60 protein-coding genes (2 of these 60 cut by a window edge) are annotated in these 55865 nt (G+C 75.6%); 15 read left to right on the plus strand and 45 right to left on the minus strand.

The annotated features are described in order from the left end of the window. Both hrpB and malQ read left to right on the plus strand, forming a co-directional pair. On the plus strand, nucleotides 1–680 hold the final stretch of the coding sequence (gene hrpB / locus AB0J00_RS12080; protein ID WP_357744403.1) for an ATP-dependent helicase HrpB. Its footprint begins 1804 nt before the window's first position; 680 of the gene's 2484 nt are visible here — the last part of the coding sequence; its start codon lies beyond the left edge, outside the window; its stop codon occupies nucleotides 678–680. Between the two features lie 65 nt (nucleotides 681–745). Continuing rightward, nucleotides 746–2716 (plus strand): 4-alpha-glucanotransferase, encoded by a 1971-nt coding sequence (gene malQ / locus AB0J00_RS12085; protein ID WP_357744405.1) that lies wholly within the window; start codon nucleotides 746–748, stop codon nucleotides 2714–2716. A 21-nt stretch (nucleotides 2717–2737) separates the two neighbouring features. Here the strand turns inward: malQ and AB0J00_RS12090 are convergent, their stop codons facing one another. Then, nucleotides 2738–3361, minus strand: coding sequence for a helix-turn-helix domain-containing protein (locus AB0J00_RS12090; RefSeq protein WP_357744407.1), 624 nt, complete (start codon nucleotides 3359–3361; stop codon nucleotides 2738–2740). A 140-nt stretch (nucleotides 3362–3501) separates the two neighbouring features. On the opposite strand from AB0J00_RS12090, the gene AB0J00_RS12095 reads away from it, so the two are divergent. The 3 genes from AB0J00_RS12095 to AB0J00_RS12105 all read left to right on the plus strand — a co-directional run bounded on the left by AB0J00_RS12095 (nucleotide 3502) and on the right by AB0J00_RS12105 (nucleotide 4929). Further along, nucleotides 3502–4281 carry a phosphatase PAP2 family protein gene (locus AB0J00_RS12095; RefSeq protein ID WP_357744409.1) on the plus strand — a complete coding sequence of 260 codons (780 nt, stop codon included), beginning with the start codon at nucleotides 3502–3504 and terminating at the stop codon, nucleotides 4279–4281. A 53-nt stretch (nucleotides 4282–4334) separates the two neighbouring features. Further along, on the plus strand, nucleotides 4335–4634 hold the full coding sequence (locus AB0J00_RS12100; RefSeq protein ID WP_357744411.1) for a hypothetical protein: 300 nt from the start codon (nucleotides 4335–4337) through the stop codon (nucleotides 4632–4634). Nucleotides 4635–4725: 91 nt separating this feature from the next. Then, entirely contained in the window at nucleotides 4726–4929 is a 204-nt protein-coding gene (locus tag AB0J00_RS12105) for a hypothetical protein (RefSeq protein ID WP_357744413.1), read from the plus strand. 26 nt (nucleotides 4930–4955) lie between these two features. On the opposite strand, the gene AB0J00_RS12110 is transcribed toward AB0J00_RS12105, so the two are convergent. Continuing rightward, nucleotides 4956–6188, minus strand: coding sequence for an MFS transporter (locus AB0J00_RS12110; protein ID WP_357744415.1), 1233 nt, complete (start codon nucleotides 6186–6188; stop codon nucleotides 4956–4958). A gap of 47 nt (nucleotides 6189–6235) precedes the next feature. Further along, nucleotides 6236–7744, minus strand: a complete 1509-nt coding sequence (locus tag AB0J00_RS12115; protein ID WP_357744417.1) for a UDP-N-acetylmuramoyl-L-alanyl-D-glutamate--2,6-diaminopimelate ligase — start codon at nucleotides 7742–7744, stop codon at nucleotides 6236–6238. A 108-nt stretch (nucleotides 7745–7852) separates the two neighbouring features. Between AB0J00_RS12115 and AB0J00_RS12120 the strand changes: the two genes are divergently transcribed. Further along, a complete protein-coding gene (locus tag AB0J00_RS12120) occupies nucleotides 7853–8299 on the plus strand; it encodes a hypothetical protein (protein WP_357744419.1) in 447 nt (148 codons plus the stop codon). Here the strand turns inward: AB0J00_RS12120 and AB0J00_RS12125 are convergent. Next, entirely contained in the window at nucleotides 8274–8606 is a 333-nt protein-coding gene (locus tag AB0J00_RS12125; RefSeq protein WP_357744421.1) for a YnfA family protein, read from the minus strand. The two genes, AB0J00_RS12120 and AB0J00_RS12125, sit on opposite strands and share 26 nt — an antisense overlap. 55 nt (nucleotides 8607–8661) lie before the next feature. On the opposite strand from AB0J00_RS12125, the gene AB0J00_RS12130 reads away from it, so the two are divergent. Beyond that, entirely contained in the window at nucleotides 8662–9483 is an 822-nt protein-coding gene (locus tag AB0J00_RS12130) for a DUF998 domain-containing protein (protein ID WP_357744423.1), read from the plus strand. A gap of 73 nt (nucleotides 9484–9556) precedes the next feature. On the opposite strand, the gene AB0J00_RS12135 is transcribed toward AB0J00_RS12130, so the two are convergent. Then, nucleotides 9557–9961, minus strand: coding sequence for an arsenate reductase ArsC (locus AB0J00_RS12135; protein ID WP_357744425.1), 405 nt, complete (start codon nucleotides 9959–9961; stop codon nucleotides 9557–9559). After that, nucleotides 9958–10683, minus strand: coding sequence for an arsenite methyltransferase (gene arsM / locus AB0J00_RS12140; RefSeq protein ID WP_357744427.1), 726 nt, complete (start codon nucleotides 10681–10683; stop codon nucleotides 9958–9960). The genes AB0J00_RS12135 and arsM overlap by 4 nt, the downstream gene beginning before the upstream one ends. 89 nt (nucleotides 10684–10772) lie before the next feature. Between arsM and AB0J00_RS12145 the strand changes: the two genes are divergently transcribed. After that, nucleotides 10773–11114 carry a metalloregulator ArsR/SmtB family transcription factor gene (locus AB0J00_RS12145; protein WP_357744429.1) on the plus strand — a complete coding sequence of 114 codons (342 nt, stop codon included), beginning with the start codon at nucleotides 10773–10775 and terminating at the stop codon, nucleotides 11112–11114. On the opposite strand, the gene AB0J00_RS12150 is transcribed toward AB0J00_RS12145, so the two are convergent. Further along, complete coding sequence (locus tag AB0J00_RS12150) at nucleotides 11054–11977, minus strand: DMT family transporter (protein WP_357744431.1); 924 nt, start codon at nucleotides 11975–11977, stop codon at nucleotides 11054–11056. The genes AB0J00_RS12145 and AB0J00_RS12150 overlap by 61 nt on opposite strands. A 120-nt stretch (nucleotides 11978–12097) precedes the next feature. Here AB0J00_RS12150 and AB0J00_RS12155 point away from each other — a divergent pair, with 120 nt between their 5' ends. Further along, a complete protein-coding gene (locus AB0J00_RS12155) occupies nucleotides 12098–12493 on the plus strand; it encodes an SRPBCC family protein (protein ID WP_357744433.1) in 396 nt (131 codons plus the stop codon). Nucleotides 12494–12497: 4 nt separating this feature from the next. Here AB0J00_RS12155 and AB0J00_RS12160 read toward each other — a convergent pair whose 3' ends face one another. Continuing rightward, entirely contained in the window at nucleotides 12498–13256 is a 759-nt protein-coding gene (locus tag AB0J00_RS12160) for an SDR family NAD(P)-dependent oxidoreductase (RefSeq protein ID WP_357744435.1), read from the minus strand. Nucleotides 13257–13464: 208 nt separating this feature from the next. Here AB0J00_RS12160 and AB0J00_RS12165 point away from each other — a divergent pair, with 208 nt between their 5' ends. Beyond that, a complete protein-coding gene (locus AB0J00_RS12165; RefSeq protein WP_357744437.1) occupies nucleotides 13465–14757 on the plus strand; it encodes an alkaline phosphatase in 1293 nt (430 codons plus the stop codon). A gap of 54 nt (nucleotides 14758–14811) precedes the next feature. Here AB0J00_RS12165 and AB0J00_RS12170 read toward each other — a convergent pair whose 3' ends face one another. Next, on the minus strand, nucleotides 14812–16746 hold the full coding sequence (locus tag AB0J00_RS12170) for a helix-turn-helix domain-containing protein (protein ID WP_357744439.1): 1935 nt from the start codon (nucleotides 16744–16746) through the stop codon (nucleotides 14812–14814). 294 nt (nucleotides 16747–17040) lie between these two features. Here AB0J00_RS12170 and AB0J00_RS12175 point away from each other — a divergent pair, with 294 nt between their 5' ends. Beyond that, nucleotides 17041–18048: a DUF2877 domain-containing protein gene (locus tag AB0J00_RS12175; RefSeq protein WP_357744441.1), complete on the plus strand. Its 1008-nt coding sequence runs from the start codon at nucleotides 17041–17043 to the stop codon at nucleotides 18046–18048. Between the two features lie 168 nt (nucleotides 18049–18216). On the opposite strand, the gene hisG is transcribed toward AB0J00_RS12175, so the two are convergent. The 7 genes from hisG to rpe form a co-directional block, all read right to left on the minus strand. After that, nucleotides 18217–19083: an ATP phosphoribosyltransferase gene (hisG, locus tag AB0J00_RS12180; protein WP_357744443.1), complete on the minus strand. Its 867-nt coding sequence runs from the start codon at nucleotides 19081–19083 to the stop codon at nucleotides 18217–18219. 92 nt (nucleotides 19084–19175) lie between these two features. Further along, nucleotides 19176–19439 (minus strand): phosphoribosyl-ATP diphosphatase, encoded by a 264-nt coding sequence (locus tag AB0J00_RS12185; protein WP_357744445.1) that lies wholly within the window; start codon nucleotides 19437–19439, stop codon nucleotides 19176–19178. Next, nucleotides 19436–19945 carry a 6,7-dimethyl-8-ribityllumazine synthase gene (gene ribH, locus AB0J00_RS12190; RefSeq protein WP_357744447.1) on the minus strand — a complete coding sequence of 170 codons (510 nt, stop codon included), beginning with the start codon at nucleotides 19943–19945 and terminating at the stop codon, nucleotides 19436–19438. Before ribH ends, AB0J00_RS12185 begins: the two co-directional genes overlap by 4 nt. A gap of 46 nt (nucleotides 19946–19991) precedes the next feature. Next, on the minus strand, nucleotides 19992–21287 hold the full coding sequence (locus AB0J00_RS12195) for a bifunctional 3,4-dihydroxy-2-butanone-4-phosphate synthase/GTP cyclohydrolase II (protein WP_357744449.1): 1296 nt from the start codon (nucleotides 21285–21287) through the stop codon (nucleotides 19992–19994). Continuing rightward, a complete protein-coding gene (locus AB0J00_RS12200) occupies nucleotides 21284–21901 on the minus strand; it encodes a riboflavin synthase (protein ID WP_357744451.1) in 618 nt (205 codons plus the stop codon). Before AB0J00_RS12200 ends, AB0J00_RS12195 begins: the two co-directional genes overlap by 4 nt. 1 nt (nucleotide 21902) lies before the next feature. After that, nucleotides 21903–22955, minus strand: coding sequence for a bifunctional diaminohydroxyphosphoribosylaminopyrimidine deaminase/5-amino-6-(5-phosphoribosylamino)uracil reductase RibD (gene ribD, locus AB0J00_RS12205; RefSeq protein WP_357744453.1), 1053 nt, complete (start codon nucleotides 22953–22955; stop codon nucleotides 21903–21905). Beyond that, nucleotides 22952–23611, minus strand: coding sequence for a ribulose-phosphate 3-epimerase (gene rpe, locus AB0J00_RS12210; RefSeq protein WP_357744455.1), 660 nt, complete (start codon nucleotides 23609–23611; stop codon nucleotides 22952–22954). The genes ribD and rpe overlap by 4 nt, the downstream gene beginning before the upstream one ends. Nucleotides 23612–23857: 246 nt before the next feature. On the opposite strand from rpe, the gene AB0J00_RS12215 reads away from it, so the two are divergent. Continuing rightward, on the plus strand, nucleotides 23858–25333 hold the full coding sequence (locus tag AB0J00_RS12215) for an aldehyde dehydrogenase family protein (RefSeq protein WP_357744457.1): 1476 nt from the start codon (nucleotides 23858–23860) through the stop codon (nucleotides 25331–25333). Nucleotides 25334–25434: 101 nt separating this feature from the next. Next, the gene (locus tag AB0J00_RS12220; protein ID WP_357744459.1) at nucleotides 25435–26904 is read left to right on the plus strand and encodes a tannase/feruloyl esterase family alpha/beta hydrolase; all 1470 of its coding nucleotides are present in this window, start codon (nucleotides 25435–25437) and stop codon (nucleotides 26902–26904) included. Here AB0J00_RS12220 and AB0J00_RS12225 read toward each other — a convergent pair. The 4 genes from AB0J00_RS12225 to def form a co-directional block, all read right to left on the minus strand. Beyond that, on the minus strand, nucleotides 26856–27350 hold the full coding sequence (locus AB0J00_RS12225) for a hypothetical protein (protein ID WP_357744461.1): 495 nt from the start codon (nucleotides 27348–27350) through the stop codon (nucleotides 26856–26858). The two genes, AB0J00_RS12220 and AB0J00_RS12225, sit on opposite strands and share 49 nt — an antisense overlap. 256 nt (nucleotides 27351–27606) lie before the next feature. Then, a complete protein-coding gene (locus AB0J00_RS12230; protein ID WP_357744462.1) occupies nucleotides 27607–29010 on the minus strand; it encodes a transcription antitermination factor NusB in 1404 nt (467 codons plus the stop codon). Next, nucleotides 29007–29990 (minus strand): methionyl-tRNA formyltransferase, encoded by a 984-nt coding sequence (gene fmt / locus AB0J00_RS12235; protein WP_357744688.1) that lies wholly within the window; start codon nucleotides 29988–29990, stop codon nucleotides 29007–29009. The genes AB0J00_RS12230 and fmt overlap by 4 nt, the downstream gene beginning before the upstream one ends. Continuing rightward, the gene (gene def / locus AB0J00_RS12240) at nucleotides 29933–30490 is read right to left on the minus strand and encodes a peptide deformylase (RefSeq protein ID WP_357744464.1); all 558 of its coding nucleotides are present in this window, start codon (nucleotides 30488–30490) and stop codon (nucleotides 29933–29935) included. Before def ends, fmt begins: the two co-directional genes overlap by 58 nt. An 86-nt stretch (nucleotides 30491–30576) precedes the next feature. Here def and AB0J00_RS12245 point away from each other — a divergent pair, with 86 nt between their 5' ends. After that, a complete protein-coding gene (locus tag AB0J00_RS12245) occupies nucleotides 30577–31077 on the plus strand; it encodes a hypothetical protein (protein ID WP_357744466.1) in 501 nt (166 codons plus the stop codon). A gap of 23 nt (nucleotides 31078–31100) precedes the next feature. On the opposite strand, the gene AB0J00_RS12250 is transcribed toward AB0J00_RS12245, so the two are convergent. From AB0J00_RS12250 to pyrR, 15 genes are all read right to left on the minus strand, one after another. Next, complete coding sequence (locus AB0J00_RS12250; RefSeq protein WP_357744467.1) at nucleotides 31101–31793, minus strand: aspartate/glutamate racemase family protein; 693 nt, start codon at nucleotides 31791–31793, stop codon at nucleotides 31101–31103. Nucleotides 31794–31811: 18 nt separating this feature from the next. Beyond that, on the minus strand, nucleotides 31812–33758 hold the full coding sequence (locus AB0J00_RS12255; protein WP_357744468.1) for a primosomal protein N': 1947 nt from the start codon (nucleotides 33756–33758) through the stop codon (nucleotides 31812–31814). A gap of 67 nt (nucleotides 33759–33825) precedes the next feature. Then, nucleotides 33826–35049, minus strand: a complete 1224-nt coding sequence (gene metK, locus AB0J00_RS12260; RefSeq protein ID WP_357744470.1) for a methionine adenosyltransferase — start codon at nucleotides 35047–35049, stop codon at nucleotides 33826–33828. 76 nt (nucleotides 35050–35125) lie between these two features. Beyond that, nucleotides 35126–36346 (minus strand): bifunctional phosphopantothenoylcysteine decarboxylase/phosphopantothenate--cysteine ligase CoaBC, encoded by a 1221-nt coding sequence (gene coaBC, locus AB0J00_RS12265; RefSeq protein ID WP_357744472.1) that lies wholly within the window; start codon nucleotides 36344–36346, stop codon nucleotides 35126–35128. Nucleotides 36347–36425: 79 nt separating this feature from the next. Further along, a complete protein-coding gene (gene rpoZ / locus AB0J00_RS12270; protein ID WP_357744474.1) occupies nucleotides 36426–36692 on the minus strand; it encodes a DNA-directed RNA polymerase subunit omega in 267 nt (88 codons plus the stop codon). A gap of 54 nt (nucleotides 36693–36746) precedes the next feature. Continuing rightward, complete coding sequence (gmk, locus tag AB0J00_RS12275; protein ID WP_357744691.1) at nucleotides 36747–37325, minus strand: guanylate kinase; 579 nt, start codon at nucleotides 37323–37325, stop codon at nucleotides 36747–36749. A gap of 55 nt (nucleotides 37326–37380) precedes the next feature. Continuing rightward, the gene (mihF, locus tag AB0J00_RS12280) at nucleotides 37381–37737 is read right to left on the minus strand and encodes an integration host factor, actinobacterial type (protein WP_357744476.1); all 357 of its coding nucleotides are present in this window, start codon (nucleotides 37735–37737) and stop codon (nucleotides 37381–37383) included. A gap of 237 nt (nucleotides 37738–37974) precedes the next feature. Continuing rightward, on the minus strand, nucleotides 37975–38301 hold the full coding sequence (locus AB0J00_RS12285) for a hypothetical protein (protein WP_357744478.1): 327 nt from the start codon (nucleotides 38299–38301) through the stop codon (nucleotides 37975–37977). A gap of 58 nt (nucleotides 38302–38359) precedes the next feature. Further along, the gene (gene pyrF / locus AB0J00_RS12290) at nucleotides 38360–39262 is read right to left on the minus strand and encodes an orotidine-5'-phosphate decarboxylase (protein ID WP_357744479.1); all 903 of its coding nucleotides are present in this window, start codon (nucleotides 39260–39262) and stop codon (nucleotides 38360–38362) included. Further along, nucleotides 39259–40623 carry a dihydroorotate oxidase gene (locus AB0J00_RS12295; RefSeq protein WP_357744481.1) on the minus strand — a complete coding sequence of 455 codons (1365 nt, stop codon included), beginning with the start codon at nucleotides 40621–40623 and terminating at the stop codon, nucleotides 39259–39261. The genes pyrF and AB0J00_RS12295 overlap by 4 nt, the downstream gene beginning before the upstream one ends. Further along, nucleotides 40620–43928 carry a carbamoyl-phosphate synthase large subunit gene (carB, locus tag AB0J00_RS12300; protein ID WP_357744483.1) on the minus strand — a complete coding sequence of 1103 codons (3309 nt, stop codon included), beginning with the start codon at nucleotides 43926–43928 and terminating at the stop codon, nucleotides 40620–40622. The genes AB0J00_RS12295 and carB overlap by 4 nt, the downstream gene beginning before the upstream one ends. Further along, nucleotides 43928–45091 (minus strand): glutamine-hydrolyzing carbamoyl-phosphate synthase small subunit, encoded by a 1164-nt coding sequence (gene carA / locus AB0J00_RS12305; RefSeq protein ID WP_357744485.1) that lies wholly within the window; start codon nucleotides 45089–45091, stop codon nucleotides 43928–43930. The genes carB and carA overlap by 1 nt, the downstream gene beginning before the upstream one ends. Beyond that, complete coding sequence (locus tag AB0J00_RS12310; RefSeq protein WP_357744487.1) at nucleotides 45088–46404, minus strand: dihydroorotase; 1317 nt, start codon at nucleotides 46402–46404, stop codon at nucleotides 45088–45090. Before AB0J00_RS12310 ends, carA begins: the two co-directional genes overlap by 4 nt. Next, on the minus strand, nucleotides 46401–47321 hold the full coding sequence (locus AB0J00_RS12315; protein ID WP_357744489.1) for an aspartate carbamoyltransferase catalytic subunit: 921 nt from the start codon (nucleotides 47319–47321) through the stop codon (nucleotides 46401–46403). The genes AB0J00_RS12310 and AB0J00_RS12315 overlap by 4 nt, the downstream gene beginning before the upstream one ends. Then, nucleotides 47318–47899, minus strand: a complete 582-nt coding sequence (gene pyrR / locus AB0J00_RS12320; protein ID WP_357744491.1) for a bifunctional pyr operon transcriptional regulator/uracil phosphoribosyltransferase PyrR — start codon at nucleotides 47897–47899, stop codon at nucleotides 47318–47320. The genes AB0J00_RS12315 and pyrR overlap by 4 nt, the downstream gene beginning before the upstream one ends. Nucleotides 47900–48150: 251 nt before the next feature. Here pyrR and AB0J00_RS12325 point away from each other — a divergent pair, with 251 nt between their 5' ends. Beyond that, nucleotides 48151–48699 (plus strand): transcriptional regulator, encoded by a 549-nt coding sequence (locus AB0J00_RS12325; protein WP_357744492.1) that lies wholly within the window; start codon nucleotides 48151–48153, stop codon nucleotides 48697–48699. 65 nt (nucleotides 48700–48764) lie between these two features. Here the strand turns inward: AB0J00_RS12325 and nusB are convergent, their stop codons facing one another. The 10 genes in view from nusB to mltG are tightly spaced (at most 51 nt apart) and all read right to left on the minus strand, a layout consistent with a single transcriptional unit that may run on beyond the window. Continuing rightward, nucleotides 48765–49169: a transcription antitermination factor NusB gene (gene nusB, locus AB0J00_RS12330; protein WP_357744494.1), complete on the minus strand. Its 405-nt coding sequence runs from the start codon at nucleotides 49167–49169 to the stop codon at nucleotides 48765–48767. Nucleotides 49170–49173: 4 nt separating this feature from the next. Further along, entirely contained in the window at nucleotides 49174–49734 is a 561-nt protein-coding gene (gene efp, locus AB0J00_RS12335; protein ID WP_357744496.1) for an elongation factor P, read from the minus strand. Beyond that, nucleotides 49734–50831: a Xaa-Pro peptidase family protein gene (locus tag AB0J00_RS12340; RefSeq protein ID WP_357744498.1), complete on the minus strand. Its 1098-nt coding sequence runs from the start codon at nucleotides 50829–50831 to the stop codon at nucleotides 49734–49736. Before AB0J00_RS12340 ends, efp begins: the two co-directional genes overlap by 1 nt. Further along, a complete protein-coding gene (aroQ, locus tag AB0J00_RS12345; RefSeq protein WP_357744500.1) occupies nucleotides 50828–51262 on the minus strand; it encodes a type II 3-dehydroquinate dehydratase in 435 nt (144 codons plus the stop codon). Before aroQ ends, AB0J00_RS12340 begins: the two co-directional genes overlap by 4 nt. Beyond that, nucleotides 51259–52323 (minus strand): 3-dehydroquinate synthase, encoded by a 1065-nt coding sequence (gene aroB, locus AB0J00_RS12350; RefSeq protein ID WP_357744502.1) that lies wholly within the window; start codon nucleotides 52321–52323, stop codon nucleotides 51259–51261. The genes aroQ and aroB overlap by 4 nt, the downstream gene beginning before the upstream one ends. Beyond that, nucleotides 52320–52850 carry a shikimate kinase gene (locus AB0J00_RS12355; protein ID WP_357744504.1) on the minus strand — a complete coding sequence of 177 codons (531 nt, stop codon included), beginning with the start codon at nucleotides 52848–52850 and terminating at the stop codon, nucleotides 52320–52322. The genes aroB and AB0J00_RS12355 overlap by 4 nt, the downstream gene beginning before the upstream one ends. Next, complete coding sequence (aroC, locus tag AB0J00_RS12360) at nucleotides 52847–54025, minus strand: chorismate synthase (protein WP_357744506.1); 1179 nt, start codon at nucleotides 54023–54025, stop codon at nucleotides 52847–52849. The genes AB0J00_RS12355 and aroC overlap by 4 nt, the downstream gene beginning before the upstream one ends. A 51-nt stretch (nucleotides 54026–54076) precedes the next feature. Next, nucleotides 54077–54757 carry an A24 family peptidase gene (locus AB0J00_RS12365; protein ID WP_357744509.1) on the minus strand — a complete coding sequence of 227 codons (681 nt, stop codon included), beginning with the start codon at nucleotides 54755–54757 and terminating at the stop codon, nucleotides 54077–54079. Between the two features lie 4 nt (nucleotides 54758–54761). After that, nucleotides 54762–55592, minus strand: coding sequence for a shikimate dehydrogenase (locus AB0J00_RS12370; protein ID WP_357744511.1), 831 nt, complete (start codon nucleotides 55590–55592; stop codon nucleotides 54762–54764). Beyond that, on the minus strand, nucleotides 55565–55865 hold the end of the coding sequence (gene mltG / locus AB0J00_RS12375; RefSeq protein WP_357744514.1) for an endolytic transglycosylase MltG. 1757 nt of this gene lie beyond the right edge of the window; 301 of the gene's 2058 nt are visible here — the last part of the coding sequence; the start codon falls outside the window, past its right edge; the stop codon is at nucleotides 55565–55567. Before mltG ends, AB0J00_RS12370 begins: the two co-directional genes overlap by 28 nt.

Below are 55865 nucleotides of genomic sequence, written 5' to 3' on the forward strand. Positions count from 1 at the left end.
ACGGGGACGTCGCGGCGGCCCGGGTGGAGCGGCTGGGCGCGATCGTGCTGGCCGAGCGCCCGCTGGCCGACCCCGACCCGGCCGCGGCGGCCGCCGCGGTGGCCGAGGGACTGCGCCGGGAGGGGCTCGCGCTGCTGCGCTGGACGCCGGCGGCGACCGCGCTGCGGCAGCGGCTGGCGGCCGCCCGCGCCGGTCTCGGCGAGCCCTGGCCCGCGGTGGACGACGAGGCGCTGCTCGCCGCGCTGGCCGCGAGCCCCGTGGTGGCCGCCGCCCGCAGCCGCGCCGACCTGGCCCGCGTCGACGTGGCCGCCGCCCTGCGGGCGCTGCTGCCCTGGCAGCAGGCCGCCGAGCTGGACGCCGTGGTGCCCGAGCGGGTGCAGGTGCCCACCGGGTCGCAGCTGCGGGTCGACTACACCGACCCGGCGGTGCCGACGCTGCCGGTGCGGGTGCAGGAGGTGTTCGGCTGGGCCGCCGCGCCTGTGATCGCCGGCCGGCCCCTGCGGCTGCAGCTGCTGTCCCCGGCGTCCCGGGTGGTGGCCACCACCGCGGACCTCCCCGGCTTCTGGGTCACCGGCTACCCCGCCGTCCGCAGCGAGCTGCGCGGCCGCTACCCGCGCCACCCCTGGCCGGAGGACCCCGCGGCCGCCGCACCCACCCGGCGGGCCAAGCCGCGCAGCTGAGGAGCTCAGCCGCGCAGCTTGGCCCCCGACCGGCGGAGTGGCGCGGTTCCGGCGAGGATCAGGGGGTGAGCAGCACGCCCCCGAAGCCCGCACCGCCGAAGCCGACGACCGACCCGTGGGGCGTCGACGCCAGCTGGCTCGACGCCCAGGACGAGGAACACGTCGTCGCCGACGAGACCGTCCAGGCCCTGCGGCAGGTGATCGGCCACCCGCCGGTCGACCTGCTGGACACCGCACCGATCGTGGCCCGCCCCGGCGACCCGCTGGAGGTGCACGGCGCCGAGGTCCGATGCGAGGACGGGTCGACCCGCACCGTCGACGGCTCCCTGCCCGAGGACTTCCCGCTGGGCTACCACCGGCTGCGCACCCCCGACGGCCGGGACCGCCGGCTGATCGTCTCCCCCGGCCGCTGCTGGCTGCCCGAGGGCTGGCGCGGCTGGGGCTGGGCCGTGCAGCTGTACGGCACCCGCAGCCGGGACAGCTGGGGCATCGGCGACCTGGCCGACCTGCGCGCCGTCCGCGAGCTGGCGCAGCAGCAGGGCGCGGGGTTCCTGCTGGTCAACCCGCTGCACGCGGTCGCCCCCACCCCCGCCCAGGAAGCCAGCCCCTACCTGCCGGCCACCCGCCGGTTCCGCAACCCGGTCTACCTGCGGGTCACCGAGGCGCCCGGCGCCGACGCCGTCGAGCTGGACGAGGCGGCCGGCCGCGCGCTCAACGACGCGGAGCTGATCGACCGGGACGCGATCTGGGCGCTCAAGCGGGAGGCGCTGCAGCGGGTGTTCGACGCCCGCGGCTTCGACGAGCAGCGCTTCCGCGACTGGTGGTGGCACCAGGGCCAGCCGCTGCAGGACTGGGCCACCTGGTGCGCGCTCGCCGACGAGCACGGCCCGGACTGGCACACCTGGCCCGAGGAGCTGCGCGACCCGCGCGGGGACGCGGTGCGCCGGTTCGCCGAGCGGCACGAGGGCCAGGTCGCCTTCCACGCCTGGCTGCAGTGGGCGCTGGACCTGCAGCTGCGCGCCGCCACCGAGGGGCTCACCGTCATCCAGGACCTGCCGATCGGGGTGGCCGGCGGCGGCGCCGACGGCTGGGCGTGGCAGGACGTGCTCGCCCAGGGTGTGAGCGTCGGCGCGCCCCCGGACGCGTTCAACGCCCTCGGCCAGGACTGGGGCTCCCCGCCGTTCGTGCCCTGGCGGCTGCAGCGGGCCGAGTACGAGCCGTTCGTCCAGTCGATCCGGGCCACCATGGCCGGCGCCGGCGGCCTGCGCGTCGACCACGTCATGGGCCTGTTCCGGCTGTGGTGGGTGCCCGCCGAGCTCGGTCCGAAGGAAGGCGCCTACGTGCGCTACCCGCACGAGGACATGCTCGACATCGTCGCCCTGGAGAGCCACCGGGCGCAGGCGATCGTCGTCGGCGAGGACCTCGGCGTCGTCGAGGACGGCGTGCGCGAGGCGATGGCCGAGCACGGCATCCTGTCCTACAAGCTGCTGTGGTTCGAGGACGACGACCCGGCGGAGTGGCCCGCGACCGCGATGGCCGCGGCCACCACCCACGACCTGCCCACCGTGGCCGGCCTGTGGACCGGCGCCGACCTCGAGGAGCAGCGGCGGTACGAGGTCGGCACCGACGAGGAGCTGGCGCGCGGCCGCGCGTCGCTGGTCGACCACCTGGGCCCGGTGCCCGAGGACGCCACGCCCGCGGACGCCGTCCAGGCCGCGTACCGGCGGCTCAGCAGCGCGCCGTGCACGCTGCTGTCGGCGACCCTCGAGGACGCCGTCGCCGCCGAGCGCCGGCCGAACCTGCCGGGCACCACCGAGCGCCCCAACTGGTCGCTGCCGCTGCCGGTGCCGGTCGAGGACCTGCCCGGGCACGCCGGCGTCCAGGCGCTGGCGACCGTGCTGGCCGAGGGGCTGGCGGGGAGCACCGGCGGGAAGCCGGCGAAGAAGGCCCGCAGCCGGAGCGGCGCCCGGAAGCCGACCGGCGGGAAGGCGACCGGCGGAAAGGCCACCGGCGGGAAGGCTCCGGGCGGGAGCTGACGCGGCCCTGCCGCCGGCCGGTCAGGCCGGCGGCAGGTGCGCCTGGCAGCCGGCGAGCACCCGGCGGGCGATGCCGACCAGGTGGACCCGCATCGTCTCGTCGTCGAGGTCCGCGCAGAGCGGGTCGGTCGCGGTGCCGCGCAGCGCGTTGCCCAGCGCCGCGACCGCGATCCGCGTCGTCGCGTCGGGGTCGGGCCCGGTGAGCAGGTCACGGATGCGCTGGACGAGCGCCTGCAGCGGCGGGTGCTGGCGCAGCAGCGTCGCGACCGCGGGGTCGCCCTGCAGCATCCCGTAGGCCCAGCGGTCGGCCAGCAGCGCCTCGACCAGGCCGGTGACCACGGCCTCCGCTTGCGCCGCGTGCCCGTCGCGCGCCTCGGCCTCGCCGACGACGGCGGTCAGCCGGTCCAGCGCCGGCGCGAGGATGCCCAGGACGATCTCGTCCTTGGTCCGGTAGTGGTGATAGACGGCCGCCTTGGTGACGCCCATGGAATCGGCGATCATCTGCAGCGACGTGCCGCTGACGCCGTGCTCGGCGAACAGCCGCAGCGCCGCCTCGTGCACCGCCGTCCGGCCACCTCCACCGCGCCGCGCCCCGCTGCCGCGCTGCCCGCCGGTGCCGCGCGCCCGGTCCTCCGTGCTGGTCATCCCACCTCCTCGTCCACCCCCGAGGGTGACACCCGCCGCTACCCGGCGCACACCTGCTGGCCGATCGGCAAGGAGAAGTTCTATGCTCAACTAGCCGCTCGGCTAGGTCAAGCCCCGGCAGGTTGCGGGAGGAGACGAGCGTGGCGATCACCCGGGCTGCGACGACCGGGGTGCCGGCCACCAGCTCCCCCTCCTCCCCGGTGCGCGCGGCGGTCCGCGAGATGGCGCTGCTCGCCGCGCTGATGGTCGCCTACAGCCAGATCCGGCTGGTCGCCAGCGACGACGTGCGCACCGCCGTCGGGCACGCGCACGGCGTCCTGCGGATCGAACGGGTGCTGCACGTGGACGTGGAGTCCTCGCTCAACAGCGCGCTGCACGCCCTTCCGGGGCTCGAGGTGCTCGCCTCCTACTGGTACGCCGCACTGCACTACACGGTCACCCCGCTGGCGCTCGTGCTGCTCTACCGCTCCCGCCGGGCCGACTACCGGCGGGCCCGCGGCGCCCTGGTCGCCGCCACCGCCGCCGCCCTCGTCGTCTACGTGGCGCTGCCGACCGCGCCGCCGCGGCTGCTGCCGGGATACACCGACGTCCTGCTCGCCACCTCGCACGCGGGCTGGTGGGGCGCGGAGGGCTCGGCGGTCCGCGGCGCGGGCGGCGCGGTGAACCAGTTCGCCGCCATGCCCTCGATGCACGTCGGGTGGGCGCTGTGGTGCGGCCTGGTGTTCTGGCGGCTGGCCCGCTCCGCGTGGCAACGCTCGCTCGCCGTGCTCTACCCGGTCGGCACCTCGCTGGTCGTGCTGTCGACCGCCAACCACTGGCTGCTCGACGTGCTCGCCGGCGCGGCGCTGGTCGCGGTGGCCTGGGCCGTCACGATGCACCGCCGCCCGGCGCGCGACCCCCTGCTCGCATCGGCGACGTGATCCGCCGGAGCGTCGGGTCGAACGTGTGTTCGACCGCGTGCGACCATCTGCGGGTGGCTGGCGGCATGCACCGGGGGCGGCACGGGGAGTCGCTCGCCGACCGGGCCGCCCGTTCGGGGGTCGCTCCGGCCGACGTGCCCCCTGCTGCCCCGCGGGCGGCCGGGAGCGGGCACGGGCGGCACTGCTGGGTGCACGACCCGCCCGACGCGCCGGGCACCTGGCCCGGCCTGCTCGTCGAGTGGGTGCAGCGGGCCGACGGCTGGCACGGGCGGGTGGCCTACACCGTCGACGCCGGCCGCGGTCCGGTGCTGGTGGAGGCCTGGCTGCCGGCGGGTCAGCTCGAGCAGGGGTGATCACCTGGGCCTGTTTGCGCCGCGGCCGATCCGGACACGGCTGCAGAGGAGCGCCCGGACACCCCCGGGCCGCGCAGAGCGGAGGACGCAGATGACCAGCCCGCACGACGAGCCGACGCTCGACGACGTGATCGTCCCCGAGGAGCCGGTGGTCCGGGACCGGACCGAGCACGCCAAGGACCCGCACCTGTCCGACGAGGTGCTCGAGCACCGCACCGAGCTGGAGCGCCAGGCCGTGGGCTCGGACGACGCCAAGCCCGAGGGCGCCTACGAGCACGACGCCACCGAGGCCTGAGGCCTCTCCGTCCCTGCAGCCGGCGGTCAGCCCGCCGGCTGCAGCGAGCGGGTGCGGCCCAGCGCGAGCGAGAGCAGCAGCGCCGCCGCGGTGCAGCCGCCGGCCAGCCAGACGACCGCCGGCCAGCCGCCGCCCTGCCAGGCCCGGCCGGCCAGCGTGCCGCCGCCGGAGGACCCGACGTAGTACCAGAACGAGTACAGCGAGGCGGCCTGCCCGACCGCCCGGCCACCGGCGGCGGCCCGCGCCGCCACCCACCCGCTGGCCACGCCGTGCGCGGCGAAGAAGCCGATGGTGAGCACGCACAGGCCCACCACGACGCCCGCCAGCGGCGCGAGCAGGGTGAGCAGCAGCCCGGCGCCCATCACCGTCACCGCTCCCGGCACGACCGCCCGGCGACCGAACCGGTCGGCGAGCGCCCCGGCCGTCGGCGAGCTCGCCGAGCCCAGCAGGTAGGCGAGGAACACCAGCCCGGCCAGCGCCGGCGACAGGTCGTACGGGGATCCCTCCAGCCGGAAGGTGCCGGCGTTGTAGACCGCGACGAACCCGCCCATCAGCAGCGCGGCCACGCCGTAGAGGGCCAGCAGCGCCCGGTCGGTGAACCCGGCGGCGAGCTGCCGGAGCAGCGAGCCCTCCCGGACCACCGGGCGGAACCGCCGGGACGGCGGCAGCAGCACCCGGACGGCGACCGCGCACGCCACCGCCAGCGCCGCCGCCCCGCCCAGCGCCGCCCGCCAGCCGCCGAGCTCGCTGAGGAAGCCCGAGAGCAACCGCCCGGTCAGCCCGCCGATCGCGGTGCCGCTCACGTACAGCCCGATCGCCCGGGAGCTGACCGCCGGGTGCAGCTCCTCGCGCAGGTAGGCCACCGCCACGGCGGGCAGCCCGGCCAGCGCGAAGCCCTGCAGCGCCCGCAGCACCAGCAGCAGCCACCAGGCCGGCGTCAGCGCCAGCAGCACCGCGAACACGGCCGCGGCGGCGAGGCTGGCGTGCAGCACGGGGGTGCGGCCGCGCCGGTCGGACACCGGGCCGAGCACCAGCAACCCGACGGCGAGCGCGGCGGTGCTCACCGAGATCGCCAGCGTCGAGGACGCCGGCGACACCCCGAACGCGCGGGTCAGCTCCGGGAGCAGCGCCTGCGGTGCGTAGAGCGTGGCGAAGACGGCCAGGCCGGCCAGGAAGACCGCGGTCGCGGCCCGGCGCAGCCCGGGGTCACCGGCCCGGTGGCCGGGCCAGTCCTCCGGTGTCCCCGCCGCAGCCCCCACGCCGCCGACCCTGCTCCTGTGAGCGGCTGCACTCGGCGGCGGGTGGGTCAGGAGGCGCGCTCCCCGGCGAACTCGTCGCGGAGCACGGCCACCGTGTTCGGCGCCAACCCGTCCGGGGTGCGGAGCGCGTCGATCGCCTGCCGGGCGACCTCGCGGTCGTCGAAGTGCACCGGGGCGCCGTCGTCGGTCATCCGGGTCTCGTGGCCGCGGCCGACGACCAGCACCACGTCGGCGCCGGACGACGCGTGCACCGCCCCGGTGATCGCCGCCCGGCGGTCCAGCTCGGTGCGGACCACGGCGCTGCCGCCGGCGAGCCCGACCCGCAGCTCCTCGACGATCGCCCGGGGGTCCTCGCCGTGGCTGCCCTCGTTGGTGAGCCACACCTCGTCGGCGGCACGGGCGGAGACGCCCAGCCCCTGCCGCTTGTACCGGTCGCGGCGGCCGCGGGCGCCGAGCACCAGCCGCACGCGGCCGCCGGGGCCGGCGAGGTCGCGGGCGGTCTGCAGCGCCGCGGCCAGCGCGTGCGGGGTGTGCGCGTAGTCGACGACGACCAGCGGCCCGGCGTCCCCGCGCAGCAGCGAGTTGCGGCCGGCCGGCGGTGCCACGGCGGCGAGGCCGGCGGCGACCGCCGCGGGCTCGATGCCCAGCGTCCGGCCGGTGGCCCAGGCGGCGGCGAGGTTGCCCACGTGCACCCGGCCGACCAGCTGGGAGAGGACCCGGTGCACGCCGTCGGCGTCCTCGATGACCAGCCGGGTGCCCTCGATGCCGGTGTGCCAGCTGCGCACCCGCACGTCGGCGTCGACGCCGGGCACGGTGCTCACCCGGGTCACCGGCAGCACCGTCTGGGCGGCGAGCCGCTGCCCCCACGGACCGTCGACGACCACGACGGCGCTGTCGGCCCGCTCGGGGGTGAACAGCAGCGCCTTGCTGGCCCAGTACTGCTCGACGGTGCCGTGGTGGTCGAGGTGGTCCTCCTCGAAGCCGGTGAACACCGCGGTCTGCACGTGCACGGCGTCGACCCGGCCGACGTCCAGCGCGATCGAGGACGCCTCGACCACCGCGCTGGTGGCGCCCTCGTCGCGCATCCAGCGCAGCAGCCGGTGCAGCTCGGGAGCCTCGGGGGTGGTGAGCGACGTGCCCCGGCGGCGGTCGCCGACCTGCGCGCCGAGGGTGGTGACGATGCCGGCGCGCTCCCCCGCCGCGGTCAGCACGCCGCGCACCAGGTGGCTGGTCGTCGTCTTGCCGTTGCTGCCGGTCACCCCGACCAGCCGGAGCTCGTCGGCGGGGTCACCGGCCATCAGCGCCCCGAGCGGCCCGAGCAGCGCGCGCACCGAGGGCACCCGCAGCTGCGGCACGTCGAGGTCGACCGGCCGGTCGGTGAGCAGCGCCCGCGCGCCGGCGGCGACCGCGGCCGCGGCGAACCGGTGCCCGTCGCTGCTGCCGCCCCGGACGCAGGCGAACAGGCAGCCCGGGGTGACCGCGCGGGAGTCGGTGACCAGCTCGGTCAGCAGCGGGTCGCCGTCCGGGCCGGTGCGCCGCACGGGGCCGCCGGCCACGCTCCTGGCCCGTCGCTCGACCGCTGACCAGGGAACTCCGGCTGAGGGCACGCGACCCACGGTAAGTGGCGCACAACAGATCGGCGCGGCGAACCGGGAACTGGTTGAGTGGCAGGAGTGCCCCGGCTGAGCCGAACGGACGTCGCCTGCTGGCTGCTGAAGAGCACCCGGCCCCCGCTCGCGATCGACCCGGGCTGGGCGCCGGGCGCCGAGCGGGTGCTCAGCCGCTGCGTGCGCCGGTCCTACCGGCTGGACCTCGTGGTCCCCGGCGCGCCGGTGCTGCTGTGGGTGAGCGGCCGGGTCGACCCGGGCGTGCACGCCGTGGGCACCGTGCTCGCCGTCCCGCGCGAGGAGGACGGCGGCCCGGTGGTGGACGTCGCGCTCACCCGGCTGGCCGAGCCGCTGCCGCGCGCCGCGCTGCTCGCCCACCCGGGCGCCGCCGACGCCGAGGTGCTGCGCATGCCCGCGGGCAGCAACCCGTCGTGGCTGTCGGCCGGCCAGTACGCCGCGGTGCTCGCCGACCTGCCGGTCAGCGGCCGCGCGGCACGTACATGATCAGCGCCACCCCGACCAGGCAGACCAGCGCACCGAGCACGTCCCAGCGGTCGGGGCGGAAGCGGTCGGCGACCACCGCCCAGACCAGCGACCCGGCGATGAACACCCCGCCGTACGCGGCCAGCACCCGGCCGAAGGCCGCGTCGGGCTGGAACGTGGCCACCAGCCCGTAGAGGCCCAGCGACACCATCCCCGCGCCCACCCACAGCCAGCCGCGGTGCTCGCGCAGGCCCTGCCACACCAGCCAGGCGCCACCGATCTCCAGCACCGCGGCCAGCAGGAACAGCGCGATCGAGCGGACGGTCACCCCGACACTGTGCCGTGCGCAGCGGTCACAGCCGCACCTGGGACCATGGCTCCCCGTGAACGGGCACCGGTACCGCTGGGGCGGGTTGGCGTGGTTGCTGACCCTGCAGTTCTTCGTCGTCGAGGGGATCGCCGCGGCGCGGTTCCCGGGCTACTCGTACTCGCGCGACGTCATCAGCGACCTCGGGACGGCGCTGTCGCCGGCGCGCACGCTCATGAACGCGTCGTTCGTCGCGCAGGGCGTGCTCATCGCCGCCGGGGCGCTGCTGCTCACCCCGGCGCTGTCCGGGCTGGGCGCGAAGGTGGCCCGGGCGCTGCTGCTGGTGGCCGGGCTCGGTGTGCTGGTGGTGGGCCTCGTGCACTCCGACAGCAACGAGACCGTGCACGACGTCGCCGCCGGCGCCTACCTCCTCGGCGGCGCCATCGGCGTCATCGCGCTGGCCTACGGCCTCCGCCCGCGCTCGGAGGGCTTCGGCACGCTGCTGGCGGTGCTGGGGCTGATCGGCGTCGTCGGGACGATCTTCTTCGCCGCCGCCGTGTTCCTGGTCCTCGGCGAGGGCGGCATGGAGCGGGTCGCCGCCTACGTGCTGCCGGTGGCGCTCGCCGTCACCGGGGCGGCCCTGTGGCGGCAGGGCGACTGGAGCGCGCGGCCGGCCGGCGGCGGCGCCAGCCGGCAGGAGCAGCGCGAGGCCGAGCGCATGGAGCGGGCCCGCGTCGCCGCCGAGCGGGACGCCGCCCTGGAGGCCGCGGCCAGGCGGTCGGCCGAGCAGCGCGCCGGCACCGCTCCCCCGGCCCCCGCGACGGGCGGTGCCGGCGAGCCCGACGACGAGCCCGACGACTTCGACCCCGACGACCCCTGGACCACCCGCCGCCGCTGACGCGGTCGGAGTGCCACGGCGCAGGGAACGTGCGCCGTGGCACTCCGACCAGCGCCGGTGCTCGCCCGGGTGGTCAGCCCGCGGACGTGAGCTCGGCGAGCAGCTGCTCGACGCGGCGGCGGATCTCGTCGCGGATCGGCCGCACGGCCTCGACGCCCTTGCCCGCCGGGTCGTCGAGCCGCCAGTCCAGGTAGCGCTTCCCCGGGAACACCGGGCACGCGTCGCCGCAGCCCATGGTGACGACCACGTCGGAGGCCTCGACCGCCGCGGTCGTGAGCACCCTCGGCTGCTGGCCGGAGATGTCGATGCCCACCTCCGCCATGGCGGCGACGGCGGCCGGGTTGACCCGGTCGCCGGGCAGCGAACCGGCCGAGCGCACCTCGACCGCGCCGCCGGAGAGCGCGCGCACGAACCCCGCCGCCATCTGCGAGCGGCCCGCGTTGTGCACGCAGACGAACAGGACGCTGGGTCTGCTCACGCCGGCTTGCCGGCCCGCACGATCGCGCCGTGCATGCCGTCGGCGACCTCGTGGGTGAGCACCACCTCCGGATCGGTGAAGCCCGCCGCGCGCAGCCCGTCGACGTACTCGGTCACCGACAGGGCGCCGGCGATGCAGCCGACGTGGCTGCCGCGCTCGGCGCGCTGGGCGGGCGTGAGCCGGTCCTCCGCGACGACGTCGGAGATGCCCAGCCGGCCACCGGGGACGAGCACGCGGAACGCCTCGGCGAGCACCGCGGGCTTGTCCGGCGACAGGTTGACCACGCAGTTGCTGATGACCACGTCGACGCTCGCGTCGGGCAGCGGGAGCGCCTCGATCTGCCCGCGGTGGAACTCCACGTTGGTCACCCCCGCCCGCGCGGCGTTGGCCCGGGCGAGCTCCAGCATCTCGGCGGTCATGTCGACACCGTGGGCGAAGCCGGTGGGGCCCACCCGACGGGCCGAGAGCAGCACGTCGATGCCGCCGCCGGAACCGAGGTCGAGCACCCGCTCCCCCGGCCGCAGGTCGGCGACGGCGAGGGGGTTGCCGCAGCCGAGGCTGGCCGCGACCGCCTCCGCGGGCAGCTCCCCGGTCTCCACGCCGGCGTAGAGACCCGCACCGAACCGCTCGTCGACCTCGACCGCGTCCCCGCAGCAGCCGCTGCCCACCGACCGGGCCGCCGCGGCGTACCGCTCCCGCACCGCCTCGTGCACCTCGTTCATCGCGCCCACCTTCCATCGACGGTCGTCTATGTCCCCAGACCCTGTCCAGGACATCGACGGTTGTCAATGCGTCGTGGCACGATGTCCGCGTGACCGCCGTCGACCTGCCGCCCCCGGCCGCCTGCTGCACGCCGCTCCACCGTGAGGCGCTGTCCGCGGCGGACGCGCAGTCGCTGGCCCGCACGCTCAAGGCGCTCGCCGACCCGACCCGGCTCCGGCTGGTCTCCCTGGTGGCCGCGCACGGCGGGGAGGCCTGCGTCTGCGACCTGACCGAGCCCGTCGGGCTGTCCCAGCCGACGGTCTCCCACCACCTCAAGGTGCTGGTCGACGCCGGGCTGATGAGCCGGGACAAGCGCGGCGTCTGGGCCTACTACGCGCTGGTCCCCGGCGCGCTGGACGCCGTGGCCCGGGTGCTCACGACCGAGGGCTGACGCGTCCGGCGGCGGGACAGCGCCACCCCGGCCAGGCAGACCACGCCGCCGACGACGGCCAGCACCGGCGGGACCTCCCCGAGCAGCAGCCAGGACAGCACGATCACCAGCGGCGGGACGACGTAGGTGCTCACCCCGAGCCGGCCGGCGTCGGTGCGGGCCAGCGCGTACGCCCAGGTGCTGAAGGCGATCGCCGTCGGCACCGCGCCCAGGTAGACCGTGCCCGCGATCGACGACGCCGGCGCCGTGCCCAGCTCGGTGACCAGCCGGCCGGCCCAGGGCAGGCAGCAGACCGCGCCGATCGCGCAGGCGGTGGTGGTCACCTGCAGCCCGGGCAGCCGGCGCAGCAGCGGCTTCTGCGCGACCACGCCGGCCGCGTACGTCGCCGCGGCGACCAGGCACAGCAGCACGCCGGCCAGGTCCGCGCCGTCCTCCCGCGTGGCGGTGCCGATCAGCAGCACCCCGGCGAACGCGACCCCGAGGCCGGCCAGCAGCCACCGCGGGAACCCCTCCCCCAGCAGCCAGCCGGCCAGCACCGCGATGAGCACCGGTCCGAGGTTGACCAGCATCGCCGTCGTCCCGGCGTCCAGGTGCCGCTCGGCGGCGTTCAGCGCCAGGTTGTAGACCCCGAACCAGCCGACGCCGCAGACGGCGAGCAGCGACCACTCACGGCCGGTCGGGCGCACCCAGCCGCGGCGCAGGGACAGCAGCGCCAGCACCGCCGTGCCGACCAGCAGCCGGCCGAGGGCGAGCGACCCGGGCGAGAGGTCCTCCCCCACCGAGCGGATCCCGACGAACGCCGACGCCCACGCCAGCACGGTGACGCAGACGGCGAGGAGGGTGAGCGCGTTCGAACGGGGCACGGCAGCGACCGTAGGTCAGGCTCCCGACAGGATCCGGCGGGTTCCGGACGTGGCACCCGCCGCGGCAGGGACGTTGCGGAGAGCGGCCGGATCGGTGCGGTCCTGCGGCAGGATCAGGGCATGCGCGAGTCCCGGCACCTGTCCGTGCACGTCGACCGCCCCGCCGCCGAGGTGTACGCGTACGCCGCCGACCCGGCGCACCTGCCCGAGTGGGCGGCGGGCCTGGCCGGCGGCATCAGCCTGGTCGACGGCGAGTGGGTGGCCGACTCCCCCATGGGGCGGGTCGTGGTCCGGTTCGCCCCGGCCAACGACCTCGGCGTGCTCGACCACGACGTCGTCCTGCCCGACGGCACCACGGTGACCAACCCGCTGCGGGTGCTCGCCGACGGCGAGCGCAGCGAGGTGGTGTTCACCCTGCGCCGCCAGCCGGGCACGGACGACGCCGCGTTCGCCGCCGACGCCGCCGCCGTGACCGCCGACCTGGCCACCCTCAAGCGGGTGCTGGAGCAGCGCTGACGGGTCAGCGCTGCTGGTCGGTGGGGCGCACCAGCACCTCGTTGACCGCCACGTGCGGCGGCTGGGTGACCACGTAGAGCACGGCGCGGGCGATGTCCTCGGGGTGGAGCGTCCGCATGCTCTCCGCCATCCGCCGCGACTCCTCGCGGGCGGTCTCCTGGGTGATGTGGCTGGACAGCTCGGTGGCCACCGCGCCCGGCTCGACCAGCGAGACGCGGACGCCGCGCTGGGTGACCTCCTGGCGCAGCGACTCGCTGAACGCGTTCACCGCCCACTTGCTGGCGTTGTAGACACCGGCGCCCAGCCGCGCCGTCCGGCCCGCGACGCTGGACACGTTGACGACGTCACCGGAGCCCTGCTCGACCATGCCCTCGATCGCGGCGTGCGTCATGTACATCAGGCCGAGCACGTTGGTCTGCAGCATGCGGCGCCAGTCCTCGGTGTCCGCGCCGGCGATCGTGCCCAGCAGCATGACGCCGGCGTTGTTCACCAGGACGTCGAGGCCGCCGAGCTCCGCGCGGGTGCGGGCGACCGCGTCGCGGCACTGCTGCTCGTCGGTGACGTCGAGGTCCAGCTGCAGCACCGGGCTGCCGCCGTCCCGCAGCTTCCCGGCCAGCGCGTCCAGCCGGTCCTTCCGGCGGGCGCCGACGGCCACCGAGGCCCCGGCCCCGGCCAGCGCGACCGCGGTCGCCTCGCCGATCCCCGACGACGCCCCGGTCACCAGCGCGACCCGGCCCGCCAGCGGTCGTGTCCCCTCGGTCATGGGGTCCTCCTCCCGGGGCCGCGCCGTGCCGCCCCGACGAGCTGTGCCCGGCCGGCCCCGTCGGCACGCACGGGCGAACAAGTTGGTGGAGGTCGACCAACGTTCATGCCGCGGCCACAGCGCTTGCACGTGTCGTTCCCGCGGGCCGCACAGCGTCGACGGCGCCACGGGCACCCGGCCCGTGACGACCGCGAGGAGAACGAACTCCATGACCCGATCGGTGCACCTGCGCCGCACGCTGCCCGCCGGCCTGGCCGCCGCCCTCGCCGCCGGCGCCCTGATGGTCGCCCTCCCCGACGAGGCGCAGGCCCACGGCAACGGGCACCAGCCCGCCCGCAGCGTCATCTTCATCAACGGCGACGGCATGTCGGCCGCGCACCGCGAGGCGGCCCGGCTGGCGCTGGCCGGCTACCAGGGCGACCTCACCATGAACACGCTCGGCGCGACCGGCCTGCAGACCACCGACCCGGACGACGTCAACGACACGATCACCGACTCGGCTGCCGCCGCCACCGCGTGGGCCACCGGGGTGAAGACCTACAACGGCGCCATCAGCGTCGCGAACGCCCCGAAGAACGGCCAGGACGCCGCGGGCCGCCAGCTGCTCACCCTGGGCGCCGAGGCCAAGCGGGCCGGCAAGGCCACCGGCATCGTGACCACCGCCCAGGTCACCGACGCCTCGCCGGCGGCGTTCTTCTCCAACACCGACAACCGCAACAACCAGGACGACATCGCCCGCCAGTACCTCGAGGTCACCGAGCCCGACGTCATCCTCGGCGGTGGCGAGGACCGCTGGCTGCCCGCCGGCAGCCCCGGCGCCTTCCCCGACACGCCCGCCGAGGACCCGTCGGAGAAGAGCAGCAGCACCAAGGGCGATCTGGTGCAGGAGGCGCAGCAGCTGGGCTACCAGTACGTCACCGACGCGAAGGGCCTGCAGCGCGCCAACGGGGACAAGCTGCTCGGCCTGTTCGCCAACGAGGAGATGTTCCAGCAGCGGCCCGAGGGCCAGGGCGACGTCTACAGCCCCGTCGTCCCCTTGCCGGACATGACCGCCAAGGCGCTCACGACGGTGTCGAAGGACAAGGACGGCTTCTTCCTGTTCGTCGAGGAGGAGGGCGTCGACGAGTTCAGCCACGAGGACAACGCCACCCGGATGCTGCAGTCGATGCAGTACCTCGAGCAGACGGTGCAGCTCGCCCGCGACTACGTGAAGGCCCACCCGGACACGCTGCTGATCGTCACCGGCGACCACGACTGCGGCGGCCCGACCGTCGAGGGCGTGGACAGCACCGACGAGAGCGGCGACGGCATCTCCGCCGAGGACGGCCCGTTCGCCGTCCCCGGTGACACCCGGAAGTTCGTCCTGGACTGGACGACCAGCGGGCACACCGGCGTCCCGACCGTGGTCACCGGCACCGGCTACGGCAGCGAGCAGCTCGTGGGCAGCTACCCGAACACCCACCTGCACGACGTGATGCACCAGGTGCTGTTCGGCCGCTGACGCAGACCGCACCACAGGGGCCGTCCGGGAACTCCCGGGCGGCCCCTGCCGCACTCAGATGAGCGACTCGAGCCCGTCGTCGACCACCGGCGGCACCGGGCCCTCCAGCGGCGGCCGGTGCGGCTGGTCCAGGCCGCGCATGCGGGCCGCGTGCAGCGCCAGCAGCAGGTTCAGCCGCAGCGTCGGGTCGGTGGTGAAGGTCCCCAGCAGCCGCTCGAGCTTGCCGATCCGGTAGCGCATCGTGTTGTAGTGGAAGTGCAGCCGGCGGGCGGACTCCGCGACGTTGAGGTTGGTCTCCAGCAGCACCCGCAGCGTCTCGCGGAGGTCGGCGGAGTCGGCGTCCCCGGCGTCGGCCAGCGGGCCGAGCACCTCGTCGACGTAGGTGCGCAGCTCGGTGCTGTCGGGGATCAGCGACAGCAGCCGGAAGACACCGAGCTGGTCGAAGTGGGTGACGGCGTGCCCGCCGTGGATCTCCTGGCCGACGACGAGGGCGCGCTGCGCCTGCTGGTAGGCCTCCGACAGCGCCGACAGCGACTCCGCGGGCCGGCCGATGCCGGTGCCCAGCAGCCGGCCGACGCGGCGCAGCCGGGCGTTGACCCGGGAGGTGACGGCGGCGACCAGGCCGGAGAGCTCCTCGGGGCTGCGACCGTCCAGCGGCAGCACGGTGACGATCTCGGTGGCCAGCGCGGCGACGGCCGCGCCGGCGACCTCGCCGTCGATCGCGGCCCGCCAGTTGTCGGCCAGCCGGTCCAGGACGTCGAGCGCCCGGGTGGGGTCGGCGCCCGCGTCGGCGACGGTCTCGGTGCCGGTGACCAGGACGACGACCGGCCCGTCGAGCCGCCAGCCGAACGAGCGGGTGTAGGCCAGCGTCCGCTCGGTGTGCCCGACGGCGCCGCTGACCAGCCGGCGGACCAGGTCGCCCTGGAAGCGCAGCTCGACCGAGTGCACCGCCTGGTGGCGGATCTCCGACAGCGCGGCGATGACCGCGGCCTGCTCCAGGACGACGCCGGCGCCCAGCAGCATCGGCCCGTGCCGGTTGACCGCGACCAGCCAGCCGTGCCGCTGCTCGCCGGCCATGATCGGGGCGACGGCGTACTCCCCCACCCCACCGGGCAGCTCGTGGTGGCCGGGCACCAGCAGGATGCCGTCGGCCGGGGACAGGTCGGCGTCGGCGAGCACGTCGGCGGGGGTGACCACGCTCTGGTCGGCGCGGTTGCCCGACAGTCGCCGGGAGGGCGCCAGGTCGGCGAACGCGTCGTCGGCCGCGGCGTCCAGCAGCCACAGCCAGTCGCGGATCTCCGCGACCTCCTCCGGCGGGCCGGCGCTGGTCGCCACCTCGCGGTCGGGGCCCAGACCCAGCACCGCGGCGCCGGACAGGAAGGTCGACACCTGGCCGGTCACCTCGGCCAGCCCACCGCCGGACAGCGCCACGTCGATGAACTGGTTGTGCATCCGGTTGGCGAGGCTGAGCGCCTGGGTCTGCTTGTCGATGATCGCGCCGAGGACCTCGGCGACGACCTCGTCGACCCGGGTGGCCGGGGGCAGCGCGATGACCGGGAAGCCGCGCCGGTCGGCCTCGGCGAGCACCTCGGGGGCCAGCTCGCGGCCGGGGTCGGAGGAGCCGGCGCGGAAGGCGACCGCACCGGTGCCGGAGCGGTGCATCCGCTCGACCATGGCCCGGGACTGGGCCGGGTCGCCGGTGGGCAGCGACGTGCCCAGCACCACGAGCGAGTCCGGGCGGGCGCTGGCCAGCGGGTCGGCGGGGTCGTCGACGACCACGTGCCGGACGATCCGGCGGGTGCCGGTGGTGCCGCCCACGACCACGGCGTCGGCCAGGCCCGGGAGCTCCAGCACCTGGTCGACGGTGAGGCCCATGCTGTCCTGCAGCGCGGTCCGGTCGGCCGGCGCGACCTGCGACAGCACCGGCTCCGCCGAGGGCGGGACCACACCCAACGTGTTCATCCGGTCGCTGTGCGCTGCGAAGGTCACGGACGTCTCACGCTCGGTCACTCTATGTCCCCCTACCGTTCCCCTTGCGGGACCAACGGTCCGAAATTCTGTCAGACGTCCCTGGACGCGCGGACGCGGTCTTGGCGAGAATCGCCATGCAGTGCTGGACGCCACACGCCATAGGTTCGTGACCCCGGCCTGCAACTCGGGTCGGATGGTAGGCGCAGTCATCGAGCAACCGGTGGCCGCGGGCCGTCCGGTCGGGGGAACGGAGACCGGGACGGGGCCGGCCGACGCCACACCCGCACCCGTCGAACACACGGCGGAGGCCACATGCGCACGACGGACGAGACGACCGGCGGACACAGCGACGCCACGACCACCGCGCGGCCCCTCCTGGGCCGTGCCGCACGGGCCGGGGTGCCGACCATCCCGCTGCCCCGCCACTCCGCACCGGCAGGGACCGCGCCCACCGCGCGGGGCCTCACCACCGCCGTCCCCTCGCAGGCCAGCACGGGTGTCGCCGAGCTGCTGCGCGGGCCCGTGCGCTCGGCGCGGGTGCTGCTGTCGGTGCCGGCGGCCGTGTACCTGACCATCCCGACGGCGCAGGGGTCCGAGGTGGTCGGCGTGCTGACCTCCGACGCCGCCCGGCTGCCGCTGGGCTGCGTGCTCTTCCGCCCCTCGAACGGGCGCTCGCTGGTGTCGGTGCCCAGCGGCGCGCCGGCCCGGGTGGGCGGCGGCAAGATCGTCGTCGGTGACCTCACCGTGTGCGCCGCGGCCTGGTGGGACCCGCGACCCAAGCTGCCCACGGCCCGCCCGGCGCTGCTGCCCGAGGGCGTCCGGCAGCTGCGGGCGGCCCTCTACGGCGAGGGCGTGCCGCACAGCGCGTTCTCCCTGCCGGGTCTGCCCACCGGGCCCAGCGGTCCGCTGGCCGCGCTGCGCGGGTCGGTCCGCCGGGCGGACCTGGACGCCGCCCTGCGCACCGCCACCCGGCTGATCGGCCTCGGCCCGGGGCTGACCCCGGCCGGCGACGACGTGCTGGCCGGCGTGACCGCGGGCCTGGTGCTGCTGGGTCACCCGGCCGCCGAGCGGTTCGGCGCGGGGGTGACCTCGCTGGCGGCCGGTCGCACCACCGAGCTGTCCCGGGCGCTGCTGCGGCACGCGGCGGCCGGCCGGGTCAGCGGGGAGTTCGCCGCGGTGCTGCGCGGTCTCGTCGGTGACGGGTCGCTGGCCCCCGCCGTGAGGACGCTGCTGGGCACCGGCTCGACCAGCGGCCGGGCCATGGCGCTCGGCCTGTGCACCGCGATCGACCTGGTCGACCGCACCACCCGGCCCCGCTGAGGCGGAGTGGGTCCGTCGCGCTGAGCGCGACGGATCCACTCCACCGGCCGTCATGCCCCTGTCGTGAGGAGTGGGGCCCGGAGGGTCCCGCGATCGAACGACGCAGCGGCTCAGCGCAGGTCGGGGACGGCTCCTGGCTGCGGTGCGATCCGGAGGATCGCCATGTGCTCAGATGCGGCTGGCGGCGATGCTGGTGACCAGGATGGCGCGGGCGCCGAGCTCCCAGAGCTCGTCCATGACCCGGTTGGTCTCCTCGCGGCGGATCATCGCGCGCACCGCGGACCAGCCGGCGGTCTGCAGCGGGCTCACGGTGGGGCCCTCGAGGCCGGGGGTGACCGCGGTGGCCCGGGCCAGCAGCTCGTTGGGGCAGTCGTAGTCGAGCATCACGTACTGCCGGGCGACCAGCACGCCGCGCAGCCGGCGGCGCAGCTGCGCCACGGCCGGGATCTCCTCGGCGCCGGCGCGGCGCACCAGCACGGCCTCGCTGGCCAGCACCGGCTCGCCGATGATCCGCAGGCCCGCGGCCCGCAGCGTCGTCCCGGTCTCGACGACGTCGCACACGGCGTCGGCGACGCCGAGCCGGCAGGCGGTCTCGACCGCGCCGTCGAGCTTGACGACGTCGGCCTCGATGCCGGACTCGTCGAGGAACCGGTGCAGCAGCCCCGGGTAGGCGGTGGCGATCCGGCGGCCCTCGAGCTTGGCCACCTCGTCGACGTCGGACTCCACCGGGCTGGCGAACCGGAAGGACGAGCGGCCGAAGCCCAGCTCCATCACCTCGGCCGCGACCGGGCCCTCACCGTCGGCCGGAGTGGTCTCCAGCAGCATGTCCCGCCCGGTGATGCCGACGTCCAGCGTACCGGCGGCGACGTAGACGGCGATGTCCCGCGGCCGCAGGTAGAAGAACTCGGTGTCGTTCTCCGGGTCGTAGACCGCGAGGTCCTTGGTGCTGCGCCGCTGCCGGTACCCGCTCTCGGCGAGCATCGCGGCCGCTGGCTCGCTGAGGACGCCCTTGTTGGGCACGGCGACGCGCAGCACGGGCGGAACTCCTAGGTGAGGGGATGGAACGGCCCCCTCGCAGGGTCCCGGCCCGAGCGGAGCGAGGGTCGGGGAGCGAGGGGGTTCCTTCGTCAGAGGTGAGCGTAGACGTCGGCCAGCGAGAGCCCGCGGGCCAGCATGAGCACCTGCACGCGGTAGAGGAGCTGGCTGATCTCCTCCGCCGTCCGCTGCTCGTCCTCGAACTCGGCGGCCATCCACGACTCGGCGGCCTCCTCGACCACCTTCTTGCCCGCGGCGTGCACGCCGTCGCGGACCGCGGTGACGGTGCCGGAGGTCGCGTCGCCGGAGGCGACCTTGCCGCTCAGCTCGGCGAAGAGCTCGTCGAAGGTCTTCACGCCGGGGTGATCCCGAAACCGGTGGTCTGCTGGGGGCCGCGCAGGTCGCGCAGCACCAGGGCGGTGGTCAGCGCCGCAGCGGTGGCCTCCCAGCCCTTGTCCTCGCCGGAGTCCTCGAACCCGGCCCGGTCGCGGGCCTGCTGCTCCCCCTCGACGGTGAGCACGCCGTTGCCGATCGGGGTGCCGGTGTCCAGCGACACCCGGGTCAGGCCCTGGGTGAAGGAGTCGCACACGTACTCGAAGTGCGGCGTGCCGCCGCGGACGACGACGCCGAGCGCCACGACCGCGTCGTGGGTGGCGGCCAGCGCCTGCGCGACGACCGGCAGCTCGATGGCGCCGGGCACCCGGACGACGGTCGGCGAGGCGACGCCGGCGGCCTCGGCGCAGGCGACCGCGCGGGCCAGCAGGGCGTCGCTGATGTCGCGGTGCCAGGTGGCCGCGACGATGCCCAGGGTCAGCCCCGTGGCGTCGATGTGCTCGCTCTGGGGTGCTCCGGACCCGCTCATGCGTTCTCCTCGTTCGACGTGCTGCTGGTGGGGCGCGGGGATCTGATCACACGGGCTGCTCGTCGGCCCGCAGCACCGGTGCGTCCGGCTCGTCGTCGGGGCCGGGCCCGGCGTCGTGCTCGGGCTCGATGATCTCGAGCAGGTGGCCCATCCGGTCCCGCTTGGCGCGGAGGTAGCCGACGTTCTCCGGGGTCACCGTCGAGGGCAGCGGCACCCGGCCGGTGATCCGCAGACCGTAGCCCTCCAGGCCGGCGCGCTTGGCCGGGTTGTTGGTGAGCAGCCGCATGGTGTGCACGCCCAGGTCGACCAGGATCTGCGCGCCGGTGCCGTAGTCGCGGGCGTCGGCGGGCAGGCCCAGGTCGAGGTTGGCGTCGACGGTGTCCGCGCCGAGGTCCTGCAGCTGGTAGGCCTGCAGCTTGTGCAGCAGGCCGATGCCCCGGCCCTCGTGGCCGCGGATGTAGAGGACGACGCCGCGGCCCTCCTGGGCGACGGTGGCCAGCGCGGCGTCCAGCTGCGGGCCGCAGTCGCAGCGCAGCGAGCCGAACACGTCGCCGGTGAGGCACTCGGAGTGCACGCGCACCAGCACGTCCTCGCCGTCGGCGATGTCGCCGTAGACGAACGCCACGTGCTCGCGCTCGTCGTAGGAGCTGCGGTAGCCGACCGCGGTGAAGTTGCCCGCGCGCAGCGGCACCCGCGCCTCGGCGACCCGCTCGACGAGCTTGTCGAACCGCTTGCGGTAGGCGATCAGGTCGGCGATGGAGATCATCACCAGGTCGTGCTCGTCGGCGAAGACGCGCAGCTCCTCGGCGCGCGCCATGCCGGTCGGGTCCTTCTCGCTGACCAGCTCGCACAGCGCGCCCGAGGGCCGCAGGCCGGCGAGGGTGGCCAGGTCGACGGCGGCCTCGGTGTGGCCGGGGCGGCGCAGCACCCCGCCGTCCTTGGCGCGCAGCGGCACGATGTGCCCCGGCCGGGCCAGGTCGGTCGGGTCGGTGTCCTGCGCGGCCAGCAGCTGGATGGTGCGCGCGCGGTCGGCGGCGCTGATGCCGGTGGTCACGCCCTCGCGGGCGTCGACGGTCACGGTGTAGGCGGTGCCGCGCCGGTCCTGGTTGACCCGGAACATCGGCGGGAGGTCCAGCCGGTCGGCGTCCTCCTCGGTCACGGACACGCAGATGTAGCCCGAGGTGTACCGGACCATGAACGCCACGAGCTCGGGCGTCGCCAGCTCCGAGGCGAAGATCAGGTCGCCCTCGTTCTCGCGGTCCTCGTCGTCGACCACGACGACCGCGCGGCCGTCCTTGATCGCCGCGATCGCGTCCTCGACGGAATCGAGATGAACGGTCACGAGCGTGCCCCCAGGAGTCGTTCCACGTACTTGGCGATGACGTCCACCTCGAGGTTGACGGGGCTGCCCGGCGTGCGGGTGCCCAGCGTCGTCTCGCGCAGGGTCGTCGGGATGAGGCTGACCTCGAACCAGGGCTCCGGCCCGTCCGCCAGCGCGCTCACCGTCAGCGAGACGCCGTCCACGGTGATCGAGCCCTTCTCGACCACGTAGCGGGCGAGCTCGGCCGGGACGGCGATGCGCACGACCTCCCAGTGGTCACCGGGGGTGCGCGAGAGCACGGTGCCGACGCCGTCGACGTGGCCCTGCACGATGTGCCCGCCCAGCCGGGTGGCGGCGGTGACGGCGCGCTCGAGGTTGACCGGGTCGCCGGTGCCCACGGCGCCCAGGCTGCTGCGACGCAGGGTCTCGGCCATCACGTCGGTGCTCCAGACGGCGGCGCCGTCCTCGCCGGGCTCCACGCCCGTGACGGTCAGGCACACGCCGTTGACCGCGATCGAGTCGCCGAGCGCGACGTCCTCCAGCGCCTTGCGCGCGCGGATGCGCAGCACGGCGCTGTCGTCGCCGTCCTCGCGCGCCACGAGGGCGCCGAGCTCCTCCACGATGCCGGTGAACACGTCAGCTCCCTCCTCCGGTGGTCCCGCCCCCAGTGTGCAGGGTGGGCCGCAGCCGGATCTGCACGTCCCCGCCCAGCTGGGTGAGGTCCACGACCTGGAGGTGCAGCGCTGCGCCGATGCCGGCGATTCCCAGGTCCCCGACCATGGGGGCCCCGGCGCCCAGCAGCTTCGGTGCCACGTGCACCAGCGCCTCGTCGACCAGCCCGGCGGAGAGGAACGCCGCGGCCAGCGTCGGGCCGCCCTCGAGCAGCACCCGGCGGACGTCGCGCGCCCACAGCTCGGCGAGCAGCGCGGCCGGCGTCGCGGCGCGGCTGACCAGGGTCCGGGCGGCGCCGTCGAGCACCCGGGCGCCGGCCGGCACCCGCCCGGCGCGGTCGGCCACCACGCGCAGCGGCTGGTGCGCGGCGTCCTGGCCGGTGGCGTCGCGGACGGTCAGCTGCGGGTCGTCCGCGAGGACCGTGCCCGACCCGACGAGCACCGCGTCGCAGCCGGCGCGCAGCCGGTGCACCTCGGCCCGGGCCTCCGGCCCGGTGACCCACCGGCTGCTGCCGTCGGCGGCGGCGACCCGCCCGTCCAGGGTGGTGGCGACCTTCCAGACGACGTGCGGCCGGTGCTCCCGGACGCCGGTCAGCCAGGCGGCCAGCGCGCCCTCCTCCGCCTGCGCCTGCTCCGCGCCCAGCTCGACGTCCACGCCGTGCGCGCGCAGCCGCTGCGCGCCGCCGGTGGCCAGCGAGGTGGGTTCGGGGACGGCGACGACGACGCGGGCCACGCCGGCGGCGATCAGGGCGTCGGCGCACGGCCCGGTGCGGCCGGTGTGCGCGCACGGCTCGAGGGTGACCACGGCGGTGCCCCCGCGGGCCTGGTCGCCGGCCTGCGCGAGCGCGTGCACCTCGGCGTGCGGGCCGCCCGGCGGGGACGTCGCCCCCTCCCCCACGACCCGGCCGGCGGCGTCCAGCACGACCGCGCCGACCGGCGGGTTGGGGCTGGTGGTGCCCAGCACCCGCAGCCCCAGCTCGCGGGCGCGGGCCATGGCCGCGCGCTCCGCTCCGTTCACCTGCGCGCCAGGTCCCGCAGCGCGGTGATCGCCGCGGCCGGGTCGTCTGCGCCGTAGACCGCGGAGCCGGCGACGAACACGTCGGCGCCCGCCTCGGCGGCCTGCGCGATCGTGTCGGGGTTGATGCCGCCGTCGACCTCGACGAACAGCTGCAGGTGGCCGGTCTGCACCAGCCGGCGGGCCTCGCGGACCTTGGGCAGCACCTCGGGCATGAACGACTGGCCGCCGAAGCCCGGCTCGACCGTCATCACCAGCAGGGTGTCGAACTCCGGCAGCACGTCGAGGTAGGCCTCCAGCGGCGTCCCCGGCTTGATCGCCAGGCCGGCCAGCGCGCCGGCCGCCTTGAGGTCGCGGGCCACCGTGCGCGGGTCGGTGCAGGCCTCGGCGTGCACGGTGACGTTGCGCGCGCCGGCCTCGGCGTACCCGGGCGCCCAGCGCTCCGGGTCCTCGATCATGAGGTGGCAGTCCAGCGGGACGGGGCTGACCGCCTGGATCGCCTGCACGACCGGCAGGCCCAGGGTCAGGTTGGGCACGAAGTGGGCGTCCATGACGTCGACGTGCACCCAGTCGGCGTTGCCGATGCGGGCGACCTCGTCGGCCAGCCGGGCGAAGTCGGCCGACAGGATGCTGGGCGCGATCATCGGTTCGGTTGCCACCCGGTGATCGTAGGGGTGGCCTCGACCGCCCTCCTCGCCCGCGTGAGAGCGCTGGACCCGCACGGCCCGGAACCGGAGCCGGAACGGGCCGTGGCGGTTCAACGCCCCCGGACGGCGGGCGCGGAGTGCCGGTCCCAGGCCCGGGAGCTGGCAGTCCGCGCCCGCTCTTCCGAGCGCCCACGTGCCAGCGCGCCGTCCGCTGAGCCCGGCCGGTTGCCTCGTGCACCGTCGGGTAGCGGACCACCCATGGCCTCGGACACCGCCCCCACCCGCTACGCCGGCTTCGACCGGATGCCGATCGCCGGCACCTGGCGCGCCGGCCGCGCCGGGAAGACCGTCACCGACACCGACCCCTACACCGGCGAGACGCTGACCGAGATCCCGCTGGCGGACGCAGCCGACCTCGACGAGGCGTACGCGACGGCGAAGGAGGCCCAGCGCGACTGGGCCGCCCGGCTGCCCTCCGAGCGGGCCGAGGTCATGCGCCGCGCCGCGCGGATCATGGAGGCGCGCAAGGACGAGGTCGTCGACTGGCACATCCGGGAGAGCGGCGCCGCCGCCCCCGCCGCGGAGTTCGAGTACGCGATCACCCTGCGCGACTTCCACGAGGCGTCGTCCTACCCGTACCGGGTCGAGGGGCGGATCCTCCCCGCCGACATCGAGGGCAAGGAGAGCCGCGTCTACCGCCGCCCGGTCGGCGTGGTCGCGGTGATCAGCCCGTGGAACGTGCCGATGCACCTGTCCAACCGCTCGGTCGCACCGGCGCTGGCGCTGGGCAACGCCGTCGTCCTCAAGCCCGCCGGTGACACACCGGTCACCGGCGGGCTGCTGCTCGCGAAGGTCTACGAGGAGGCCGGGCTGCCCGCGGGGCTGCTGTCGGTGGTCATCGGCTCCGGCAGCGACATCGGCGACGCGATCGTCAGCCACCCCACGCCCCGGGTGGTGTCGTTCACCGGCTCCACCCCGGTCGGCAAGGGCATCGCGCAGAAGGCCGGGCTGAAGAAGCTGTCCCTCGAGCTCGGCGGCAACGGCCCGCTGGTCGTGCTCGACGACGCCGACCTCGAGTACGCGGTGGAGGCGGCCACCTTCGGGAAGTTCTTCCACCAGGGCCAGGTCTGCATGATCACCAACCGGATCGTGGTGGACACCGCCGTGCACGACGAGTTCGTCGAGCGCTACGTGGCCAAGGTGCGCGGGCTCAAGGCCGGCGACCCCCGCGAGTCGGACACCGTGATCGGCCCGATCATCAACGGCAAGCAGCTCGAGGGCATCCAGGAGAAGGTCGCCCAGGCCCGCGCGGACGGCGCGGAGCAGGTGCTCGGCGGCGACCCGACCGGCCCGATCGGCTCGGTCCTGCCCCCGCACGTGCTGCTGGGCACCAACCAGGTGGCCACCGCGCAGCAGGAGGTCTTCGGACCCGTCGCGACGATCATCCGGGCCCGCGACGAGGACGACGCGCTGACCATCGCCAACGACACCGAGTACGGGCTGTCCAGCGCCGTGTTCACCCGCGACGTCCAGCGCGGCGTGCAGTTCGCGCTGCGGGTGGAGGCCGGGATGACGCACGTGAACGACTCGCCGCTCAACGACGAGAACAACACCGCGTTCGGCGGCGAGAAGGAGTCGGGCCTGGGCCGGTTCGGCGGCGAGTGGGCGATCGAGGAGTTCACCACCGACCACTGGGTGAGCGTCCAGCACACCCGCCGGCAGTTCCCCTTCTGAGGACGCCGCCTGCCGGAAGAGGTCCTCGTGGGCCGGGGCGGCGGCGTGCCACGCTGCCCCGGCCACCGAGAGGACCCCGCCACCGAGAGGACCGGCCGTCTGTGGACCTGACCGCACTGAGGCGCCTGCAGCTGCCGGACACGACCGTCGACGCCGTCGAGGAGCACCCCGGCGACGACGCGACGCCCGCCTCGGTGCGGGTCACGCTGACCATCGCCCACCCGCCGCACGGCGCCCCGGTCACCGTCTGGGTGTGGCTGCCCGCCGAGGGGTGGAACGAGCGCTTCCAGGGCACCGGCGGCGGGGGCTTCCTCGGCGGCTCGACCGACGCGCTGCTCGCGCCGCTGCGGGCCGGGTACGCCGCGGCCGCCACCGACGGCGGGCACCCGGGACCGACGGCGTCGTTCGCCCTCGACGAGCACGGCCGCCTCGACTGGCCGCGGATCCGTGCCTTCGGCCACGTGGCGGTGCACGAGATGACGGTCGCCGCGAAGGCGGTGGTCGAGGCGGCCTACGGACGACGACCGCGGTTCTCCTACTGGAACGGCTGCTCCACCGGAGGCCGGCAGGGGCTGATGGAGGTCCAGCGGCACCCGGGCGACTACGACGGAGTGCTGGCCGGTGCCCCGGTGATCAACTACCCGCGGATGCAGACCGCCCAGCTGTGGGGCCAGGTGGTCATGCGCGAGACCGGCACCGTCGTCTCCGCCGCCAAGTTCGCGGCCGCGCTGGCGGCGGTCATCGACCGGTGCGACACCGTCGGCGACGGCGTGGTGGACGGCGTGATCGGTGACCCGCTCGGCGCTCCCGTGGACCTCGCCGCGCTGGTCGGGCTGCCCACCCCCGACGGCCCGCTCACCGAGGCCGACGTGGCCGTGCTGCGGGCGATCGGCGAGGGGCCGCGGCGGCGCGGCGGGGAGTTCCTCTGGTACGGCCTGCCGCCGGGCGCACCGTTCGCCGGGCTGCACGACAGCGCAGTGGTGGACGGCGAGCTCGTCGGGCAGCCGTTCGTGTTCGACCTGTGGTGGTTCTCCCTCTTCCTCGCCCAGGACCCCGGCTGGGACTGGCGCACGCTCACCACCGCCGGCTTCGAGGCGTTCTTCGACCAGGCGGTCGAGATGTACTCCGGCGTGCTCGCCGCCGACGACCCCGACGTCCGGGCGTTCGCCGACCGCGGCGGCAAGGCGCTGGTCTGGCACGGCGCCGCGGACTTCGGCGTCCCGGTGCAGGGCACGCTGCACTGGTACGAGCGGGTGCAGCGGCTGCTCGGGCCCGACCGCACCCACGAGTTCCTGCGCGTGTTCCTGGCGCCGGGGGTCGGGCACTGCGGCGGCGGGGTCGGCCCCCAGCCCACCGGGGCCCTCGAGGCGCTGGTCGCGTGGGTCGAGGAGGGCCGCGCGCCGGAGCAGCTCGTCGCCCGGCAGGTCGGCCCGGACGGCGAGGTGCTGGCCACCCGGCCGCTGTTCCCCTACCCGCGGGTGGCGCGCTGGACCGGTGAGGGCGACCCCGCCGACGCGTCGTCCTACGCCCCGGCCGAGGGCACCCGGCTGGAGCTGCCGCCCGGCTCCTGACCGGTGGCGCGCTCCCGGGCGGCGGCCCACAGCAGCTCGCTCAGCGGGTCCTCGACCAACGCCAGCCCGGCGCGCGGGAGGTGGTGGCGGCGGTGCGCCAGCGAGGCGGCCACCCCCAGCCACGGGGTGTGCACCTCCGACGGGTACCAGGCGGTGTCGGGGCCGAAGACGCCGACCAGCCGCCGGCGCAGCGCCGTCCGGGCCAGGACGACGGTCGGCGCGCCGGGCGGTCGCTGGCGCAGCAGCCGGCGCAGCGCGTCGAGCCCCGCGTGCCGCTGGACGTAGAGGTCGCTGACGTCCACCACCGCCGGCCGGTCGTCCAGGGCCGCCAGGGCCACGCCGACGAGCTCACCGAGCAGCTGCGGCTCCTCGCGCACGTCGCCGCGGGCGCACAGCACCACGACCGTGCCGTTGCTGCGCACGGTCACGTCCAGGCGGTCGGCCATGCCCGTCCCTCCGCAGGCCGCGGCCCTCTGCTCGGGCGCCACCTCAGGGGTGCGCCGTCCGCAACCGGGTCAAACACCACCGACCGGCCCGGGCACCCCCGCGCAACGAGATCTGCGGTCTCGTGGCCACCGGCGCTGGGAGGCCACGAGACCGCCGATCTCGACGCGTCTGGGACGGCCCGTCACCCCGAGCGCCATGCGGCCGAGCCTGTCAGCCGCCACGACCGTTCGCAGCCGAGTTCCGTGCCCTCTGCCCTCAGCTGGTCCGGCGGAGCAGCGCCATGAACATCGCGTCGGTGCCGTGCCGGTGCGGCCACAGCTGCGCGTGGTCGCCCCGGGCCAGCCCGGGCACCTCCGGGAACAGCGGCGCCACCGGCAGCACCTCGACGTCGTCCCGCGCCGCGGCGGCGTCGACGACCGCGACGGTCTCCGCGGTGTGCGGCGAGCAGGTCACGTAGGCGACCACTCCCCCCGGGCGCACCGCGGCCAGCGCCGAGGACAGCAGCCGGGTCTGCAGCTCGGCCAGTGGCGCGACGTCGTCCGGCGTGCGCCGCCAGCGCACCTCGGGCCGGCGGCGCAGCGCACCCAGCCCGGTGCAGGGCGCGTCGAGCAGCACCCGGTCGAAGGAGCCCGCGGGCCACTCCGGGGCAGTGCCGTCGGCGACGTCCACCTCGGTGTCCGGCTCGCCGTCCAGCGCCCGGCGGACCAGCTCGGCGCGGTGCGGCGCCCGGTCGGTGGCGGTCAGGTGCACCCCGGCCGGGCGGACGGCGGCCAGCAGCGCGGCCTTGCCGCCGGGGCCGGCGCACATGTCCAGCCAGCGCTCGTCCCGGCCCTCCAGCGGCGCGCGGGTGAGCGCGAGCGCGGCCAGCTGGCTGCCCTCGTCCTGGACGGCGGCCTTCCCCGCGCGGACCGCCGGCACCTTGCCCGGGTCGCCGCCGGACAGCCGTACCGCGTACGGCGACCACGGGCCGGGCTCGCCACCGGACTCGGCGGCGAGCTCCGCGCGGTCGACGTGCCGGGCGACCAGGTGCACCTCGGGGGCAACGTCGTCGGCGAGCAGCGCGGGCTCCACCTCGGCGGGGTCGCCCAGCGCGTCCCGCCACGCCTCGACGACCCACCGCGGGTGGTCGGTGGCCAGCGCCAGCCGGCCGTCCTCGTCGGGCGGCGCGAGCCGCTCGAGCCAGGCGGCCCGGTCACCGCCCGCGGCGACCTTGCGCAGCACCGCGTTGACCAGCCCGGAGGCGCCGGTGCCGACGACCGCGCGGGTCATCGCGACCGTGGTGTCGACCGCGGCGTGCGCCGGGACGCGCAGGTCCAGCAGCTGGTAGGTGCCCAGCCGGAGCAGGTCGAGCACCTTCGGGTCGAGCTCGGCCAGCGGCCGGCTGACCAGGGTGGCCAGCACCGCGTCGAGGGTGCCGATCGCCCGGAGCGCTCCGTAGGCGAGCTGGGTGGCGAAGGCCGCGTCCCGGTCGGTGAGGTCGGCGGCGCGCTCGCGCAGCAGCTGGGGCAGCAGCAGGTTGGCGTAGGCGGCCCGGCTGCTGACGCCGTCGAGGACGTCGTAGGCGGTCAGCCGCGCGCCGTCGAGCGTCGGCCGGCGGCGGCGGGACGGCGGGCGCTGGTTGCCCTTCCGCTGGTCCCCCGGTCGCTCCGGCTGGCTCATGCGCCGAGCCGTTCGCCGGGCTCGAGCCGGGCGCCGCGCGCCCAGTCGGCGGCGGCGACCACCTTCTTGCCGGCCGGCTGGACCTGCCCGAGCCGGACGGCGCCGGTGCCGGTGCCGACGAGCACGCCGGTCTTCCCCGGCGACACCTCACCGGGCGCGAGGCCCGGGGAGGTGGGCAGCGGCTCGACCGGGCCGAGCCGGAAGCGGTCACCGCGGAAGGTGGTCCAGGCGCCGGGAGCAGGCGTCACGCCGCGCACGCGCCGGTCGACGACGTGCGCCGGCAGCGCCCAGTCGACGCGGGCGTCGGCGGTCTCGATCCGCGGGGCCAGGCTGACGCCGTCCGCGGGCTGCGGGTGCGCGACCAGCGCGCCGTCCTCGATGCCGTCGAGCACGGCGACCAGCAGGTCGGCGCCGCTGACCGACAGCCGCTCGAGCAGGTCACCGGCGGTGTCGGTGGGCCCGATCGGCTCGGTGACGTGGCCGAACACCGGGCCGGTGTCCAGGCCCGCCTCGAGCTGGAAGACCGCGGCACCGGTGATCTCGTCGCCGGCCATGACCGCGTGCTGCACGGGCGCTGCGCCGCGCCAGGCGGGCAGCAGCGAGAAGTGCAGGTTCACCCAGCCGTGCCGCGGGACCTCCAGCGCGGCGGGCGGCACGAGCGCGCCGTAGGCGACGACCGGGGCGCAGTCGACGGCCAGCTCCCGCAGCGTCGCCAGGAACTCCGGCTCCCGCGGGGAGCGGGGCTGCAGCACGGGGATGCCGGCGGCGTCGGCGCGCTCGCCGACCGGCGACCGGCTGGTGCGCCGGCCGCGGCCGGCGGGGGCGTCGGGCCTGGTCAGCACGGCGACGACCTCGTGGCGCGAGGCGAGCAGCGCCTCGAGCGCGACGACGGCGGGCGCCGGGGTGCCGGCGAACAGGAGCCTCAGTGCGGGCTCACCTTCACCACGGGCGCGGGCACCGGGGAGCCGTCGGGCAGCCAGGCCTGGTGCCCCTGCCACTCGGCGCCCTGCAGCACGTCGAGCGCGGCCGCGCGGGCCTCGGCGTCCAGCCGGTCGACGAACAGCACGCCGTCGAGGTGGTCGGTCTCGTGCTGGATGGCGCGGGCGAGCTTGTGCGAGCCCTCCACCCGGACCGGGTCGCCGTGCACGTTCCAGCCGGTGGCCGCGACGGTGAGGTAGCGGTCGCAGTCGAACCGGTAGCCGGGGATCGACAGGCAGCCCTCGGCGTCCCGCTCGACCTCCTCGCCCACCGGGACGACGTCCGGGTTGACCAGGTGCCCGACCTCGCCGTCGACGTACCAGGTGAACACCCGCAGCCCGACGCCGATCTGCGGCGCGGCCAGCCCGGCCCCGCCCGCGGCGTGCATGGTGTGGGTGAGGTCCTCGACGAGCTGCTGGAGCTCCTTGTCGAAGTCGACGACGGGGGCGGCCGGGGTGCGCAGCACCGGGTCGCCCATGATCCGGATCGGGGTGACGCTCACCGGACGATGGTAGGCGGACCGGCCGGGACCGCCGGTCGCGGGCCAGCGGCTGCGCCACGCCCGGGATGCTCGCTACCGTGCGGTGCGTGGCCCCGTACCACCGTCCCCGCGTCCAGGCAGCCGCGCGCTGCGTCGTCGACGGGTTGCTCGTCGGCGGCGCCGAGGCGGCCGCCGAGCTCCCGCCCCGGTCGCGTCCCCGGGCGCTCGCCTCCGCCGGGGTGCTCACCCTGGCGGCCACGGATGCCGTGGTCCGCGAGCTGCCGGTGCTGCGCGAGACGTTCCGCGGGCTGCCGCCGCAGCCGCGGCCGCCGGGTGAGCAGGAGGCGGAGCTGGCGGTGGCGGTGCGCACGCTGGCCTGCGGGCTGGTGGTCGCCGTCGCCGACCGGCCGCTGACGCGGGTCCTGCGCCGGCGCGGGGTGCGGCGGCCGCGGCTGGTGCTCGGGCTGCTGGCTGCGCTGGTCACCGCCGCCGTCACCGCGCCGGTGCACCGCCGGCTGGCCGCCGTCCGCGCGGCCGAGCGGCAGTCGGCGGCCGACCTGGACGCCGAGCTCGCGCAGCTGCTGGCCGAGGAGGCCCCCTCCGACTGACCGGCGGTCAGGGGGCGGTGCGGTCAGGGGGCGAGCGCGGCGTCCACGGCGGCCTCGGCGTGCAGCCGGGTGGTCGGGAACACCGGCACCGGGACGTCGTTCGGGCCGATGAGCAGCTCGATCTCGGTGCAGGCGAGCACCACGCCCTCCGCCCCCGCGGCGACCAGCCGGGCGACGACGTCCTGGTAGGCCGCCCGCGACTCCGGCTCCACCACGCCCAGGCACAGCTCCTCGTAGATGACCCGGTGCACCTCGGCGCGGTCGGCGGCCTCCGGCACGAGCACCTCCAGGCCGGAGGCGGCCAGGTGCTCGCGGAGGAACGGCTGCTCCATGGTGAACGCGGTGCCGAGCAGGCCGACCCGCCGCAGCCCCGCGGCCCGCACCGCGGCGGCGGTCACGTCGCCGATGTGCAGGAACGGCACGTCCAGGACGGCGGTGAGCTGGTCGGCGACCAGGTGCATGGTGTTGGTGCACAGGACGACGAGGTCCGCGCCGGCCCGCTGCAGCGCCTGCGCGTCGGCGGCGAGCAGCTCCCCCGCCTCCTTCCACTCGCCGGCCACCTGCAGCGCCTCGATCGGCGCGAAGTCGACCGACAGCAGCACGCAGCGGGCGGAGTGCAGGCCGCCGAGCCGGTCGCGCACCGTCTCGTTGAGCAGCCGGTAGTACAGCCCGGTGCTCTCCCAGCTCATCCCGCCCAGCAGCCCGATCGTGCGCACCGGGGCATGCTGCCAGGTTCAGGCGAGCTCGAGCGGGTCCAGCTGCACGCGGACGTGCTCGGGGGCCTTCTTCGCGCTGCGCACGCCCTGCACCTCGCGGAGCGCGCGGGCGAGCGCCACGCCGTCAGCCCGCGGCACCCGCACCAGGTAGCGCTCCCGCTCGCCCTCGGCGCCGGGGCGCGGCGGCTCGGGCACCGGACCCAGCACGTCGGCGTGCTCGGGCAGCCGCAGCGCCTCGAGGAACTCGGCGAGCGCGGGCGCCGTGCCCGACACCGCGGCCATCCGGGTGACCGGCGGGAACCCCAGCTCCCGGCGGTCACCGAGCTCCCGGGCGGCCAGCCCCGCGGGGTCCCAGCGCACCAGCGCCTGCACCACCGGGTGGGCGGGGTCGGCCGCCACCACGACCGGACCACCGGCGCGCACCAGGGCGGCGGCGTTGGCCCAGCGGCGCATCGTCTCCTCCCCCGCCCGCAGGTCGGCGCGGCCCAGCAGCGCCCAGGCGTCCAGCAGCAGCGCGGCGCCGTAGCCGTCCTCGGCGACCGGCTCCGCCCCCGGGGTGGCGACCACCAGCGCCGGCCCGCCGGGCACGGTGGCCAGCACGCCGGAACCGCGGCCGGACACCCGGACGGCAGCGCCGGGGAAGGCGCGGCCGAGCTCCTCGGCGGTGCGGGCCTCCCCCACGACCGCGGCGCGCAGCTTGGTGCCGTGGCAGTGCGGGCAGTCGAAGGTGGCGGCCGGGCGCGCGCACCAGCGGCAGGCGGCGATGCGGCTGCCGCCGGGGCCCGGGCGCGGGGAGATGCCGAGCGGGCCGCCGCAGTGCGCGCAGCGGGCGGGAGCCCGGCACCGGTCGCACACCAGCGACGGCACGTAGCCCGACCGCGGCACCTGCACCAGCACCGGCGCCCCGGCGGCGAGCGCCTTGCGGGCGACGTCGAACGCGAGGGTGGGCAGCCGGGCGGAGCGGGCGGCCGGGTCGCGGGCCAGCTCGAAGTCGCTGCCGACCGCCTGCACCCGTGGCATCGCCGCGCGCAGGGTGGCCCGGTCGGCGACCAGCTCGTGCGCCCAGCCGGAGTCCACGAGCAGCTGGCCCTCCGCCGTCCGGGCGGTGCCGGCGACCACCGCGGCGCAGCCGGCCAGGTGCGCGCGGTGCACGAGCACGTCGCGGGCGTGCGGGTAGGGCGCCCGCGGCTCGGCGTGCAGGTCGTCGCCGTCGTCCCAGACGGCGACCAGGCCGAGGTCGCGCACCGGCGCGAACACCGCACCGCGCGTGCCGAGCACCACCTGGGCGGTGCCGCGAGCGGCGGCGAGGAACCGGCCGTAGCGGACGTCGGGCGAGGCGTCGGCGCGCAGCACCGCCACCGAGCCGGCGGGCAGCAGCCGCTCGGCCGCGGCGGCCAGCCGGTCGAGGTCCTTGCCGTCGGGGACGACGACCAGCGCGCCGCGGCCCCCGGAGAGCGCCGCCCGGCACAGCTCGACCAGCCGGGTGGGCCAGTCCTCGCCGGGCAGCGCCGTCCACACCGCGCGGGCCGGCCGGCCCTCGGCAACCGCGGTGAGCAGCTGCGGTCCGGTCGGGTACCGGGCGAACCCCGCCGGGTCGGGGACCTCCGGGGCGGGGGGCGGATCGGCGACCGGCTTCTTCTCCGGCGCCCCCCGGCGCGGCGGGATGGCCAGCCGGAGGACGTCGGTCAGCGAGCCGGCGTAGCGGTCGGCGACCGACCGGGCCAGCACCGCCACCTCCGGGGTGAGCACCGGCTCGGCCGAGACGACCTTGGCCAGCGGGGCCAGCTTGCCGGTGTGGTCGGTCGAGTCGCCGAGCTCGAGCACCACGCCGTCGGTGAGCTTGCCGGCGAACCGGACGCGCACCCGGCAGCCGGCCACCACCTGCTCGGCGAGCTCCTCGGGGACCGCGTAGTCGAACGGCCGGTCGAGGTGGGCCAGCGGCACGTCGACGACGACCCGGGCCACCCGCAAGGGTGGGCTGGGCGGGGTCGTTGTGACAGCCTCCGGGTCGGGGTCGAGCGTGGTGGTCAGGTCAGGCGCCGACAGCGGACGTCAGCGCGTCGACGCGGTCCAGCCGCTCCCAGGGCAGCTCGACGTCGGTGCGGCCGAAGTGGCCGTAGGCGGCGGTCGGGCCGTAGATGGGCCGCAGCAGGTCCAGGTCGCGGACGATCGCGCCCGGCCGGAGGTCGAACACCGCGGTGATGGCCTTCTCGAGGGCGTCCTCGGGCACGGTGTTCGTGCCGAAGGTCTCCACGAACAGGCCCACCGGGTGCGCGGCGCCGATCGCGTAGGCGACCTGCACCTCGCACCGGCGGGCCAGGCCCGCCGCGACGACGTTCTTGGCCACCCAGCGCATCGCGTAGGCGCCGGAGCGGTCGACCTTCGACGGGTCCTTGCCGGAGAACGCGCCGCCGCCGTGCCGGGCCATGCCGCCGTACGTGTCGACGATGATCTTGCGGCCGGTCAGCCCGGCGTCGCCCATCGGGCCGCCGATGACGAACTTGCCGGTCGGGTTGACCAGCAGCCGGTAGCCGGTGGTCGGCAGGCCCAGCGCGGCGAGCTCCGGCTCGACGACGAGCTCCTGGACGTCGGGGGTCAGCAGCGTGTCGATCGAGATGTCGTCGGCGTGCTGGCTGGAGACGACGACGGTGTCGACGGCGACCGGCCGGTCGTCCTCGTAGACCACGGTGACCTGGGTCTTGCCGTCGGGCCGCAGGTAGGGCACCGACCCGTCCTTGCGGACGGTCGACAGCCGGCGGGACAGCCGGTGCGCCAGCGCGATCGGCAGCGGCATCAGCTCGGGGGTCTCGTCGGTGGCGTAGCCGAACATCAGGCCCTGGTCACCGGCGCCCTGGTTGGCGATCCGGTCCTCGGCCACCGCGGCGCGCGCCTCGGCGTCGGTGAGCCCGGCGGTGCGCGCCTCGAAGGCGGTGTCGACGCCCTGGGCGATGTCCGGCGACTGGGCGCCGATCGAGACGCTGACGCCGCAGGAGGCGCCGTCGAAGCCCTTGCGGGAGGAGTCGTAGCCGATCCCGAGGATGGTCTTGCGGACGATCTCGGCGATGTCGACGTAGCCCGAGGTGGTCACCTCACCGGCGATGTGCACCTGGCCGGTGGTGATCATGGTCTCGACGGCCACCCGGCTGCGTGGGTCCTGCTCCAGCATCGCGTCCAGGATCGCGTCGCTGATCTGGTCGGCGATCTTGTCGGGGTGGCCCTCGGTGACCGACTCGGACGTGAAGAGGCGGCGTGGCACTCGGATCTCCTAGGGCTCGATGCGGGAGTCAGACGGGCGTCCGCCGCGACGGTACCCGGGTGGACCGACGGTGGGATCAGGCTCCCGCGCCGAGCCGCGCGGCGACCGCGTCCCAGATCCCGGCGGCGACGGCGTCCTTGCGCCCGGCGGGCAGCGGCACGGCGCTGCCGTCGGCGGCCAGCACGGTCACCTCGTTCTCGCCGCGGCCGAAGACCCGGCCGGCGGAGACGTCGTTGACCACGAGCAGGTCAGCGCCCTTGCGGGCGAGCTTGGCGCGCGCGTGGGTGAGCACGTCGCCCTCGGCGTCGCCGGTCTCGGCGGCGAAGCCCACCACCAGCTGGCCGGCCGGGCGGGCGGCCACCAGCTCGGCGAGCACGTCGGGGTTGCGTACCAGGTCGATGGCGCTGGGCTCGCCCGCGCTGCCCTTCTTGAGCTTGGTCGCCGCCAGGGTCGCGGGGCGGAAGTCGGCGACGGCGGCCGCCATCACCACGACGTCGGCACCCGGGGCCTCGGCGGTCATCGCGGCGCGCAGCTGCTCGGCGGTCTCGACAGGGACGGTGCGGACGCCGAACGGCGCGGGCTGCTCGACGTTGGCCGCGACCAGGGTCACGTCCGCACCGCGGGCGGCGGCGACCCGGGCCAGCGCCCAGCCCTGCAGCCCCGACGACCGGTTGCCCAGGAAGCGCACCGGGTCCAGCGGCTCGCGGGTGCCGCCGGCGCTGACCACCACGCGGCGGCCGGTGAGGTCCTGCGCGAGCGCCCCGGCGCCCGCGGCGAGCACCACCTCGGCCAGCGCCGCGACGTCCGCGGGCTCGGGCAGCCGGCCGGGACCGGAGTCCGGTCCGGTCAGCCGGCCGACCGCCGGGGGCAGCACGACCGCGCCGCGGCGGCGCAGCGTCGCGACGTTGTCCTGGGTCGCCGGGTGCAGCCACATCTCGGTGTGCATCGCCGGCACGAACACGACCGGGCAGTGCGCGGTGAGCAGGGTGGCGGTCAGCAGGTCGTCGGCGCGGCCGGCGGCGGCGCGGGCGAGCAGGTCGGCGGTGGCCGGGTTGACCAGCACCAGGTCGGCGGTCTGGCCGATCCGGACGTGCGCGACCTCGGGGACGTCGTCCCAGACCTCGGTCGACACCGGGTTGCCGCTGAGCGCCTCGAAGGTGGCGGCGCCGACGAACCGCAGCGCGGAGGCGGTGGGCACGACGCGCACGTCGTGGCCCGACTCGGTGAGGGCGCGCAGCAGCAGCGCCGACTTGTAGGCGGCGACGCCGCCGCCCACGCCCAGCACGATCCGGCTCATGGGCTCCATCCTCCCCCAGACGCGGCGAGGCCCCCGGCAGCTGCCGGGGGCCTCGTCATCCGTTGGGGCGGGGCTCAGCTCAGCCCTCGCCGCCGGCGGTGTGGGTCAGCAGACCCTCGTTGATCTCGCGCAGCGCGATCGACAGCGGCTTCTCCTGGGGCGCGGTGTCGACCAGCGGGCCGACGTACTCCAGCAGGCCCTCGGAGAGCTGGCTGTAGTAGGCGTTGATCTGGCGCGCGCGCTTGGCGGCGTAGATCACCAGGCCGTACTTGCTGCTGGTGCGCTCGAGCAGCTCGTCGATCGGCGGGTTGGTGATGCCCTCGGGGGCGGGAGAGACTCCGGACACGGGTGAGCGTGCTCCTTCAGATCAGGGGTGACCGCATGGACGTCGGGACGGCGCTCAGCCGGTCTGACGCTCCTCGGGCGGCGGCGCAGTCAGCAAGCCTACCAACTCGTCGGCGGCCCTGGCCACGTCGTCGTTGACGACGACGACGTCGAACTCCCCGGAGGCGTCCAGCTCGGCCTGGGCGAGGGCCAGCCGGCGCTCCTGGACCTCGGGCCGCTCGGTGCCCCGGCCGGCCAGCCGGGAGACCAGCTCGGCCCACGACGGCGGGGCGAGGAAGACCAGCTGGGCCTCCGGCGCGCGCTGCCGGACCTGCCGGGCGCCCTGCAGCTCGATCTCCAGCAGGGCGGGCGAGCCGGCCTCCAGCTGCTCCTCCACCGGCGCCCGGGGCGTGCCGTAGCGGTTGCCCGCGTAGGACGCCCACTCCAGCAGACCATCGGTGGCGACCAGGTCGTCGAAGAAGTCGTCGTCGACGAAGTGGTAGTGCTCGCCCTCGACCTCGCCGGGGCGGGGCTTGCGGGTGGTGACCGACACCGACACCCAGACCTCGGGGTGCCGGCGCCGGACCTCCGCGACGACCGTGCCCTTGCCGACACCGGAGGGGCCGGAGAGCACGGTCAGCCGCGCGCGGTTCAGTTGTCCCACGGATGGATCCTCGGACCCGGGTGGCCGGAGCCGCCAGGGGTCAGGCTCAGAGGGCACCCTCGGTGGGGACCTGGTCGGCCTCGACGTGCTCGCCGCCGAACTCGGTCTCCAGCGCCTTGCGCTGGTTGGCACCGAGGCCGCGGACGCGGCGGGTCGGGGAGATCTCCAACCGCTCCATGATCTTGGCGGCCCGGGCCTTGCCGACACCCGGCAGCGACTCCAGGACGGCGGAGACGCGCATCTTGCCGATGACCTCGTCGGTCTCGCCCTGCTTGAGGACGTCGCCGACCGTCGTGCCCTTGCTCTTGAGCCGCTCGCGCAGCTCGGCACGTGCCTTGCGGGCCGCGGCGGCCTTCTCGAGGGCGGCGGCGCGCTGTTCGGGGGACAACTCGGGAAGGGGCACGGAGCAACCCAATCGTTCTCGTGCCGGCGGGTGACCGGCTGGTTCAGTTCGGTTCTGTCGGGCAGGTCCAGACGCGGAGGCGGCCCGCGAGGTGAGCCTGACGGCCAACCTAGCCAAGGCGGACCGACCGGTCACGCCAGCCCCCGTGCGAGATGGCGGAGACCGGTGTGCTTGGGGTCCGACCCCGACGTCGCACACACTGGGCCATCTACCCGTCACGAGCCGTCAACACACCGTTCACCCGGGACGACGTGCAGCCCACCAGCCCGCAGCTCCCACCAGCGCCGGCAGCCCGACCGCGGTGGCCAGCTCACCGGCCTGCTGCACCCGCGAGGCGGTCACCAGCGAGGAGTACTGCTCCGGCGACAGGTACAGCAGCACGGGCTCTCCGGACGGCGCTGCCGGCCGCGGGTCCGTGGCCCGGCCGCCGGGCAGCACGAGCCCCGGGGCGTGCCCCGCGCTCAGCCCGTCGGCGTGCCGGTACGCGAGGGCCCAGGTGAGCACCCCCGCCACGAGGACCAGCCCGCCGAGCACAGCGACGACCGCCGCCGGCCGGCGGCTCACGCCCCGCTCCGGCGGCCGAGGGGCAGCACCGCTCCGGGCAGCCAGGGCAGCGCGTGTCTCACGGCGCGGAGCGTGGCACCAGCTCCGCGGTCCAGCGGTCGGCTGCGGCGCGCAACGCCGCGGCGTCCGGCCCGGCGGCGAGCACGTCCCGCGACACGGTGGGGACGACGGCCGTCCCGGACCCGAAGAGCCGGCGCAGGTCGGCCACCGAGCCGCCCTGCGCACCGAGCCCCGGCGCGAGCACCGGCCCGCCCAGCCCGGTGAGGTCGACGTCCAGCTCGCGCAGCGTCGCGCCGACGACCACGCCGAACGAGCCGGTGGTCGGCCCGAAGCGGCTGGCCTGGTCCTGCACGGCACCGAGGTCGGGCAGCGGGTCGCCGACCACCCACTCCGGGGTGTTCCAGCCGCGCACCGTGTCGACGACGACCTGGGCGACCGACCGCTCACGCGCCCCGTCCCGCACCAGGGCGTGCTGCAGCGTCCCGGCGTCCGGGTTGGAGGTGCGGGCCAGCACGAACAGGCCGCCGCCGTGCTGCCGGGCGGTGTCGACCGCCGGCTGCAGCGACCCGGGCCCGAGGTAGGGGCTGACGGTCAGCGCGTCGACGGCCAGCGGGTGGTCCGGGCGCAGGTAGTCGGCGTAGGCGTCCATCGTCGAGCCGATGTCACCGCGCTTGGCGTCCAGCAGCACCAGCGCGCCCGCGGCGCGGGCCCGGGCGACGGCGTCCTCGAGCACCGCGAGCCCGCGGGAACCGTGCCGCTCGTAGAACGCCAGCTGCGGCTTGAGCACCGCCACCTGCCCGGCCAGCGCGTCGACCACGGCGTCGGTGAACCGGGCCAGGCCCTCGGGGCTGTCCGGCAGGCCCCAGCGCTCCAGCAGCGGCACGTGCGGGTCGATGCCCACGCACAGGGGCCCGCGGACGGCGACGGCGTCGGCGAGCCGCTCCCCGAACGGCGCGCTCACGCGGCCACCCCGACGAGCTGGTCCACGCACGCCTGCGCCAGGAACGGGTCGGCGAACGCGCCGGTGGCCGACTGCACGCCCGCGGCACCCAGCTCCAGCAGCGCCGCGGCGCTCGCCGGGTCGGTGACACCGCCCATGGCCAGCACGTCGAAGCGGTACCCGCCCGCCTCGCGCAGCCGCAGCAACCGGCCGGTGAAGTCCACCGCCAGCTCGCGCACCGCCCGGCCCGACACCCCGGCCAGCGGGCGGCCGGGGAAGGTCGGCGAGCCGTCGGCCCGCTGCACCGCGCACTGCACGGTGTTGATCGCCGCGATGCCGTCCAGCTGCGGCGCGATCCGCGGCAGCAGCCCGGAGAGCTGCGCTTCGTCCAGCCAGGACAGCTTGGCGACCAGCCCGGTGCTGCTCGACAACGCCCGCCGGGTGGTCGTGACGATCGCCGCGGTCAGCTCGGGGTCCAGGCAGATCGGCGGCCGCACCCCGCCGTCCCCCGGGTCGAGGGTGTTCGGGCAGGAGAGGTTCAGCTCGACCACCGGGGCGCCGGCCTCCTCGGCCAGCCGGGCGGTGCGGGCGAAGTCGTCGGCGATCGCCTGCAGCTGCGGCGGGCCGTCCCCGTCGTCCTCACCCAGCACGCTGACCAGCAGCAGCTGGTCGTCGGCCAGGCAGCGGACGGCGGCAGCGACGTCGTCGACCCACACCTCGGGGTCCGGCGACGGGACGCCGAAGGAGTTCGTCGAGGTGACCGCCGGGTCGCCGGGGTGCACCCAGTCCGAGGGCTCCGCGTGCACCACCGGCAGGGTCGCGCCGCCCGGCAGCGGGCCGGTCGCCGAGGGCACGAACGCCCAGTTCGGGAACTGGTTGGCCGCGTGCGCCCGGCTGCGCACCGTCTTGTAGGTGAGCAGGTTGAACCCGTTGCCGGCCAGGTACTGCACCCAGGCGGCGGTGCCGGTGAGCGGGCAGGCGGGCACCCCGATGGGGAAGCCGGTGCGCCGGCCGAGGACTGCCCAGCTGCCGGGCGCGCGCGGGCGGACCGGCAGCAGGGGGCCGGGCGGTCCGGTGCGCGCCGCGGCCACGTCGTCGGTGAGCGCGTACGCCGGGAACCGCACCCCCTGCCGGGCCAGCAGCCGCTGCTGCCCGGTGGTCACCAGCAGCCGCACCAGCGCGGGCAGGTCAGCGGCGTCCAGCGTGCCGCCGTCCAGCCGGGCCGTGAGCTCGATGAGCCAGCCGGGTTCCGCCGCCGGCGCACCGTCCAGGCGGGCGACGGCGGCGGCGTGCAGGCCGCGGAGCACCGGGCCGGTGAGCCCACCGGCCCGGAGCTCGCGGCCGAGCTCCGCCACGACGGCGGCGTCCGCCGCCGTCGTCACGCGGGGGCCCCGGCCTGCGACGAGGCGAGGGCCCGGTGCAGCTCCTGCAGGCTGCGGACGCCGAGGTCGCCGCGCCGCAGCGCCTCGACCGCCTGCACCGTGGCCGCCATCCCCTGCACCGTGGTGATGCTCGGGACGCCCATCGACACCGCCGCGGCGCGGATCTCGTAGCCGTCCAGCCGCGGCCCGCTGTTGCCCGGCGTGCCGAACGGCGTGTTGATGACGATGTCCACCTCGCCGGCGAGGATCCGCTCCACGCAGTTGCCCGGGCCCTCGGAGAACTTGCCGACGACCTCGCACGTCACGCCGTTGCGGCGCAGCACCTGCGCGGTCCCGGCGGTGGCCAGCACGGTGAACCCGAGGTCGGCCAGCCGCTTGATCGGGAAGATCGCCGAGCGCTTGTCCCGGTTGGCCAGCGACACGAACACCGTGCCCTCGGTGGGCAAGTTGCCGTAGGCGGCCGCCTGCGACTTGGCGAACGCGGTGCCGAACTCCGCGTCGATGCCCATGACCTCGCCGGTCGACTTCATCTCCGGGCCGAGCACGGTGTCGACGCCGTGGCCCTCGATGGTGCGGAACCGGTGGAAGGGCAGCACGGCCTCCTTGACCGCGATGGGCGCGTCGGCCGGCAGGTCGGTGCCGTCGCCGGTGGCCGGCAGCACGCCAGCAGCCCGCAACTGCGCGATCGTCTCGCCGACGGCGATCCGGGCCGCGGCCTTGGCGAGCTGGACGGCGGTCGCCTTGGACACGAACGGCACCGTGCGGCTGGCCCGCGGGTTGGCCTCCAGCACGTACAGGACGTCGTCCTTGAGCGCGTACTGCACGTTCATCAGCCCGCGGACGCCGATCCGCGCCGCCAGCGCCGCGGTGGCCGTGCGGATGGCGCCCAGGTCCGCGCCGCCGAGGGTGATCGGCGGCAGCGCGCACGCCGAGTCGCCGGAGTGCACGCCGGCCTCCTCGATGTGCTCCATGACGCCGCCGAGGTAGAGGTCGGTGCCGTCGTAGAGGGCGTCGACGTCGATCTCGATGGCGTCCTCGAGGAACCGGTCGACCAGCACCGGGTGGTCGGTGCTGACGTCGGTGGCCTTGCGGATGTAGGACTCCAGCGTGTCGTCGTCGTAGACGATCTCCATGCCGCGCCCGCCGAGCACGTAGGAGGGGCGCACCAGCACCGGGTAGCCGATGCCGGCCGCGATCGCCTTCGCCTCGGTGGACGTCGTCGCCATCCCGTGCTTGGGCGCGAGCAGGCCGGTGTCGGCCAGCACCCGGGAGAACTCGCCGCGGTCCTCAGCGGCGTCGATGGCCTCCGGGGAGGTGCCCAGCACGGGCACCCCGGCGTCCTTGAGCCGCTGCGCCAGGCCCAGCGGCGTCTGCCCGCCGAGCGTGCAGATCACCCCGGCCACCGGGCCGGCGGCGCGCTCGGCCTCGACCACCTCGAGGACGTCCTCGAAGGTCAGCGGCTCGAAGTACAGCCGGTCGGCGGTGTCGTAGTCGGTGGAGACGGTCTCGGGGTTGCAGTTGACCATCACCGCCTCGTAGCCGGCGTCCTGCAGCGCCATGACCGCGTGCACGCACGAGTAGTCGAACTCGACGCCCTGCCCGATCCGGTTCGGCCCCGAGCCGAGGATCAGCACCGCGGGCTTCTCCCGCGGCTCGACCTCGGTCTCCTCGTCGTAGGACGAGTAGTGGTACGGCGTGCGGGCGGCGAACTCGGCCGCGCAGGTGTCGACGGTCTTGTAGACCGGCCGGATGCCGAGCCGGTGCCGCAGCAGGCGGACGCCGTCCTCACCGGACAGCTCCGGGCGCAGCGAGGCGACCTGCCGGTCGGACAGGCCGTGCCGCTTCGCGGTGCGCAGCAGCTCCGGGGTGAGCGCCGGTGCCTGCCGCAGCTCCTCGCCGAGCTCGGTGACCAGCGCGATCTGGTCGACGAACCAGGTGTCGAAGCCCGACGCCGCGCTGACCTGCTCGACGGTCGCGCCGGCGGCGAGCGCCCGCTGCGCGGTGTAGAGCCGGCCGTCGACGGGGGTGCGGAGCGCCTCGAGGAGCTCCTCGGCCGACGACCCGTCCTCGGCGTCGGTCCAGAAGCCGGCGGCCGTGGTCTCGGTCGAGCGCATCGCCTTGCCGAGCGCCTCGGTGAAGTTGCGGCCCATGGCCATGACCTCGCCGACGCTCTTCATCGTGGTGGTCAGCCGCGGGTCCGCACCCGGGAACTTCTCGAAGGCGAACCGCGGGATCTTCACCACCACGTAGTCCAGCGACGGCTCGAACGACGCCGGGGTGACCCCGGTGATGTCGTTGGTGATCTCGTCGAGGGTGTAGCCGATCGCGAGCTTGGCGGCGATCTTCGCGATCGGGAAGCCGGTGGCCTTCGACGCCAGCGCCGACGACCGGGACACGCGCGGGTTCATCTCGATGACGACCAGGCGGCCGTTCTCCGGGTTCACCGCGAACTGGATGTTGCAGCCGCCGGTCTCGACGCCGACCGCGCGCAGCACGTCGATGCCGACGTCGCGCATCCGCTGGTACTCGCGGTCGGTGAGGGTCATGGCCGGCGCGACGGTGACCGAGTCGCCGGTGTGCACGCCCATCGCGTCGATGTTCTCGATCGAGCAGATGACCACCACGTTGTCGCTGCGGTCGCGCATCAGCTCGAGCTCGTACTCCTTCCAGCCCAGCACCGACTCCTCGATGAGCACGGTGTGGACGGGCGAGTCGGCCAGCCCGTGGCCGGCCATCCGGCGCAGCTCGGCCTCGTCGGTGGCGAACCCCGAGCCGAGGCCGCCCATGGTGAACGAGGGCCGGATGACGACGGGGTAGCCGACCTCCGCGGCGGTCGCCAGCGCCTCGTCGATGGTGCCGCAGACCCTCGACCGCGGGGCGTCGGCGCCGACCGAGCGGACGATCTCCTTGAACAGCTGCCGGTCCTCGCCGCGGTTGATCGCGTCGACGTCGGCGCCGATGAGCTGGACGCCGTACTTCTCCAGCACGCCGTTCTCGAAGAGCCCGATCGCGATGTTCAGCGCGGTCTGCCCGCCGAGGGTGGCCAGCAGCGCGTCGGGGCGCTCCTTGGCGATCACCCGCTCGACGAACTCCGGGGTCAGCGGCTCGACGTAGGTGGCGTCGGCGACCTCGGGGTCGGTCATGATCGTGGCCGGGTTGCTGTTGACCAGGCTGACCCGCAGGCCCTCGCTCTTGAGCACCCGGCAGGCCTGGGTGCCGGAGTAGTCGAACTCGCTGGCCTGGCCGATGACGATCGGCCCGGAGCCGATGACCAGGACGTGCTGCAGGTCGGTGCGCTTGGGCATCAGTTCTTCTCCCCGGTCGAGGACTCCACGATGGGGGCCGGCGGCACCGCGGCGCCGTCCTTGGATGCGGCCATGAGGTCGACGAAGCGCTGGAACAGCGGCTGGGCGTCGTGCGGGCCGGCGGCGGCCTCGGGGTGGAACTGGACGCTGAACGCCGGGGCCTCGATCAGCCGCAGGCCCTCGACCACGTCGTCGTTGAGGCCCACGTGGCTGACCTCGACCGGGCCGAACGGGGTGTCGGTGGGCCGGTCCAGCGGGGCGTCGACGGCGAAGCCGTGGTTGTGGCTGGTGACCCGCACCGTGCCGCTGACCCGGTCGAGCACCGGCTGGTTGAGGCCGCGGTGGCCGAAGCGCAGCTTGTACGTGCCCAGGCCCAGGGCGCGGCCGAGGATCTGGTTGCCGAAGCAGATGCCGAACAGCGGCCGGCCGGCCTCCAGCACCCCGCGCACGGCCGCGACCGCGTAGTCCGCGGCCGCCGGGTCACCGGGGCCGTTGGAGATGAAGACGCCGTCGACGCCGTGCTCGAGCAGCTGCTCGGCGGTGGCGGTGGCCGGCAGAACGTGCGTCTCGACGCCGAGCCGGGCCAGCGAGGCCGGCGTGGCGGTCTTGATGCCCAGGTCGAGCGCGGCGATGGTGAACCGCTTCTCCCCCTCCGCCGGCACGACGTAGGGCTCCTGCGCGCTGACCGTCGGGGCGAGGTCGGCACCGGTCATCTCGGGGGCCGCGGTGACCCGGGCCAGCAGCTCCTCCGCGGTGAGCCCGTCGGAGCTGATCCCGGCGCGCATGGCGCCGCGGTCGCGCAGGTGCCGGGTGAGCGCGCGGGTGTCGATGTCGCTGATCCCGACGACGCCCTGGCCGGCCAGCTCGTCGTCCAGGCTGCCGGTGGCCCGCCAGTTCGCCGGGCGGCGGGCGGGGTCGCGGACGACGAAGCCGGCCACCCACATGCGGCGGCTCTCGTCGTCCTCGCCGTTGACGCCGGTGTTGCCGACGTGCGGCGCGGTCATCACCACGATCTGCCCGGCGTAGCTCGGGTCGGTGAGGGTCTCCTGGTAGCCGGTCATGCCGGTGGCGAAGACCGCCTCGCCCACCGTGGTGCCGACCTTGCCGTAGGCCCGGCCGCGGAACGTGCGCCCGTCCTCGAGGACGAGCAGGGCCTCGCTCACTTGACTGCCTTTCCGTCCAGCACGGTGGGCGCACCGTGCAGGAACGTGTGGACGACGCGGCCGGGGAGCTCCCGGCCGGCGTAGGGGCTGTTGCGGCTGCGGCTGGCCAGCGCGGCCGGGTCGACGGTGACCCGGGCGGCGGGGTCCAGCAGCAGCAGGTTCGCGGGCTCGCCGGCGGCGAGGGGCCGCCCGTGCGAGCTCAGGCGGCCGATCGCCGCCGGGCGCACCGACATCCGGTCGGCGACGCCGCGCCAGTCGAGCAGGCCGGGCTCGACCATGGTCTGCACCACGATCGACAGCGCCTGCTCCAGGCCGAGCATCCCCGGGCGGGCCGAGGCCCACTCGGTCTCCTTGTCCTCGACCGCGTGCGGGGCGTGGTCGGTGGCGACGGCGTCGATCGTGCCGTCGGCCAGCCCCGCCCGCAGCGCCCGGACGTCCGCCTCGGTGCGCAGCGGCGGGTTCACCTTGAACACCGGGGCGTACGGCCCCAGCCCGGCCGCACCGGACCCGATGCCCTCCACGAGGGCGTCGGTGAGCAGCAGGTGGTGCGGGGTGACCTCGGCGGTCACCTGCACGCCGCGGCTCTTCGCCCAGCGCAGGATCTCCACCGAGCCCGCGGTGGAGACGTGGCAGACGTGCAGCCGCGCGCCGACGTGCCCGGCCAGCAGCACGTCGCGGGCGATCACCGCCTCCTCCGCGGCGGCCGGCCAGCCGCCCAGACCCAGCCGTGCGGACCGCTCGCCCTCGTTCATCTGGGCGCCGACGGTCAGCCGCGGCTCCTCGGCGTGCTGGGCGACGACGCCGTCGAACGCCTTCACGTACTCCAGTGCGCGGCGCATCAGCGCCGGGTCGGCGACGCAGTGCCCGTCGTCGGAGAACACCCGCACCCGGGCGGCGGAGTCGGCCATCGCGCCGAGCTCGGCCAGCCGCTCGCCGCGCAGGCCGACGGTGACCGCGCCGACCGGGACGACGTCGACCAGCCCGGCCTCCTGGCCCAGCCGCCACACCTGCTCGACGACGCCGGCGGTGTCGGCGACCGGGTCGGTGTTGGCCATCGCGTGCACCGCGGTGAACCCGCCCAGCGCCGCCGCGCGGCTGCCGGACTCCACCGTCTCGGCGTCCTCGCGGCCGGGCTCGCGCAGGTGGGTGTGCAGGTCGACCAGGCCGGGCAGCGCGACCAGCCCGGTGGCGTCGACGACGTCCGCGCCCCCGCCGTCCAGCCCGGCCCCGACCGCGGTGACCAGGCCGTCCTCGATGCGGATGTCGACCGCGTCCTCGCCGTACGGGCGCGCGTTCTTGATGGTGACGTTCACTCGGGTGCGCCTCCCAGCAGCAGGTACAGGACGGCCATCCGGACGGTCACGCCGTTGCCCACCTGCTCGACGATCGTCGAGCGGGGCGAGTCGGCGACCTCCGCGGCGATCTCCATGCCGCGGTTCATCGGGCCGGGGTGCATGACGATCGCGTCGTCGGCGAGGGCCGCCATCCGGACGGCGTCCAGGCCGTAGCGGCGGCTGTACTCGCGGGCGCTGGGGAAGAACGAGGCGTTCATCCGCTCCGCCTGGACCCGCAGCATCATCACCACGTCGGACTTGGGCAGGACGGCGTCCAGGTCGTAGCCGACGGCACCCGGCCAGGCCTCCACGCCGACCGGCAGCAGCGTCGGCGGGGCGACCAGGGTGACCTCGGCGCCCAGCGTGGCCAGCAGCCGGACGTTGGAGCGGGCCACCCGGCTGTGCAGCACGTCGCCGACGATCGCCACCCGCACGCCGTCGAGCCGGCCGAGCCGCTTGCGGATCGTGTAGGCGTCCAGCAGCGCCTGGGTGGGGTGCTCGTGGGTGCCGTCGCCGGCGTTGACCACGCTGCCCTGCACCCACTGCGCCAGCCGGTGCGGGGCACCGGACGCCGGGTGCCGGACGACGACGCCGTCGGCGCCCATCGCCTCCAGGGTCAGCGCGGTGTCCTTGAGGCTCTCCCCCTTGGAGACGCTGCTGCCCTTCGCCGAGAAGTTGATGACGTCGGCGGACAGGCGCTTGGCGGCCAGCTCGAAGGAGATGCGGGTGCGGGTGGAGTCCTCGTAGAAGAGGTTGACCACGGTGCGCCCGCGCAGCGTCGGCAGCTTCTTGACCTCGCGGCCGGCCAGCGCGCCCTCGATCTGCGCCGCGGTGTCCAGCACCAGCGTCGCGTCGTCCCGGTCGAGGTCCGCGGCCTCCAGCAGGTGCCGCTTCACCGGGCTCCCTCCAGCGTGACCTCGTCGACGCCGTCCACCTCGGCGAGGCGCACCTTCACCGACTGGCTCCGGGCGGTGGGCACGTTCTTGCCGACGTAGTCGGCGCGGATCGGCAGCTCCCGGTGACCGCGGTCGACCAGCACGGCGAGCTGGACGGCGCGCGGCCGGCCGAGGTCGCGCAGCGCGTCGAGTGCCGCCCGCACCGACCGGCCGGAGAAGAGCACGTCGTCGACCAGCACGACCAGCCGGTCGTCGATGCCGGCGTCGGGCAGCCGGGTCTCCTCCAGCGCGCGGACGGCGCGGCGGCGCAGGTCGTCGCGGTAGAGGGTGATGTCGACGGTGCCGACGTCGACGTGCTGGCCGGAGAACGCCTCGATGCGGGCGGCCAGCCGGCGGGCCAGCGGGGCGCCGCGGGTGGGGATGCCGACCAGGACGAGGTCGGCGAGGTCGTTGCCCGCCTTCTCGATCACCTGGTGGGCGATGCGGTCGCCGATGCGGGCGATGTCATCGGCGGAGAGCAGCGCGCCGGGCGCGCTCTGCGGTGACTGGTGCTGGGCAGGCTGCGATGGCTCGGCCATCAGGCCTCCTTCCCCGCCTCACTGGACGGGTCGTTAAAGGAGAAAGGACCGGAGGCGACGGTACTGCACCCCGCCGACCGGCCTCCTGGGCGGCCCCGGACGGCCCACCAGGTGGACGGCACGGCGTGCCGCTGACCCGCTGCGAGGAAGTCTGACCCGATGGGGGCGCTCGACTGTCGCACGACCGGGGAGATCGGTACTCTGCGTGACGAGCACCGTCCCATTCCGACGACAGTCAGTGAGCAGAGGTCATGAGCACCGACTACTCCCGGGCCCTGGGTGCCCGGCTCCGGGCCATCCGCAACCAGCAGGGGCTCTCACTGCAGGGCGTCGAGGACAAGTCGCACGGCCGCTGGAAGGCGGTCGTCGTCGGGTCCTACGAGCGCGGCGACCGCGCGGTGACCGTCCAGCGGCTCTCCGAGCTGGCCGTCTTCTACGGCGTGCCGGTCTCCGAGCTGCTCCCCGACCCGCGGCCCAGCTCCGCGGTCACCAAGAGCACCAAGATCGTGCTGAACCTCGAGTCGCTGGGGTCGCTGCCCGCCGACGAGGCCGGTCCGCTGGCCCGCTACGCCTCGACGATCCAGGCGCAGCGGCACGACTACAACGGCAAGGTGCTGTCGATCCGCGCCGAGGACCTCAAGTCGCTGGCGATCATCTACGACATGAGCCCCGACGAGCTGACCACCCGGCTCATCGAGTGGGGCGTGCTCTCCCCCGGCATGGAGGGCAACATCGACTTCGGTGACGACACCGACGACTCCGACAACGGCTGGGGCGACCGCCGCCGCAACCCGCGCTGACCTCCCGCTGCACGCCGACGGCCCACTCTGCGAGGCAGAGTGGGCCGTGGGCGTTCAGGGGTGGATCAGGTGGGGATCTCGGCGCGGACGATGCCGCCGAGGACGCCGTTGACGTAGGCCGGCGAGTCGTCGGTGGACAGCGCCTTGGCGAGCTCCACCGCCTCGTCGATGACCACGGCGTCCGGGACGTCGTCCACCCACAGCAGCTCGTAGGTGGCCATCCGCAGGATCGCCCGATCGACGTCCGGGAGCCGGTCCAGCGACCAGCCGGAGGCGTGCTCCTCGATCAGTTCGTCGATCCGCGGCTGCTGCGCGACGACGCCCTCGACCAGCCGGACGGTGTGGTCGGGCACCGGCGGGTTGCCGTCGGCGACCCGGGCGCGCAGCACCTCGAGGACGTCGTCCGAGCGCAGGTCGGCCTCGTAGAGGACGTCGACCGCGCGCTTGCGCGCCTTGGAGCGGGCGGCCATCAGGTCAGGAGACCCGGCCGAGGTAGCGGCCGTCGCGGGTGTCGACCTTGAGCTTCTCGCCGGTGGTGATGAACAGCGGCACCTGGATCTCGGCCCCGGTCTCCAGGGTGGCGGGCTTGGTGCCACCGGTGGAGCGGTCGCCCTGCAGCCCCGGGTCGGTGTGCGAGACCACCAGCTCCATGGTCACCGGCAGCTCGACGTACAGCGGGGTGTCGTCGTGGACGGCCACGATGACCTCGGTGTTGTCGAGCAGGTAGTTCGCCCCGTCACCCACGGTCGCCTCGGGCACGTAGATCTGCTCGAAGGTGTCGCCGTCCATGAACACGAAGTCGGTGCCCTCCTTGTACAGGAAGGTCATCGACCGCTTGTCGACGTTCGCCGTCTCCACCTTGGTGCCGGCGTTGAACGTGCGGTCGACGACCTTGCCGGAGAGCACGTTCTTCAGCGTGGTGCGGACGAACGCGCCGCCCTTGCCGGGCTTGACGTGCTGGAAGTCCGTCACGGTCCAGAGCTGACCGTCCAGGTTGAGGACGATGCCGTTCTTCAGGTCGTTCGTGGTAGCCATCAGAGGACCAGCAGTTCCTTGCTCGTGAGGGTCAACAACTCGGGCTCGTCGTCCGTGACGATCAGGGTGTCCTCGATCCGGACACCGCCGTGCCCGGGCAGGTAGACGCCCGGCTCCACGGTGACGGCCATGCCGGCAGCCAGGGTACCTGTGCCGAGCGCCGAGACGCTGGGAGCCTCGTGGACCTCCAGCCCCACCCCGTGCCCGAGACCGTGGGTGAAGTGCTCGCCGTGCCCGGCGGCGGCGATGACGTCCCGGGAGGCGGCGTCCACCGCGGCGACCTCGGTGCCGACCGCCAGCGCCGCCCGGCCGGCGGCCTGGGACGCCGCGACCAGCTCGTAGACCTCCCGCTGCCAGTCCGCGGCGTGCCCGAGCACCAGGGTGCGGGTCATGTCGGAGTGGTAGCCGTCGACGGTGGCGCCGAAGTCCAGCTTGAGCAGGTCGCCGTCGCGCAGCACGGTCGCGTCGGGCCGGTGGTGCGGGATCGCGGAGTTCGCGCCGGCGGCGACGATCGTCTCGAACGACGGGGCCTCGGCGCCGAGGGTCAGCATCCGGGCGTCGAGCTCGCGGCCGACCTCCAGCTCGCTGCGGCCGGGGCGCAGCGCGCCCTCGGCGGCGAGCTCGGCCAGCGCCCGGTCGGCGACGGCGCACGCGCGGCGCAGCGCGTCGACCTCGGCGTCGTCCTTGATCGCGCGGAGCTGCTCGACCGCCCGGCGCACGCTGACCAGCTCCACGGCCGACGCCGCCTCGCCGGTGACCCGCTCGAGGGCGCGCAGCCCGTCGACGGTGACCACGTGCGACTCGTAGCCCAGCCGGGTCGCGCCGCTGCTGACCGCCGCGCGGGCGACCGCGAGCTCGGTGCCGCGGTCGACCAGCAGCTCGACGTCGGGCACCTGGACGCCGGCCTGCGTGGTGTACCGCCCGTCGGTGCCGAACAGGTCCTGGCCGTCGGTGCGCACCAGCAGCACGCCGTTGGAGCCGGTGAACCCGGTCAGGTAGCGGACGTTGAGCAGGTTCGTGACCAGGACGGCGTCCAGGCCGGCCTCGGCCGCCCGCGCCCGCAGCCGGTCCCGCCGGCCGGCCTCCCGCTCGCTCACCGGACCCCCCGCAGCACGAGCCACTGCAGCGCCAGCACGTACCCGTGCACGCCGAGCCCGGCGATCACGCCGGTGGCGACCCGGGAGACGTAGGAGTGGTGCCGGAACTCCTCGCGGGCGTGGATGTTGCTGATGTGCACCTCGACCACGGGCGCCTGCACCGCGGCGAGCGCGTCGTGCAGCACCACCGAGGTGTGCGACCAGCCGCCGGGGTTGATGACGACGGGGTCCCCGGCGTCGGTGGCCTCGTGCACCCAGCGCAGCAGCTGCCCCTCGTCGTCGGTCTGGCGGACGACGACGTCGACGCCGAGCTCCGTGGCCGCCGCGTGCAGCAGCTCCTCGAGCTCGGCGTACGTGGTGCTGCCGTAGACCTCGGGCTCGCGGGTGCCCAGCCGGCCGAGGTTGGCGCCGTTGAGGACGTGGATCGTCATGCCGTCTCCTCGCTCACCGCGGCCCAGGCGGCGTCCAGCCAGGCCTGGTCGGGGTCGGTCAGGATCGTGGGGTTGCCCAGCCCGTCGAGGACGACGAAGCGCAGCGAGGCACCGCGGGACTTCTTGTCCCGGCGCATCACCTGCTGCAGCTGCGCCCAGTCGCCGCGGTAGGACACCGGCAGGCCCAGGGCGCCGACCAGCTGGCGGTGCCAGTCGGCCTCGTCGCGGGACAGCAGCCCGGCGGCGTGGCCGAGCTCGGCGGCGAACACCAGCCCGACGGCGACCGCCTCGCCGTGCCGCCAGCGGAACTCCTCGACCAGCTCGATCGCGTGGCCGAGGGTGTGGCCGTAGTTGAGGAACTCACGGCGGCCGGTGTCGTAGAGGTCCTCCCCCACGGCGGCGGCCTTGACCTGCACGGCGCGGGTGATCAGCTCGGTGGTGTCCCGGCGTCCGGTGGGGTCGGCGCCGAGCAGCTCCAGCAGCCTGCCGTCGGCGATGAACCCGCACTTGACCACCTCGGCCAGCCCGGAGCGGAACTCCGCGTCGGGCAGCCCGGCCAGCGCGTCGGTGTCGGCGAGCACCGCGACCGGTGGGTGGAACGCGCCGACGAGGTTCTTGCCCGCGGCGGTGTCGATGCCGGTCTTGCCGCCGACCGCGGCGTCGACCATGGCCAGCAGGCTGGTGGGCACCTGGACGACGCGGACGCCGCGCAGCCAGGTGGCGGCGACGAACCCGGCGAGGTCGGTGACCGCTCCCCCGCCGATGCCGACGACCGCGTCGGTGCGGGTGATGCCCAGCCGGGCGAACTCGTCCCACAGGCCCGCGGCGACGGTGACGTCCTTGGCGGCCTCGCCGTCGGGGACGACGACCGCCTCGGCGGCGACCCCGGCCTGCTGCAGCGTCTCGACGGCGGCACCGGCGGCGGCGGCCAGCGCGGCGCTGTGCACCACGGCGGCGTGGGCGGTGCCGTCGAGCACGTAGCTGAGCTCCCGCTGGACGCCGGGGCCGATGGCCACCTCGTAGGGCTTCTCGCCGCCCACCGGCACGCGCTGCACGCTCATCCCTGCTCCCCTCGCACGGCCGTGAGCACCTCGGCGACGACCGCCTCGACGTCCCGGCCGCTGGTGGTCACCGTGACGGTGGCGACCTCCCCGTACAGCGGCGCCCGCTCGGCGAGCATCGTGCGCAGCATCGCCCGCGGGTTGACCGCCAGCAGCGGCCGGTCACGGGAGAGCCCCACCCGGGCCGCGGCGCTGGGCACGTCGACGTCCAGCCAGGCGACCACGCCGCCGGCCCGGCCGTGCAGGGTGAGCAGCCGCCGGGTGGCGGGGTGGGTGACCGCGCCGCCGCCGAGGGCCAGCACGCCGTCGTGCTCGCGCAGCGCGGTGGCGACGGCCTTCTCCTCCAGCTGCCGGAAGTACGGCTCGCCCTGCTGCACGAACAGGTCGGCGATCGCCGTGCCGGTGCTCGCCTCGACGTCGGCGTCGGTGTCGCGGAACCCGACGCCCAGGGCCGCGGCGACCGCGGTGCCGACGGTGGTCTTGCCCGCCCCCGGCGGGCCGACCAGCACGAGCACCGGACCGGTCACTGGTACCTCAACCCGGCCAGGTACCCTGCGACGTTGCGGCGGGTCTCGGGCAGCGAGTCGCCGCCGAACTTCTCCAGCACCGCGTCGGCCAGCACGAGCGCGACCATCGCCTCCATCACCACGCTGCCGCGCGGGACGGCGCAGGCGTCGGAGCGCTGGTTGATCGCGACCGCGGGCTCGCCGGTGGCCGTGTCGATGGTGGCCAGCGCGCGGGGCACGGTGCTGATCGGCTTCATCGCGGCGCGCACCCGGAGCACCTCGCCGTTGGTCATGCCGCCCTCGATGCCGCCGGCCCGGTCGGTGCGGCGGACCAGCTGCCCGTCGACCAGGTCGATCTCGTCGTGCGCGGCCGAGCCGCGGCGGCGGGCGGTCTCCAGGCCGTCGCCGACCTCGACCGCCTTCACCGACTGCACGCCCATGAGCGCGCCGGCCAGCCGGGAGTCCAGCCGCCGGTCCCAGTGCACCGAGCTGCCCAGGCCCGGCGGCAGCCCGTGGACGACGACCTCGACGACGCCGCCGAGGGTGTCGCCGGACTTGTGGGCGTCGTCGATCTCGGCGACCATCCGCGCGCTGGTCGCGGGGTCGGCGCAGCGCACCGGGTCCTGGTCGACCCGCGGGTTGTCCTCGGGTCCGGGCAGCACGCCCTCGGGCACGGTGACCGGGCCGATGCCGACCACGTGGCTGACCACGCGCACGCCCAGCACCTGGTGCAGGAACGCCTGCGCGACGGTGCCCAGCGCGACCCGGGCGGCGGTCTCCCGGGCGCTGGCCCGCTCGAGCACCGGGCGGACGTCGTCGAAGCCGTACTTCTGCATGCCGGCGAGATCGGCGTGCCCGGGCCGCGGGCGGGTCAGCGGCGCGTTGCGCGCCTGCCCCTCCAGCACCTCGGCGTCGACGGGGTCCGCGGACATCACCGACTGCCACTTGGGCCACTCGGTGTTGCCGATCTGGACGGCGATCGGGCCGCCCTGGGTGACCCCGTGCCGGATGCCGCCGGTGATCGTGACGACGTCCTGCTCGAAGCTCATCCGGGCGCTGCGGCCGTGGCCCAGCCGCCGCCGGGAGAGCTGCTCGTCGAGGTCGGCGGTCTGCACCCGCACGCCGGCGGGGAGGCCCTCGAGGATGGCGGTGAGCTGCTGGCCGTGCGACTCACCGGCGGTCAGCCAGCGCAACATGCCCGTGAGTCTGCCAGTTCCGCCAGGTGGGACCCGGGGGCAGGGTGGGGGCTACGTCGGCAGGGGTGCCGCCACCAGCAGCGCCACGAACGCGCCGATCAGCAGCGGCGGGCCGAACGGGATCGCCGTGCGCCAGCCGGCCCGGCCGAGGGCGACCAGCAGCAGCGCGGCGCCCGCGCCGACGAGCAGCCCGACGAACACCCCGGCCAGCAGCACGCCCCAGCCGGCCCAGCCGAGCACCAGGCCGAGCAGCCCGAGCAGCTTCACGTCGCCGCGGCCCAGCCCTGCCGGGCTCACCAGGTGCCCGGCGGCGCCCAGGCCCAGCGCGACGCCGGCGGCGACGACGGCCCGCAGCAGGGCGCCCCACGCGCCGGTCAGCGCGGCGTCCAGCAGGAGGGCGGCGCCCACGCCCACGGCGGCCGGGCCGGTGACCCGGTCGGGCAGCCGGTGGACGGCGAGGTCGGTGCCGGCCAGCACCACCGCGGCGCCGGCGAACCAGGCCAGCGCGGCCAGCGCCGGCCGGACCGCGGTCAGCGCCGGGACGACGCCCAGCGCGGCCGCCGCCGCGAGGCAGGTGACCGCGACCCGCACCCGGCCGGCCCGGGCGCTTCGGTCGCGGGCGGCCAGCCGCGCGGTCGCGGTCGCCAGCCAGGGCCCGAGCAGCAACCCGGCCACCACGGCCGCGGCGACCAGCAGCACGCGCACCTCACCGGCCGGGACGGCAGGGGTCACCGGCTCAGAGGGTGTCGAGGGCCGCGCGCATCGCCGCGAGCGGGGCGGGCCGGCCGGTCATCAGCTCGACCTGCGCGGCGGCCTGCCAGAACAGCACCTCGAGGCCGCTGATCGTGCGGCCGCCGGCGTCGGCGACCCGCCGGGCCAGCGGCGTGGGCCAGCCGGCGTAGAGCACGTCGAGCACCGTCTGGCCGCGCCACCAGGCGAGCTCGGCGACCGCCGGCTGCCCGCCGACCGGGACGGTGCTCACCACGACCGGCGCCGCGACGGTGCCCGTCTCGTCCAGCCGCTGCGGGGTCGCGGCCACCCCGAGGGCGTCGAGCACCCGCAGCAGGTCACCGGCCCGCGCCGGCTCCCGGACCACGACGTCCACGTGCTGCGCGCCGAGAGAGGCCAGCGCCACCGCGGCCGCAGCCGCCGTCCCGCCAGCCCCCAGGATCGCGGCCCGCTCGACCTGGTCGACCCCGGCCGCCTGCAACGCCGTCCCGACGCCCTGGACGTCGGTGTTCTCCGCCCGCCAGCCGCGCTCGGTGCGCACCAGGGTGTTGGCCGCGTGCAGCAGCGCCGGCAGCGGCTCGACCTCGTCGGCGACGTCGACCGCGGCCCGCTTGCACGGCATGGTCACCGAGAAGCCGCGCCACTCCTCGCCGAGGCCGGCCAGCAGCACCGGCAGGTCCTCCGCGCCGATGTCGAGCGCGTCGTAGGTCCAGTCGTCCAGGCCCATCGCCGCGTAGGCGGCGCGGTGCAGCAGCGGCGACAGCGAGTGGCCCACCGGGCGGCCGAGGACGGCCGCCCGGGACCCCCCGGTCAGTCGGTGGGGTTCGCCTGCAGCCACTGCTGGAACAGCTTCACGTTGGCGGCGTGCTCCTCCGCCGTGGCGGCGAAGCGGGTCTCCCCGGTGTCCGGGTCGACGACGACGAAGAACAGCCAGTTGCCGGGCGTCGGGCTCAGGACGGCCTTCAGGGCCTCCTCGCCGGGGTTGCCGATCGCGCCCGGGGGCAGGCCCGGGTGCACGTAGGTGTTGTACGGCGAGGGGTTGGCCCGGTCCTCCGGCGTCGTGGTCACGCCGGCCTTGCCGTTGGCGTAGTTGACCGTGGTGTCCAGCTGC

It is taken from the genome of Modestobacter sp. NPDC049651, assembly GCF_040659695.1.
In the GTDB taxonomy this organism is placed as follows: domain Bacteria; phylum Actinomycetota; class Actinomycetes; order Mycobacteriales; family Geodermatophilaceae; genus Modestobacter.

What these genes read in the sequence shown, in the direction of transcription:
- AB0J00_RS12090 (WP_357744407.1), bottom strand. Translation starts at nt 3,361, where the DNA reads ATGACCAGCACGGAGGACCGGGCGCGCGGCACCGGCGGGCAGCGCGGC.
- AB0J00_RS12105 (WP_357744413.1), top strand. Translation starts at nt 4,726, where the DNA reads ATGACCAGCCCGCACGACGAGCCGACGCTCGACGACGTGATCGTCCCC.
- arsM (WP_357744427.1), bottom strand. Translation starts at nt 10,683, where the DNA reads ATGAACGAGGTGCACGAGGCGGTGCGGGAGCGGTACGCCGCGGCGGCC.
- AB0J00_RS12155 (WP_357744433.1), top strand. Translation starts at nt 12,098, where the DNA reads ATGCGCGAGTCCCGGCACCTGTCCGTGCACGTCGACCGCCCCGCCGCC.
- AB0J00_RS12160 (WP_357744435.1), bottom strand. Translation starts at nt 13,256, where the DNA reads ATGACCGAGGGGACACGACCGCTGGCGGGCCGGGTCGCGCTGGTGACC.
- AB0J00_RS12165 (WP_357744437.1), top strand. Translation starts at nt 13,465, where the DNA reads ATGACCCGATCGGTGCACCTGCGCCGCACGCTGCCCGCCGGCCTGGCC.
- AB0J00_RS12175 (WP_357744441.1), top strand. Translation starts at nt 17,041, where the DNA reads ATGCGCACGACGGACGAGACGACCGGCGGACACAGCGACGCCACGACC.
- ribH (WP_357744447.1), bottom strand. Translation starts at nt 19,945, where the DNA reads ATGAGCGGGTCCGGAGCACCCCAGAGCGAGCACATCGACGCCACGGGG.
- AB0J00_RS12215 (WP_357744457.1), top strand. Translation starts at nt 23,858, where the DNA reads ATGGCCTCGGACACCGCCCCCACCCGCTACGCCGGCTTCGACCGGATG.
- AB0J00_RS12225 (WP_357744461.1), bottom strand. Translation starts at nt 27,350, where the DNA reads ATGGCCGACCGCCTGGACGTGACCGTGCGCAGCAACGGCACGGTCGTG.
- AB0J00_RS12230 (WP_357744462.1), bottom strand. Translation starts at nt 29,010, where the DNA reads ATGAGCCAGCCGGAGCGACCGGGGGACCAGCGGAAGGGCAACCAGCGC.
- coaBC (WP_357744472.1), bottom strand. Translation starts at nt 36,346, where the DNA reads ATGAGCCGGATCGTGCTGGGCGTGGGCGGCGGCGTCGCCGCCTACAAG.
- carB (WP_357744483.1), bottom strand. Translation starts at nt 43,928, where the DNA reads ATGCCCAAGCGCACCGACCTGCAGCACGTCCTGGTCATCGGCTCCGGG.
- pyrR (WP_357744491.1), bottom strand. Translation starts at nt 47,899, where the DNA reads ATGGCCGAGCCATCGCAGCCTGCCCAGCACCAGTCACCGCAGAGCGCG.
- AB0J00_RS12325 (WP_357744492.1), top strand. Translation starts at nt 48,151, where the DNA reads ATGAGCACCGACTACTCCCGGGCCCTGGGTGCCCGGCTCCGGGCCATC.
- nusB (WP_357744494.1), bottom strand. Translation starts at nt 49,169, where the DNA reads ATGGCCGCCCGCTCCAAGGCGCGCAAGCGCGCGGTCGACGTCCTCTAC.
- efp (WP_357744496.1), bottom strand. Translation starts at nt 49,734, where the DNA reads ATGGCTACCACGAACGACCTGAAGAACGGCATCGTCCTCAACCTGGAC.
- aroQ (WP_357744500.1), bottom strand. Translation starts at nt 51,262, where the DNA reads ATGACGATCCACGTCCTCAACGGCGCCAACCTCGGCCGGCTGGGCACC.
- aroB (WP_357744502.1), bottom strand. Translation starts at nt 52,323, where the DNA reads ATGAGCGTGCAGCGCGTGCCGGTGGGCGGCGAGAAGCCCTACGAGGTG.
- aroC (WP_357744506.1), bottom strand. Translation starts at nt 54,025, where the DNA reads ATGTTGCGCTGGCTGACCGCCGGTGAGTCGCACGGCCAGCAGCTCACC.